The sequence below is a fragment of the Sulfurovum sp. AR genome, assembly GCF_000296775.1.
Taxonomy (GTDB): Bacteria; Campylobacterota; Campylobacteria; order Campylobacterales; family Sulfurovaceae; genus Sulfurovum; species Sulfurovum xiamenensis.
The window spans coordinates 1-57,671 of the sequence record NZ_AJLE01000011.1; the positions used below are offsets into that span (position 1 = coordinate 1).

General features: G+C 40.5%; 55 protein-coding genes and 5 tRNA genes (1 of these 60 running past the window's edge). 27 read left to right on the top strand and 33 right to left on the bottom strand.

Annotation, left to right across the window (positions count from 1 at the left end):
- From SULAR_RS10205 to SULAR_RS10975, 3 genes are all read left to right on the top strand, one after another.
- Positions 1-256, top strand: a 256-nt coding sequence (locus SULAR_RS10205; RefSeq protein ID WP_008245743.1) for a helix-turn-helix domain-containing protein, incomplete at its 5' end; no start/stop codon positions are given.
- 55 nt (positions 257-311) lie between these two features.
- A complete protein-coding gene (locus SULAR_RS10210; protein ID WP_155993897.1) occupies positions 312-2,060 on the top strand; it encodes a HAMP domain-containing sensor histidine kinase in 1,749 nt (582 codons plus the stop codon).
- 49 nt (positions 2,061-2,109) lie between these two features.
- On the top strand, positions 2,110-3,771 hold the full coding sequence (locus tag SULAR_RS10975) for a PAS domain-containing sensor histidine kinase (protein ID WP_008245747.1): 1,662 nt from the start codon (positions 2,110-2,112) through the stop codon (positions 3,769-3,771).
- Between the two features lie 52 nt (positions 3,772-3,823).
- Here SULAR_RS10975 and tkt read toward each other — a convergent pair whose 3' ends face one another.
- Positions 3,824-5,812, bottom strand: a complete 1,989-nt coding sequence (gene tkt, locus SULAR_RS10220) for a transketolase (protein ID WP_008245748.1) — start codon at positions 5,810-5,812, stop codon at positions 3,824-3,826.
- 10 nt (positions 5,813-5,822) lie between these two features.
- A complete protein-coding gene (locus SULAR_RS10225; RefSeq protein WP_008245749.1) occupies positions 5,823-6,671 on the bottom strand; it encodes a polyprenyl synthetase family protein in 849 nt (282 codons plus the stop codon).
- Positions 6,672-6,728: 57 nt separating this feature from the next.
- Here SULAR_RS10225 and SULAR_RS10230 point away from each other — a divergent pair, with 57 nt between their 5' ends.
- The gene (locus SULAR_RS10230; RefSeq protein WP_008245750.1) at positions 6,729-6,953 is read left to right on the top strand and encodes a hypothetical protein; all 225 of its coding nucleotides are present in this window, start codon (positions 6,729-6,731) and stop codon (positions 6,951-6,953) included.
- On the opposite strand, the gene SULAR_RS10235 is transcribed toward SULAR_RS10230, so the two are convergent.
- Both SULAR_RS10235 and SULAR_RS10240 read right to left on the bottom strand, forming a co-directional pair.
- On the bottom strand, positions 6,950-7,462 hold the full coding sequence (locus SULAR_RS10235; RefSeq protein ID WP_008245751.1) for a shikimate kinase: 513 nt from the start codon (positions 7,460-7,462) through the stop codon (positions 6,950-6,952). The two genes, SULAR_RS10230 and SULAR_RS10235, sit on opposite strands and share 4 nt — an antisense overlap.
- Positions 7,463-7,465: 3 nt before the next feature.
- Positions 7,466-7,717, bottom strand: a complete 252-nt coding sequence (locus tag SULAR_RS10240; RefSeq protein WP_008245752.1) for a hypothetical protein — start codon at positions 7,715-7,717, stop codon at positions 7,466-7,468.
- Between the two features lie 131 nt (positions 7,718-7,848).
- Between SULAR_RS10240 and SULAR_RS10245 the strand changes: the two genes are divergently transcribed.
- Positions 7,849-8,541, top strand: a complete 693-nt coding sequence (locus SULAR_RS10245) for an SDR family NAD(P)-dependent oxidoreductase (protein ID WP_008245753.1) — start codon at positions 7,849-7,851, stop codon at positions 8,539-8,541.
- Positions 8,542-8,653: 112 nt separating this feature from the next.
- Here the strand turns inward: SULAR_RS10245 and SULAR_RS10250 are convergent, their stop codons facing one another.
- The gene (locus SULAR_RS10250; RefSeq protein ID WP_008245755.1) at positions 8,654-9,979 is read right to left on the bottom strand and encodes an MATE family efflux transporter; all 1,326 of its coding nucleotides are present in this window, start codon (positions 9,977-9,979) and stop codon (positions 8,654-8,656) included.
- Positions 9,980-9,988: 9 nt separating this feature from the next.
- Entirely contained in the window at positions 9,989-10,309 is a 321-nt protein-coding gene (locus SULAR_RS10255; protein ID WP_008245757.1) for a hypothetical protein, read from the bottom strand.
- A gap of 246 nt (positions 10,310-10,555) precedes the next feature.
- Here SULAR_RS10255 and SULAR_RS10260 point away from each other — a divergent pair, with 246 nt between their 5' ends.
- Entirely contained in the window at positions 10,556-12,142 is a 1,587-nt protein-coding gene (locus SULAR_RS10260) for a hypothetical protein (protein WP_008245758.1), read from the top strand.
- Positions 12,143-12,281: 139 nt separating this feature from the next.
- On the opposite strand, the gene SULAR_RS11065 is transcribed toward SULAR_RS10260, so the two are convergent.
- The gene (locus SULAR_RS11065; RefSeq protein WP_369791781.1) at positions 12,282-12,500 is read right to left on the bottom strand and encodes a DUF4389 domain-containing protein; all 219 of its coding nucleotides are present in this window, start codon (positions 12,498-12,500) and stop codon (positions 12,282-12,284) included.
- A gap of 199 nt (positions 12,501-12,699) precedes the next feature.
- Between SULAR_RS11065 and SULAR_RS10265 the strand changes: the two genes are divergently transcribed.
- Entirely contained in the window at positions 12,700-14,922 is a 2,223-nt protein-coding gene (locus tag SULAR_RS10265; protein ID WP_008245762.1) for a hypothetical protein, read from the top strand.
- A 150-nt stretch (positions 14,923-15,072) separates the two neighbouring features.
- Entirely contained in the window at positions 15,073-15,606 is a 534-nt protein-coding gene (locus SULAR_RS10270; protein ID WP_008245764.1) for a hypothetical protein, read from the top strand.
- A 109-nt stretch (positions 15,607-15,715) separates the two neighbouring features.
- Here the strand turns inward: SULAR_RS10270 and SULAR_RS10275 are convergent, their stop codons facing one another.
- Positions 15,716-15,988 carry a DUF4389 domain-containing protein gene (locus tag SULAR_RS10275; RefSeq protein ID WP_008245766.1) on the bottom strand — a complete coding sequence of 91 codons (273 nt, stop codon included), beginning with the start codon at positions 15,986-15,988 and terminating at the stop codon, positions 15,716-15,718.
- Between the two features lie 79 nt (positions 15,989-16,067).
- Positions 16,068-17,201: a site-2 protease family protein gene (locus tag SULAR_RS10280; protein ID WP_008245767.1), complete on the bottom strand. Its 1,134-nt coding sequence runs from the start codon at positions 17,199-17,201 to the stop codon at positions 16,068-16,070.
- Between the two features lie 176 nt (positions 17,202-17,377).
- On the opposite strand from SULAR_RS10280, the gene thpR reads away from it, so the two are divergent.
- The gene (gene thpR, locus SULAR_RS10285) at positions 17,378-17,878 is read left to right on the top strand and encodes an RNA 2',3'-cyclic phosphodiesterase (RefSeq protein WP_008245769.1); all 501 of its coding nucleotides are present in this window, start codon (positions 17,378-17,380) and stop codon (positions 17,876-17,878) included.
- Here the strand turns inward: thpR and purN are convergent.
- Complete coding sequence (purN, locus tag SULAR_RS10290) at positions 17,875-18,432, bottom strand: phosphoribosylglycinamide formyltransferase (protein WP_008245771.1); 558 nt, start codon at positions 18,430-18,432, stop codon at positions 17,875-17,877. The genes thpR and purN overlap by 4 nt on opposite strands.
- A 54-nt stretch (positions 18,433-18,486) precedes the next feature.
- Complete coding sequence (locus SULAR_RS10295; protein WP_008245772.1) at positions 18,487-19,905, bottom strand: bifunctional ADP-dependent NAD(P)H-hydrate dehydratase/NAD(P)H-hydrate epimerase; 1,419 nt, start codon at positions 19,903-19,905, stop codon at positions 18,487-18,489.
- A gap of 132 nt (positions 19,906-20,037) precedes the next feature.
- Between SULAR_RS10295 and rpsU the strand changes: the two genes are divergently transcribed.
- The 6 genes from rpsU (at position 20,038) to SULAR_RS10325 (ending at position 25,676) form a co-directional block, all read left to right on the top strand.
- Positions 20,038-20,250, top strand: coding sequence for a 30S ribosomal protein S21 (rpsU, locus tag SULAR_RS10300; protein ID WP_008245774.1), 213 nt, complete (start codon positions 20,038-20,040; stop codon positions 20,248-20,250).
- Positions 20,251-20,385: 135 nt separating this feature from the next.
- Positions 20,386-21,549 (top strand): formate-dependent phosphoribosylglycinamide formyltransferase, encoded by a 1,164-nt coding sequence (gene purT / locus SULAR_RS10305; RefSeq protein WP_008245776.1) that lies wholly within the window; start codon positions 20,386-20,388, stop codon positions 21,547-21,549.
- Positions 21,550-21,560: 11 nt separating this feature from the next.
- On the top strand, positions 21,561-22,409 hold the full coding sequence (locus SULAR_RS10310; protein ID WP_008245779.1) for a hypothetical protein: 849 nt from the start codon (positions 21,561-21,563) through the stop codon (positions 22,407-22,409).
- Positions 22,410-22,417: 8 nt separating this feature from the next.
- A complete protein-coding gene (locus tag SULAR_RS10315) occupies positions 22,418-23,353 on the top strand; it encodes a D-2-hydroxyacid dehydrogenase (protein WP_008245781.1) in 936 nt (311 codons plus the stop codon).
- Positions 23,350-24,954, top strand: a complete 1,605-nt coding sequence (locus SULAR_RS10320) for an FAD-dependent oxidoreductase (RefSeq protein WP_008245783.1) — start codon at positions 23,350-23,352, stop codon at positions 24,952-24,954. The genes SULAR_RS10315 and SULAR_RS10320 overlap by 4 nt, the downstream gene beginning before the upstream one ends.
- A complete protein-coding gene (locus SULAR_RS10325) occupies positions 24,945-25,676 on the top strand; it encodes a succinate dehydrogenase/fumarate reductase iron-sulfur subunit (RefSeq protein WP_008245784.1) in 732 nt (243 codons plus the stop codon). Before SULAR_RS10320 ends, SULAR_RS10325 begins: the two co-directional genes overlap by 10 nt.
- Here SULAR_RS10325 and SULAR_RS10330 read toward each other — a convergent pair.
- Positions 25,673-26,953 carry a 3-isopropylmalate dehydratase large subunit gene (locus SULAR_RS10330; protein ID WP_008245786.1) on the bottom strand — a complete coding sequence of 427 codons (1,281 nt, stop codon included), beginning with the start codon at positions 26,951-26,953 and terminating at the stop codon, positions 25,673-25,675. The genes SULAR_RS10325 and SULAR_RS10330 overlap by 4 nt on opposite strands.
- A 101-nt stretch (positions 26,954-27,054) precedes the next feature.
- On the opposite strand from SULAR_RS10330, the gene SULAR_RS10335 reads away from it, so the two are divergent.
- The 10 genes from SULAR_RS10335 (at position 27,055) to SULAR_RS10380 (ending at position 36,784) form a co-directional block, all read left to right on the top strand.
- Positions 27,055-28,398: an NFACT RNA binding domain-containing protein gene (locus SULAR_RS10335; RefSeq protein WP_008245789.1), complete on the top strand. Its 1,344-nt coding sequence runs from the start codon at positions 27,055-27,057 to the stop codon at positions 28,396-28,398.
- A gap of 58 nt (positions 28,399-28,456) precedes the next feature.
- Positions 28,457-29,215 (top strand): phosphatidate cytidylyltransferase, encoded by a 759-nt coding sequence (locus SULAR_RS10340; RefSeq protein ID WP_008245791.1) that lies wholly within the window; start codon positions 28,457-28,459, stop codon positions 29,213-29,215.
- A gap of 12 nt (positions 29,216-29,227) precedes the next feature.
- Entirely contained in the window at positions 29,228-30,298 is a 1,071-nt protein-coding gene (gene dxr, locus SULAR_RS10345) for a 1-deoxy-D-xylulose-5-phosphate reductoisomerase (protein ID WP_038000626.1), read from the top strand.
- Positions 30,282-30,839: an alpha/beta hydrolase gene (locus SULAR_RS10350; protein ID WP_008245794.1), complete on the top strand. Its 558-nt coding sequence runs from the start codon at positions 30,282-30,284 to the stop codon at positions 30,837-30,839. Before dxr ends, SULAR_RS10350 begins: the two co-directional genes overlap by 17 nt.
- Positions 30,836-31,849, top strand: coding sequence for a tRNA (adenosine(37)-N6)-threonylcarbamoyltransferase complex transferase subunit TsaD (tsaD, locus tag SULAR_RS10355; protein ID WP_008245796.1), 1,014 nt, complete (start codon positions 30,836-30,838; stop codon positions 31,847-31,849). The genes SULAR_RS10350 and tsaD overlap by 4 nt, the downstream gene beginning before the upstream one ends.
- Positions 31,850-31,941: 92 nt before the next feature.
- The gene (gene gyrB / locus SULAR_RS10360) at positions 31,942-34,257 is read left to right on the top strand and encodes a DNA topoisomerase (ATP-hydrolyzing) subunit B (RefSeq protein WP_008245798.1); all 2,316 of its coding nucleotides are present in this window, start codon (positions 31,942-31,944) and stop codon (positions 34,255-34,257) included.
- Entirely contained in the window at positions 34,257-35,684 is a 1,428-nt protein-coding gene (locus SULAR_RS10365) for an EAL domain-containing protein (RefSeq protein ID WP_008245799.1), read from the top strand. Before gyrB ends, SULAR_RS10365 begins: the two co-directional genes overlap by 1 nt.
- Before the next feature lie 10 nt (positions 35,685-35,694).
- On the top strand, positions 35,695-36,072 hold the full coding sequence (gene queF, locus SULAR_RS10370; protein WP_008245801.1) for a preQ(1) synthase: 378 nt from the start codon (positions 35,695-35,697) through the stop codon (positions 36,070-36,072).
- Between the two features lie 79 nt (positions 36,073-36,151).
- A complete protein-coding gene (locus tag SULAR_RS10375; protein WP_008245803.1) occupies positions 36,152-36,388 on the top strand; it encodes a hypothetical protein in 237 nt (78 codons plus the stop codon).
- A gap of 54 nt (positions 36,389-36,442) precedes the next feature.
- Entirely contained in the window at positions 36,443-36,784 is a 342-nt protein-coding gene (locus tag SULAR_RS10380) for a DUF2853 family protein (protein ID WP_008245805.1), read from the top strand.
- 15 nt (positions 36,785-36,799) lie between these two features.
- On the opposite strand, the gene SULAR_RS10385 is transcribed toward SULAR_RS10380, so the two are convergent.
- The 19 genes from SULAR_RS10385 to SULAR_RS10475 all read right to left on the bottom strand — a co-directional run bounded on the left by SULAR_RS10385 (position 36,800) and on the right by SULAR_RS10475 (position 54,797).
- Positions 36,800-37,165 carry a hypothetical protein gene (locus SULAR_RS10385; RefSeq protein WP_008245806.1) on the bottom strand — a complete coding sequence of 122 codons (366 nt, stop codon included), beginning with the start codon at positions 37,163-37,165 and terminating at the stop codon, positions 36,800-36,802.
- Between the two features lie 208 nt (positions 37,166-37,373).
- Positions 37,374-39,464: an elongation factor G gene (gene fusA, locus SULAR_RS10390; protein WP_008245809.1), complete on the bottom strand. Its 2,091-nt coding sequence runs from the start codon at positions 39,462-39,464 to the stop codon at positions 37,374-37,376.
- An 11-nt stretch (positions 39,465-39,475) separates the two neighbouring features.
- Entirely contained in the window at positions 39,476-39,943 is a 468-nt protein-coding gene (gene rpsG / locus SULAR_RS10395; protein ID WP_008245811.1) for a 30S ribosomal protein S7, read from the bottom strand.
- A gap of 130 nt (positions 39,944-40,073) precedes the next feature.
- On the bottom strand, positions 40,074-40,445 hold the full coding sequence (rpsL, locus tag SULAR_RS10400) for a 30S ribosomal protein S12 (protein ID WP_008245813.1): 372 nt from the start codon (positions 40,443-40,445) through the stop codon (positions 40,074-40,076).
- A 223-nt stretch (positions 40,446-40,668) separates the two neighbouring features.
- Positions 40,669-45,198, bottom strand: coding sequence for a DNA-directed RNA polymerase subunit beta' (rpoC, locus tag SULAR_RS10405; protein WP_008245815.1), 4,530 nt, complete (start codon positions 45,196-45,198; stop codon positions 40,669-40,671).
- On the bottom strand, positions 45,191-49,348 hold the full coding sequence (gene rpoB / locus SULAR_RS10410; protein WP_008245817.1) for a DNA-directed RNA polymerase subunit beta: 4,158 nt from the start codon (positions 49,346-49,348) through the stop codon (positions 45,191-45,193). The genes rpoC and rpoB overlap by 8 nt, the downstream gene beginning before the upstream one ends.
- Positions 49,349-49,530: 182 nt before the next feature.
- The gene (gene rplL, locus SULAR_RS10415; RefSeq protein ID WP_008245819.1) at positions 49,531-49,902 is read right to left on the bottom strand and encodes a 50S ribosomal protein L7/L12; all 372 of its coding nucleotides are present in this window, start codon (positions 49,900-49,902) and stop codon (positions 49,531-49,533) included.
- Positions 49,903-49,983: 81 nt separating this feature from the next.
- Positions 49,984-50,469, bottom strand: a complete 486-nt coding sequence (gene rplJ / locus SULAR_RS10420) for a 50S ribosomal protein L10 (RefSeq protein WP_008245822.1) — start codon at positions 50,467-50,469, stop codon at positions 49,984-49,986.
- Positions 50,470-50,666: 197 nt separating this feature from the next.
- Positions 50,667-51,371: a 50S ribosomal protein L1 gene (gene rplA / locus SULAR_RS10425; RefSeq protein ID WP_008245825.1), complete on the bottom strand. Its 705-nt coding sequence runs from the start codon at positions 51,369-51,371 to the stop codon at positions 50,667-50,669.
- A 64-nt stretch (positions 51,372-51,435) separates the two neighbouring features.
- The gene (gene rplK, locus SULAR_RS10430) at positions 51,436-51,861 is read right to left on the bottom strand and encodes a 50S ribosomal protein L11 (protein ID WP_008245827.1); all 426 of its coding nucleotides are present in this window, start codon (positions 51,859-51,861) and stop codon (positions 51,436-51,438) included.
- A 34-nt stretch (positions 51,862-51,895) separates the two neighbouring features.
- A complete protein-coding gene (nusG, locus tag SULAR_RS10435) occupies positions 51,896-52,426 on the bottom strand; it encodes a transcription termination/antitermination protein NusG (RefSeq protein ID WP_008245829.1) in 531 nt (176 codons plus the stop codon).
- A gap of 8 nt (positions 52,427-52,434) precedes the next feature.
- Entirely contained in the window at positions 52,435-52,614 is a 180-nt protein-coding gene (secE, locus tag SULAR_RS10440) for a preprotein translocase subunit SecE (RefSeq protein WP_008245831.1), read from the bottom strand.
- Positions 52,615-52,632: 18 nt separating this feature from the next.
- Positions 52,633-52,708 (bottom strand) — tRNA-Trp (locus SULAR_RS10445).
- Between the two features lie 51 nt (positions 52,709-52,759).
- Entirely contained in the window at positions 52,760-52,912 is a 153-nt protein-coding gene (gene rpmG / locus SULAR_RS10450; RefSeq protein WP_008245833.1) for a 50S ribosomal protein L33, read from the bottom strand.
- 51 nt (positions 52,913-52,963) lie between these two features.
- Entirely contained in the window at positions 52,964-54,172 is a 1,209-nt protein-coding gene (gene tuf / locus SULAR_RS10455) for an elongation factor Tu (RefSeq protein ID WP_008245839.1), read from the bottom strand.
- Between the two features lie 123 nt (positions 54,173-54,295).
- Positions 54,296-54,370 (bottom strand) — tRNA-Thr (locus SULAR_RS10460).
- Between the two features lie 118 nt (positions 54,371-54,488).
- Positions 54,489-54,564: transfer RNA gene (locus tag SULAR_RS10465), tRNA-Gly, on the bottom strand.
- A gap of 22 nt (positions 54,565-54,586) precedes the next feature.
- Positions 54,587-54,671: transfer RNA gene (locus SULAR_RS10470), tRNA-Tyr, on the bottom strand.
- 49 nt (positions 54,672-54,720) lie between these two features.
- Positions 54,721-54,797 (bottom strand) — tRNA-Thr (locus tag SULAR_RS10475).
- A 157-nt stretch (positions 54,798-54,954) separates the two neighbouring features.
- On the opposite strand from SULAR_RS10475, the gene SULAR_RS10480 reads away from it, so the two are divergent.
- Positions 54,955-55,689, top strand: coding sequence for a YaaA family protein (locus SULAR_RS10480; RefSeq protein WP_008245840.1), 735 nt, complete (start codon positions 54,955-54,957; stop codon positions 55,687-55,689).
- A 110-nt stretch (positions 55,690-55,799) separates the two neighbouring features.
- Positions 55,800-56,132 carry a translation initiation factor SUI1 gene (locus SULAR_RS10485; RefSeq protein ID WP_008245841.1) on the top strand — a complete coding sequence of 111 codons (333 nt, stop codon included), beginning with the start codon at positions 55,800-55,802 and terminating at the stop codon, positions 56,130-56,132.
- A gap of 15 nt (positions 56,133-56,147) precedes the next feature.
- Here the strand turns inward: SULAR_RS10485 and SULAR_RS10490 are convergent, their stop codons facing one another.
- Together SULAR_RS10490 and SULAR_RS10495 are read right to left on the bottom strand one after the other, a co-directional pair.
- Positions 56,148-57,422: a SagB family peptide dehydrogenase gene (locus SULAR_RS10490; RefSeq protein ID WP_008245842.1), complete on the bottom strand. Its 1,275-nt coding sequence runs from the start codon at positions 57,420-57,422 to the stop codon at positions 56,148-56,150.
- On the bottom strand, positions 57,406-57,671 hold the 3' portion of the coding sequence (locus SULAR_RS10495; RefSeq protein WP_155993899.1) for a DUF309 domain-containing protein. It continues 97 nt past the right edge of the window; only the last 266 of its 363 coding nucleotides appear in the window; its start codon lies off the right edge, out of view; its stop codon occupies positions 57,406-57,408. The genes SULAR_RS10490 and SULAR_RS10495 overlap by 17 nt, the downstream gene beginning before the upstream one ends.

Genomic DNA, 57,671 nt, shown 5'->3' on the forward strand with positions numbered 1-57,671 from the left:
TTCAGATATAAACATGTTTTTTTATCATAATACGCCTATTCAATTAAGATATAAAGAAAAACGATTTTGTGAACTACTTATAAGACATGTAAACAGAATTGTGCCTAATCATAGGATCTATGATTATGTTTGGGAAGGTGAGGTGAAAGAATCTTATCCTTTAAGACAATTACTTGTTGAACTTAGAAAAAAACTCCCTTTTAATATCATACAGACAAAGATTAGAGAGGGGTATATGATTGAAACTCAAAAATAAACTTTACCTCATTCTATTTTTGATAACGAGTACATTGATTGTTTTCACAGGAGTAATGTATAGTAATTTTCAGCAGCAAAACCAAAACAACCTAAACGATAAGCTCACTCAAAGTATCCATGTTAATAGACTTTTGTTAAGTTCTGCTGTAAATGATAGCTATCAAACATTTGAAGAGAAAAAAACTTTTTTTACGCGCATCCATCAGAAAACGATAGATGAATTTAAAAAAGATGAAAACATCTCTTTAGTGCAGTTGAGAAATAAAATAGTGTCACTGTTTCAATTAAACGATGTGAAAGTGGATATTTATGTAATCAATAAAGAGTATGTAATCACCGATGCGACCTTTGAAAAAGATATTGGTCTAGATTTTAAAAATATCTTTGGTGGAAAGAAGTATTTCGATAATATATCAAGAGATAATGATATACATATTGAGAATGATCTTTTAATAGACTATATGGACGAAAGTATCAAAGTGTATTCATGTGCAAGTCTCAATCATGATAAATACCTACAAATGTCCTTTGCTGATCCCTTCATCTATAAAAAATTACGTCAGACTGTAGAAAATATTTCCAAGAGTACTCAGAACAAAATAAATCTTTTTCGCATTACAAAAACACCTTCTAACGAGGAATACTATGAAAACATACTGAACGATGAAACTATCATAAACAAAGAAGAGTATCTTAATTTACAAAAAAAATTTCCTATAAACCGTGTTACTGATGATGCCATTATCAATGCGAACCGACAAAACAAAATCATAAGATCAGATAAAAATATTGCAAAAAATTTATTGACGTTTTATATACCAATATTTAGCAAAAAAAAGGAGGGATCATCACTAGATCGTAATTTCATCATGAAAATGGACATTGATATCAGTGAGTATTTGAATCAACAACAGAAGAACAAAAATATTTTTATTCTCTTAGGTATTGTTCTGTTTACTTTGATAGGTATCCTATATAATTTTATAAAAAACCACTTTTATTTTCCTATCACCAAAATTACACAAAATTTTAAAGACAATATAACGATAAATGATCCAGACTTGCTTAGCAAAAAGGATGAATTTGGGACTTTGGCAAATGAGTATAACACCCTCTATTCAAAACTACAAAACCAAGTAGAAAATAACCAACACCTTTTGAATGAGAACAAACAGTTCATCGCTGATATGGTCCATCAGATCAGAACACCACTCACTGTTATTATGACCAATGCATCACTCATTGAGATGCAAACCCAAGACCAGGTATCTTCCTATATCAAACAAATCAACTCTGCTATTAATATGCTTTCCAACTCCTATGAGGACCTCGCTTATGGTATAACCAATGACACTATAGAGTATAAACCTAGTGAGATTGATATTAGCAAATTGCTTCATGAAAGAATTGATTTTTTTGAAGTCATTGCTGAGGCCAATGAGAAAACCATTGTTACCGATATTGCCATGGATATACACCTCTATATGAATGATATAGAGCTAGAGAGGCTTATAGACAATAACCTCTCTAATGCTATTAAACATAGTCATGACAAAAGTAAGATCAAGATCATTTTGGAGAAAATCAATTCAGAGGTTCTCTTACAATTTATCTCTGAGGGGAAACATATTTATGATGTCTCTAAGATATTTGATAAAAATTATACAGAGTCTTATGGTGCCAAACGGAGTTTAGGGTTGGGATTAAACATGGTGAAAACCATTTGCGAGAAAAATAATATTTACTATGCTGTTAACTCAATAAATCATATGAATACCTTTACTTATATTTTCAAAGGTTAGTTTAGAAAGAAGTATAGTATACACATTAACAATCAAAGAGGATAATATTATGAAGCTAAAACATAAAATGAACCAAATATCATCCAGATTAAATGAGTTACATCCTATAGATAGCTCTTTAGTAAGTACACTCTATACTCTTTCAATTAAAAGTCTTTTAACGGCCATTATATTTACCATACTCGTAACCATATTCTTATATTCTGAACTTACTGATAGTATAGTAGTGTGGTGCAGTATTTTGGTTTCATTTTTATTATTAAGACTCTATCATGTCTACCTTTTTAAAACAACGCCTCAAATCCATTCCATTGAAACATGGTACAACACGTTTATGATACTTGCTTTTTTAACTGCTATAATGGTATCAATACTGGGTGCTGTATTTATTCACAGTCTTAATGAGTATTATCAACTTTTTATCGTAGCCGCATTATTAGGTCTTACTGCCGGTGCGACAACGTCATTATCTTCAGATTTACGTATTGCTATAGTGTATATCAGTATTATCATGCTCCCGTTGATCATTTCTATGACCATGATACACACATCATTAGCCTTTATACTTCCAGTACTTATGATCTTGTTTTACTTCTCTCAGATACTGATGATATTTAACAGTTATACTCACGAGAAAGAGATCAAAGAATTAAAAGCAGAACAGAACCTACTGAACAATTTATTTTCAGAGGTTCCTTTGGGAATGTTCAGCTATGATAAGGATTTAAATGTACTATATGCGAATAAACATCTCTCTAAGACATTCAATTATGAAGAGAACGAGCTAACGGGACTGAACCTTCACTCGCTTCATGACACAAAATTTATAGATATCCTTCAGGATACCCTTACCCAAGGGGCACAATCATACGTAGGATCATACAAAGCTATCAATGGCAATACATTTTGGCTCGAAACAACATGGTTTCCTTTTAAAGATATCAATAATAAGGTTCTTGGCGGTATAGGAATCATAGATGATAAAACAAAAGAGCATATGCATGAGGAAGAGCTTAAATCCCTTCATCTAACACTTCAGGACCAAGTAAAGAAGAATCAATTTCTATTAAAAGAGAACAAACAATTTATCGCTGACATGGTCCACCAGATAAGAACCCCTCTATCAGTCATTATGACAAACGCTTCTCTCATAGAGATGAATTCCGAGTCGGAAATATCATCATATATCACTCAGATCAATTCAGCTATCAATATGCTATCTAACTCGTATGAAGATCTCTCCTATATTATTTCAAATGATACTCTAGAATACCCGCCAATGGAAATAAATTTGACAGAGTTTCTTGAAGAAAGAATTCATTTTTTTGAAGTCATTGCACAAGCCAATAATAAAGGCATATCTACTGATATACAAAACAATATAAACATAACTATCAATGATACAGAATTGGAGAGGCTCATCGATAACAATATATCGAATGCTATTAAGCACAGTAATGACAACAGTCAAATAAAAGTCATTTTGAAAAAGGTCAATTCAGAGATCATCTTACAATTTATCTCTGAGGGGAAAAATATCTATGATGTCTCTAGGATATTTGATAAAAACTATACAGAGTGTTATGGTGCCAAACGGAGTTTGGGATTGGGATTAAACATGGTGAAAACGATTTGTGAAAAAAACTGTACTCGTTATTATGCCCATTCTCAAGAGGGTATAAATACATTTACTTATATTTTTCAAGGATAATAAGAAAAGAGAGGCGAACGAAGTCTCATGACCTCATTCCAAAAGAGTGAGATTAGAGCTTACACTCCCCAAGTTCTACCTCTCTATACTCTACATCCATCAATTTACATGCACGTTTCATGATGCCTTCTTGCGTAAATCCGAACTTCTCAAAGAGCTGCTCTGCCGGTGCGGATGCCCCGAAACTCTCCATACCGAGGACATCATCTGCATAACGGTAATACTCTGTTCCTGTTGCTGCTTCAACGGCAAGCACTTTTGTATTTGGATCAATGACTGCTGCCTTGTACTCTGCATCCTGCTCATTGAAGAGATCAAGACACGGTACGGAAACCACGTTTGCTTTGATACCAAGCACAGCCAGGTGGCATGCTGCCTTTAGACACGGCATCAACTCTGAACCTGAGGCCATCAGCGTAAAGTTCGCATCTTTTCTTTTCTTGACAATATAGGCACCTCTGCTTACATCACCGAAATCTCTTTTTGGCTTCAATGTTTCAAGCTTTTGACGACTCAATACAAAACCGTGTGGTGCTTTCATGGTCAGTGCTGTTCTCCATGCTTCCACATTCTCCGTAGCATCTGCCGGTCTCCATACATAGAAGTTAGGCAATGCTCTAAACTGTGACATATGCTCGATAGGCTCATGTGTAGGGCCATCTTCCCCTACTCCGATACTGTCATGCGTCCAGACAAAGAAGTTTTGGATCTTTGTCAATGCTGCGATACGTGCTGCAGGCTTAAGATAATCAGAGAATACAAAGAAGGTTGCATTGAACGGTATCGTTGTACCATAGAGTGCTATCGCATTGGTAATCGCAGCCATTGAGTGCTCACGGATACCAAAGTGCAGGTTCCTTCCTTTAGGAAAATCTCCCAGATCTTTCAACTCTGTTTTGTTCGAAGGTGCCAAGTCTGCCGAACCACCGATGAAAGATGGAATAGCTGTTGCAATAGCATTAAGGATCTTACCGTTTGAGTCTCTTGTTGCCATCGCTTTATCTCCGGAAAAATCCGGGAATTCGATCGCAGAGAAGTCAGGGTTAAGCAATCTTGCCAATGCTTCGTTCTGCTCGATAAGCGGTGCCTCTTTTTGTCTGTGTATCCACTCTTTCTCTGCAAGTTCACCCTGCTCTAATGCACATCTGAATCTCAACAGTACATCTTCCGGTATTTGGAAGAATGCTTCAGGATCAAAACCTTCTTTGGCCTTTGATTCAGCGATAATATCAGCACCTAGAGGTGCCCCGTGCGTATGATGAGATCCTTCCATATCACCTGCACCCTTACCGATGATCGTATTGGCAATGATGATCGTAGGTTTAGTGGCTGTTTTTACTTCTTCCAAGGCTTTTTCAATGTCATCATAACAGTGTCCATTGATCTTCATCACGTTCCAGTTCTGCGCTTCAAAACGTTTTTCAACATCTTCACTCCATGCGATGCTTGTGTCACCTTCGATCGTAATTGCATTGTTGTCATAGATAAGCACCATATCTTTAAGCCCCAAGTGTCCCGCAAGTGCACACGCTTCATAAGAGATACCTTCTTGCAAATCACCGTCACCACAGAGACAGTAGACTTTATGGTCTATCAGTTCACAGGTCTCTGAGTTTACCTGATTGGCAGTATAGGCTTCTGCCATAGCAAAACCTACCGCATTGGCGATACCCTGTCCCAAAGGACCTGTCGTGATCTCTATACCTTCAGTATGGCCATACTCCGGGTGTCCCGGTGTCTTAGAGTCTAGTTGACGGAAATTTTTCAAATCATCAAGCGTTACATTGTAACCCCAAAGATGTAAAAGAGAGTAGATCAGTGCCGAAGCATGTCCCCCTGAGAAAACCAAACGGTCACGATTGAGCCATTTTGGATTTTTAGGGTTATGGCTCAGCTTTTCACTCAACACCACTGCGATATCCGCAAGACCCATAGGTGCACCCGGGTGTCCTGAATTTGCTTTTTGGACCATATCAGCCGCTAAAAATCTGATCGTATTTGCCATCTTTTTACGCATTTTGTTCTGCTCTGTCATTGCCATAGTTATTCCTTTAGTTGTGTCTGTATAGGTATGTGTTCATCAAGGGTTGTAAAGCCATTTGCAACTTCTCATCAAAGTCTTCAAATCGTCTTTGTAAATCTTTTGCCAGAGTGTCTGCTTCTTCGATACTCTTCTCCAGTCCTAAAAGATTGACAAAGCTATTTTTATCGCTGTCATTTCCTGTGGGTTTTCCCGCCTCTTCTTCACTCTGTGTCTCATCTATGATGTCATCTTGTATCTGGAATAGCAGTCCCAGATCGATACCAAAATCATAGAGGGCATCCTGTACCCTCTTCTCAAGTCCTACGATAACGGCTCCCATCTGCATGGAGGTAGCGATGAGTTTGGCCGTTTTGTTCTTATGGAGTGTTTTGACCTGTTCTATATCCAACGGTGTGTTTTCAAAATAGCAGTCTATGGCTTGTCCAAGTACCATACCACGGCTGCCTCCATCACGCGCAAGCAACTCTACCAGTTTTATTTTCACATCTGCACGCAGTGGTGCTTTGGAAATGAGATAGAAAGCATCCGTATTAAGGGCGTCTCCCGCAAGTATGGCAGTCACTTCATCAAAACGTTTATGTAGCGTCTCATGTCCACGACGCAGATCTGCATCATCCATCGCAGGCAGATCATCATGTATCAGAGAATAGGTATGGAACATTTCAAGTGCTAGTGCTACGGGTAAAGCACCATTATAAAGCATCGGTTCATAGGCATCAACGATATTTAGAAGTAACATAGGACGAAAACGTTTTCCACCTGCAGTCAGCATCACACCCAGTGCTTCTTCATAGATAGGATGAAAACTTGGGACTTTTGGTAAGTTTTCGTTTAGATACGTTTCAAATCGTTGCAATGTATACCTTCGAAGTTTATTTGTTGAAATTATATCAAATTTGGATAAAATAAGCATATGAAAAAAGAAACATCACGCTTACTTATCACATGGACCAAGCGGCTGCTGGGTTTTATCGCTTTTTTGGTGTGGGGATATGTTATTTTTAGTATTTCACAATCACCGGCCCCATTTATAGAACAGGCACCCTACTGCATGGGGAGTACCATGCTTATCTTCGCTTTACTGACCGCTGCCTATAAAGGTCTGGATCACTGGAGTTTAAATCAAAAAGGGCATTAAACCTTACATTTTTTGGCAATTTGCGCAATCTGTTCCTCTAAAGTAAGCTTCTCTACATCAATGATCACATCTGCCACTTTTCTATAAGCTTTTTCACGTTCATTATAGAGTTTCTTAGCCTTTTTTTCATCTGAAAAAAGTGGGCGTTTCGCAAGTTTTGATTTAGCGTTTTTTGCTGTTTTCAAACGGTTATGGATCCAGTCAAAGGAAGCATCAAGCAACACCACCGTCCCCAGTTTCTTAAGGTTGTTCACTTTGTAAAAACCGCCGCCGCAAGAGATAAGCGTACCTGTCACGCATTTCTCTATCCAGTCGGCAGTGACCTGTTCCTGTGCCCTGAAATACGCTTCACCCTTTTTCTCAAATATCTTTTTGACCTCTTTGTTCTCTTTGGATTCTATCAGATCATCTGTATCTATGATATAGGTACCGTATTTTTTAGTAAATGCACGGGCAGTGGTACCTTTACCTACACCCATGAAACCTATGAGAATAATATTCTTTTTCAAAGTTTATACCATATTGTAACGGTCTATAATTCTTGAAAGACGTTTACGCAGATTTTTCAATGCCTCCACCGCGTCTTCACCTTCAGCAACAAGAGATTCAAACTCATCGAACTGTATCTTAGCGACCCAACCGATCTTGGTATGTTTTTTGATCCCAACAAAACGTACTTCACCAAAATGTTCTTTTGCCATTTTATAAATACGCTCAATTCTTTGATCTAGAGTTTTGACTTCTTTATTGCTTTTGTTGCTCATTGCTTTCCTTTTTTTTGATTAGATAGATCCCGTTCAAGCATCATATTTTCATTATGTGTTATAGGACTTTTACTTTCTGATATAATTATATCATATCAAAATGGCAAAACTATTACAAAAGGATGAGAGTGATGAAAAACATACTGATCACGGGTGTGAGTTCAGGGCTTGGTGAAGCTTTGGCTGAAAAATATTTGGAACATGGTGACAATGTCTATGCCATAGGTAAAACCCTGCCGAAAAAACTTGACCATTATCCTCACTTTTTCTTTTTCCCCTATGATCTGAGTGAAACATTCATGATCCAGTCTACACTCAAAGAGTTTTTACAACATCGTTCCTTTGACATAGTGATCCTCAATGCAGGGGTTTTAGGTGATATAAAGACTCTCTCTCAGACTGATCTCATGGATGCCAAAGCAGTAATGGAAGTCAATGTCTGGGCAAACAAGGAGCTTATAGACACCCTCCATGCACATGCACAGGTCAAACAGATCGTAGGCATCAGTTCAGGTGCTGCAGTGAATGGATCTAAAGGTTGGGGAGCTTACTCACTTTCTAAAGCAGGTCTCAATATGCTACTCAGTGTCTATGCCAAAGAGTTGCCGGAGATCCATTTTACCGCACTGGCCCCAGGTGTTATCCGTACCCCTATGGTTGAGCATATCATAGAAGAAGTCGATGATGCCCTGTTCCCTTCTGCTAAAAGACTCAAAGAAAATCCTATCCAAACACCTGAGCAAGCAGCCGAAAATCTCATCGATACTTTTCCCAAACTTCTAGCGTATGAGAGTGGAAGTTTTTTAGATGTAAGGACCATGTAAAATAAGCGTAAAAAATGATCTAGTGTGCAGTAGATTTTGTCTTTGAGTCTTGAAGGACTAGTAAACCTAGTTCAAAAGCCTCAAAGATGAAAGATGCTGTGCAATGGATCATTTAGACTTTGATCTTTTGCCATTCACCTTTATCGAAGGTTCTCCAGAGCCATGTCGCTTTGACAAACGTATCGGATATCATTGCAAGATAGACCAGTAATATAGACTCAAAATACCAGCTCAACACAAACGCAGGAATGATACGCACAAGCCATACAGAGATAAGGTTGATCTTCAACGTCCGTTTGGTATCTCCTGCTCCGCGCAAGGCACCGGAAAGCACAAAATTATAGGCTAAAGGGATCTGTGAAAATCCTACGATACGCAGATAGAGACTGGCTTCTTCAATGGTCTGTGCATCATCGGTAAAGAGCCATACGATCTTCTCAGGCATAAAGATCATAAAGAAAGAGAGGAAGAACATGAAACCCACCGTGTATTTGAGTACGAGTATGACATCTTCTCTGGACTGTTCAGGCTTTTTAGCCCCTAAACCCTGTCCCATCAGTGCCATGGCTGCGATGGTAAATCCAATGCCCGGCATGAAAGCCAATCCTTCTACCCGCAGCCCTATCTGATAACCTGCCAATACTTCTGTGCCAAATTGTGCAATGATCACCGTAAACAGCATAAAACTTCCAAATGTCAAAGAACGTTCGAACGAAGCAGGGATACCCACTTTGAGTGCACGTTTTAAAAGAGATCTAGAGTAGTGCCATGCAGGTATGTAAGGTGTTTTATGTCTAAGATAGAGCACCATATAGACGATCAGTTCCAGGACATTGACAATCACGGTACCTACCGCTGCACCCATCACACCTAACTCTGGAAACCCATGGTTACCGAAGATCAACAGATAGTTTAAAAATACGTTGAGCACAATGGAGACTATCTTGATCATCATGGGTGTCTTTGTGTCTCCTGCTGAGTTCAATGCCGTCACAAAAACCAGTTTCCCAAATACAAACGGGAGCATCCATGTCAATGTTTGTACATACTCTTCACCTAATCTAATCACCTCAGCTTCAGTACCAAACCATACATAGATATTTGAGGCAAAGACGTACCAAAAAGCCATAAGAGGTAGGGAGATATAAAGTACAAAATGAAGCAGGGTCGAAAGACCTGTAGAAGCCCGCTTCATCTGCCCTGCTCCAACAAAACGGGAAAGTAGTGCTGAAGTACCTATGTGAAGCAAAGAAAGCATCGCGAACAAGAACATAAGCGAATGTAGTCCCAGCCCTACTGCTGCCACAGCAAAAGCAGAAATACGCCCCACCATGATAAGATCCGTGATCACTTGCAGCATATCCAGCAGAGAATTCACTGCAGCGGGGAGAGAAAGCTTGAGTATCTTTTGGTGTTTTTTAGGAAAAAATCGTATCAAGAAAAACCGTTACCCTACGATCTGCGCAACATAGACATAAAGCAGAACGATGATCAGTGATGCTGTAGCCATCGTCCATATAAAAGCACCCATCATTCTGCCTGCATTAAACATTTGCCTGTATTTGTAAAGGAGAATAGGGAAAACGACCAGTGCCACAAACACAGGGAAATACATCAACGGACTTATACCATACTCCTCTATAGCGTATCCTACCGCTACAAAAGAAGTATAGATGATGATGTACACCATAGTGAGCACTACCATTTGCACGATCATAAAGAGTACTTTGGCTCCTGCTTTGTTTTTTTCATCGTTGTAGTACTGCATCTGTATTCCTCTATGGTGTTTTGCAGAATTATAGCACACCGTTTGCTTCGAAATCTTATTTGATATGGATGATGATGCATGTTGTTCAATCCAGTTCCGTGATGAGCACTTTATAAAGAATGTGTTACATTTTTTCTCTTCTTTTAATTTTTTATTACAAAAAATAATTTTATGACATAAATGTGACATGAATGTGACATCAAGAAAATAGACTGAAATGTTTTTAAATTTAAAAAAGGGAAAAAAATGAAAAACACTTATAAACTTGGTTTAGCTTCAATCGCAGCTTCACTAGCATTAGTTGGATGTGGTGGAGGAAGCTCTAGCAGTAATCCGGCAACTGTTTCAGGAAAATTTATCGATGCAGCGGTAGAAGGGTTAAACTATACATGTATGTCATCAGGAGTAAGTGGAGTTACAGACAATACGGGAACATTCACTTGCCAAGCAACAGATAATAATGTAACATTTTCTATAGGAGCTTATGTTATAGGTAGCTCTACATCTACTTCTGGTATTGTTACTCCTTACAATATTACAGCTGATGATACTGCCGCCGTTGATGTAGCACAATTACTTCAAACACTTGATGACGATGGTGACGGGGTTATCACTATTCCTGATGGTTATACAGCTTTAGATGATGTAAATGCTACACCAGGAGAGATAGACTTTGAGAGTGAAGTAGAAGCTGCATTAACTGTAGAGGCAGGAGCAACAGTTATTTTAGTTGATGGAAATACAGCACAAGACAGCATGGATGAAAATAGAATTCTAGCATTACTTGGCGGTAAAACGGTATATTTGGCTGAGGAAAATAATTATGTTGACAAGTGGGTCTTCGATGCGAACTTGACTGAAGTAACTATGACTTACACAGCAGGTGCTGCAGCGGATGGCACATCTTATACAACTGCACTTACACTAGAAAATGGATGGTTATCTCTTTCAAACAGTGGACATATAGAGTTAGTAGAAGAAACAGCTGATTATCTTCTTTTTAATCATACAGCAAATACTGTTACAACACCAATGAAATTCTATTTTGATGAAGTTACAGCCAAAGCAGTATTTGGTGGTTACATAGTTATTACAGAAGAGAAGTTAAGCGGTAAGACTTTCTATAGCTATGAATTTGATGCGCAATATAATGAAGAAATTTATGCAAAAATGACATTTAGTAATGGTACAGTGACTAGAACTGAGGTTATCAATGGTGGTGCTCCTGAAACAATTACTGTTTCATATGAAATCATAGATGGTAAAATTAGAGCAGATGTTCCTGCTATGGATGGAGATCCATCTGAGTATGCATGGGTTACTTTATTGTCTGAAACTGCTGATTCATGGATTATACTAGATGAAGGAGATAATTATCAAGATGGTACTATAGATTGGTCAAGTGAAACTACGTTGTATCTTACTAAACCAGATACTTACCCTGATTTTACAGTAAGCACTACATCAGTAGATACTACAACACCAGACCCAATAGTAACAGACCCTCTGCCAACCCCGACAACTGAAGCAGCCCTTAGGGATTTACTTGCAGGTAAAACATTATATAATGAAAGCACCTATGAATCGTGGGCATTTAATGCAGATTTAACATCAATATATTTTGAAGACGTAGATGCCACCACTGTAGACAGCACTAATTCTGGAACAATGACTCTAGCTCTTTCTGGTACGACACTTACTATAAATGGTTTCGTAGTAACTGCAGTGATTTCTGATAAGTATATAACCATTTCAGGTGATGGTATATCGGAAAAATTGTGGTATAACCTAGCAGACCTTGAAGCAGTTCTTTTAGCAAGCGGTCTCATCTAATTTCATAAAGCAATAGCTAAAGGCTATTGCTTTATTCTACTTTTCATATCTCATGATCAAACATCAAAAATACAGATCTTAAACAGTAATCAGCTTTTTTCTGAATGATAAGTCAATGTAATGAAACATTTTTATCTAACTACACATCCGGCCAATCACCAAACGGCCATGCTTTTTCATCTGTATTGAAACCTACATAAGAGACAAGCTGTTTTGCGTACTCTGACAATCCCTTAGTAAACTGTAAGATCTTCTCATTGGGTTCACCTGCCAACCAAGTGTAAATATATTGGATCATAACCATCACAAAAAGCATTATAAAGATAAATCTGCCAAAGTATAAACATTCCTTGCATATTTATTATTACCTCTAGGTTATTGCAAATGATTCACTTCTCTATTTCATGATAAACTCTTCAAAAATACATGTTTCATTTTTCCCCTTCTTTGATATTTTTATTACAAAAAATAATTTTATGACATAAATGTGACATAAATGTGACAACAAGCAAATAGACTTAGCTGTTTTTTAAATTTATTAACAGAAAGGGAAAAGGATGAAAAACAGTTATAAACTTGGTTTGGCTGCGATCTCAGCTTCTATAGCATTAGTTGGATGTGGAGGAGGAAGTACTGGTGGTACTCCGCTTACTTCGACTGGTAAAGCATATTATATAGATAATGCAGTAGGTGGGGTGAATTATGTATGTGGTTCACAAGAAGGAATTACAGGGCCTGATGGTAGCTTTACATTTGAAGTGGGATCTAGCTGTACTTTTTACTTGGGCGACTTAAAACTTCGTGATGTAGCGCCTGAACTATTAGTTGATGGTACAGATGTCTATGAAACAGATAATAATATACGAGAAATTCTTCTATCACTTGATGAAGATGGTGATACATCAAATGGTATTACTATTAATGCAACTATTGTTGAAGCATTGGCTACTGAGGGAATTACATCATTACCGACAAATAGAACAGAAATGGATGCTCTAAAATCAGTAATTGAAACGAATGGTGGTACAGTTGTCACTGAATTAGAAGCACAAGAACACTTCCTGGTATCACTATTAGATGGTAAACCATTTTATATTGTTGATGAGTGGCACATCATGCAGTGGACTGCAATGTGGGGAGTTACAGAATTTAATACTATGATAGACGGAGTCGGTGCTTTTGGCGGTGCACTTTGGATAGATGGTGATAAAATTCATCTAGCTACTAATGATTATTATATGGTAAAAGAAGTAACAGCTGAGTATATTTTAATAGATAGTTATGTCAATGGTACACTTTCAACTACAGAAAAATTCTATTTTGATGAAGCGAAAGCGCAAGCAGATTTGGATTCACGTACTACGCCAATGACAACAGCGATGCTCTCTGGAAAAGTGTTTTATGCAGATAATAGTACCGATTTTGAAATGATTTCATTTATCTCTTCATCAGAAGTCATTTTCAGAGAGATACTATTGGCACAAGATGGTACTATCAGTGTTGATACTGGAGCTAATGCATATCCTTATACGATTAATGCATCAGGAGATGTAGTTATTGATTTTGGTGGGGGAAATATAAATACATATAAATTGATAGATGCTACTACTACGCAATGGAACATGGTAAAAAATGGAGATGCAACTAGTCCTTACAGTACTTGGCTTCTTAATGCACCAAGTAATTTCCCTGTATTAGATCCTGTACCAACAGACCCTATACCAACAGCAGCAGAAATAGAATCTTTTGTATCCGGAAAAGATTTTTGGGTTAATGGAATTACTGTAAGTTATGCATCAGACTATTCTTACTCAGATAACGATAACTGTACAGGTACATGGACAGTATCTAACAATACTCTTACGGTAACAGGTGGTTGTAGTTATAACATTACATTTAATGAAGCACTAGTTGATGGAATGACTGTTACTTTAAACATAACAGATACTACTCCTGTACAAACAGTGGATGTGACTTTCACAGAAGATACATCTGTCCCTACCCCAGTGCCTACACTTGAAATTACTGAGGCGTTGTTAAGTGGAAAAACTTTTTATGAGCAAGATTATGAAACAGATCAAAATAATGTAAAAATTGCTGATATTTATGGAGAGATGACATTAGCAAATGGCGTACTTACAAGAACAGAAGTTTACGTAGATGTCAATACAGGAGCAGAAACTGTTGATAAGTTTACTCTCAACTATATCATTGTAGGTGGGAAAATAAAGGTAGATCTTACAGTATTCAATGAGGGGTATGGACAGTTTACGCTCAATGCTGAAAGTACAGATGCATGGGATCTAACTATGGAAGATGACAGAAACCCTCAAGATGGTGTTATCGATGCTGGTTCAGCTAGACCAACTACTTGGTATCTTTCTAAACCAGTTAACTACCCTGATTTTACAGCAAACACTACACCTATATTAGACCCTGCAAGAGCTGCAGAATTAGAGACTTTTGTATCAGGAAATGTTCTTGTGTTTAATGTCGGAGTAACATCAACATTTGCAGTAGATGGTTCTTACAGCGAGGTTAATCCTAACGGTACTTGTTCTGGTCAATGGGCAGTGGTAGGTGACACTTATGGTGACGCGTATATCGGAACAACTTGTAGTAACCCTGCATCCACGGTTACACCGACTTCAACGACTGATTCTGATATGTATATTGCCTTTTGGGGAGACTTAACAAACATAATAGGCACTTATAGTAATACTCTTTATGGGACTGGTGGTGGTCTCGATGCAAGTCTACTAAGTGTGACACCACTTTAATTTTTCTTTTCTCGTTCCACCTCTCCGAAGGTGGAATGCATAGGCAACTATAACATTATCCAAAATACGATATCACTAAAAATATTACAATCTGACATATAATCGCTCTACACTAATCAAAACTACTATCATAAATGAAAAAGAGTAAAAATGGGTAGAAGCAGATATAAGATATTTGAACCGACACATCCACATTTTGTAACCTGCACTATCTTACATTGGTTGCCTATATTTACAAGAAAAGAGAGTGTCAATATTATACTTGAGTCTCTAAAGTTTTTACAAAAGCAGGACAATTTAAAACTACACGCTTATGTCATACTTGAAAACCACTTGCATATGGTATTGTGCAGTGATGACTTACAAAAAAGTATGGAATCGTTTAAAAAATTTACAGCAGTTGAAATTTTAAAACTATTACATAAAGAAAATGCTACTACCTTACTAGATCAATTGTCATTTTATAAAAAAGCACATAGACAAGAGAAGACATTCCAAGTATGGGAAGAAGGATACCAGCCAAAACTCATGCAAAATGATCTTATATTGAAAAGTAAGATCGAATATATTCATAAAAACCCTGTAAAACGTGGATATGTAGATGAAGCTGTACATTGGAGGTATTCTAGTGCCAGAGACTATCATGGAGAAGAGGGGTTGATTGAGATCGATAGGTTTTGGTAGACTTTTTGTAGTGGAGATTACGTTATGATTTCCTATGCATTCCACCTTCGGAGAGGTGGAACGAGGGAAATATCTTACATCGAACTATTTTTCAATCACTAGAGTTTTGCTACACATCCGGCCAATCACCAAATGGCCATGGTTTTTCATCAGAATTGAATCCCACGTAAGAGACAAGCTGTTTTGCGTACTCTGATAAACCCTCTGTAAACTGTAAGATCTTTTCATTCGGCTCGCCTGACAACCAAGTGTAAATAAATTGGGTAATAGCGACCACAAAAAGCACCATAGAGATAAATCTGCCTATGATCAGATATAAAAGTATATAGACTGCCCTTGCGATCCCTGGTTTTTCACGCTCATTCGTTTCGATCTCTTCCATCTTGACTCCCTTTTTGATTTGATTATAGCAGATTTCTTTATCTTCCTGCAAATCCTATGTGTCTATAAAACAGGCATTGCTACGGGATGGTTTCCAGCTCCATTTTCAGTGCGATATACTCAAGCAGGTCTTTGAGCGTAATAATACCAACAATTTTATGGTGTTCTATGACCAGTAACCGTGTGGATCCACGTTCATTCATTGTGTTCAGGGCATCCTCGATAGGCGTATACGATGCGATCGTATTGGATGGACTTGGTTCTTCCATGACCTCTCCGACAAGAAGATGCTTCCACTCTTCATGGGTATGCAGTTTCAGCATCTGAACCGTGATGAGTCCAAAGATCTTGCCCTCTTTGACCACAGGGAACATTTTATAGTGATAGCGATAGAGATACTTCTCAACAAACGCTTGCAGTGTGATATCAAAAGGCACACTTACCGGGGAGGGGTTCATAAAATGACGTACGGTTTTTCCTGAAAATGACTCCCTGATCAATAATCTCTGATACGAAGCATTCGCAGCGAAGAAGAGAAAAGCTCCGATCAGTATCCACCATAAGCCTCCTATAGTGTCATCTCCAATCATATGCATAAAGCCCATAAAGATAATAACAACGGCAAACATCAGACTGATACGTGAAGCAAGCTGTGTTGCCCAATGGATATCCCCCTTCATCCACCATAACAATGAACGAAGCACCCGTCCTCCATCGGTTGGAAATGCAGGTATCAGATTGAAAATAGCGATCAAGAGATTGATCGTACTCAAATAGCCCAAAAGCGCTATCATGGGTACCGAAAACTTCATGTTCTCTGCGGCTTGTGCTAGCCCGCCAAAGAGTATAGAGAGTGTAAAACTGGCTATCGGCCCTGCGATCGCCATAAAAAATTCACTTTTAGGCGTGCTGGGCTCATCCTGCATCTCAGCCACACCTCCAAAGATAAAGAGTGTAATACCTTTGATCTTCATACCATATTTACGGGCGATCAATGCGTGTGAGAATTCATGGATGATGATGGAAACAAAAAGCCCTATGGCTCCGATGACTCCCATCACCCAGTAGGTTTGTATGCCAAGTCCCGGGAAATAACTCGGGAAGAACCCCTTGGAAAGAGACCATACCACCAAAAAAAGGATAATACCCCAGCTCACATCTAGCGAGACTGTAAATCCAAGCAGTTTAAATAACGCCATTTTTCTTTTTAACATGCCAGTCCTTTACAACTTTGATAGGGTGAACTTTTAATTATAGCGGTTTTTTACACCCTTGGCTTTTTATTTTCCCATTCAACCCATTCCTTGAACAAATCATCTCAGATCTAAAGAAAAAAGTTAGTAAAGTATGTCAATATATGATACTTCATTAGTTAAGAAAGGCAATCCAAATGAGATTCTTCATCGGTTCACCCGTTATCATGGATGACTATGCTTCCATACAAAATGAGTTTAAAGATATTATCGAAGGGAAATGGGTAGAAGAGCAAAATCTGCATCTGACTTGGGTCTTTCTAGGGGATGTGAAAGAAGTAAATCCCATCATTGACAGACTTCAAGATGTATCCCCCATGAAAGATCATACCAGTATCAAAGCGTTAGGATATTTCGGACGGCCGCCAAAAATCTTTTTTGCTAAATCTGAAGAGACGGCATTGTACGACAAAGCAAGAGAGTTTAGAGATTCAGGCTTTGATCTTTACCGTTTCAAACCACATATTACGCTTTGCCGCATCAAAGCCATACATGATTACAAAGCCTACAAAGAGAAACTCAAAACCTATCGTGAAAGATCTTTAGGAGTGATACTCCCTGAAATACACCTTTATGAGAGTAACCTCTCTTCAGAGGGTGCACACTACAGCTGCAGATATACCGTTAAAAAAACTTAACCCAGCACCTTTTGAATGGCTTCCACCAATGCCTCTTTTTCAATACTCCGTATCTTTTTATCATAAGCTTCAAAACTCAAGCCCTCTTTAGCAACCTCTTTTTGTAAGATCACCTCTCCTCCATCAAGTTCAGAAGTGACATAATGCACAGATGCTCCACCATGGGTATGTTCATCTTTATAACTCTTCTCTATAGCATTAAGCCCTTTGTGTCTTGGGAGCAGAGAGGGGTGCAAGTTGATACTTTTGATATGCTCTGTAAAGGTAGGTGTCAAGATACGCATAAAACCTGCAAGTACAGTAAGGTCGGGGTTGTACTTGTGTAGGCACTCTACCACTGCAGCATCAAAATCTTCCCTGCTCTCATAGGCTTTTGAATCTATGATCTCAAGAGGGATAGATGCCTCTTTTGCAATGTGTATACCTTCAGCATTCGGATTATTTGTCAAGGCAACGACAACTTCAAATCCTTTGTGATGTAAAGTCTTGACGATATACGCGAAGTTGCTTCCTTTACCGCTAAAAAGTACAGCTATTTTTTTACCATTTGCCATTCAATGATTCCCTGCCTTGGTGTGTCATGCTTATTATCGTCGCATTGTAGCGTTTTAGCCCTTAACTGTACACTCTAACCTGCCTATCTCCTCTACCAGGTCTGTAGGCAGCATCGCATAAGAAGCCCCCTCATACTGATGTGCAGCGATCACTAAAGCCAAAGAGGCTTGAATGGCCGCATCAATGGCCGTATAGCCCTGTGCAAGTAGTGCAACGATGAGACCGGAAAGTACATCTCCACTGCCTCCTTTACTGAGTTTAGAACATCCTAAAGGGTTAATGTAAAGTCTCTCTTCCTGCATGATAAGGGTATTTGCTCCTTTAAGCAGGATCGTAATATGCGGATACCTGTCATTGAACTTTCGTACCATCTCAAAACGTTTCTCTTGTACCTGTGTCACCGTTAACTGCTCCCCTGTCAATACCTTCCATAGTACGACAAACTCTTTGGGATGCGGGGTGATAACGATCTCCCTGTCCTTCTGCTCCAAAACAGCCAGGATCTCTTCATTATAGAAACTGTCTGCATCCAATACAATAGGCAAATGGCTCTTTACCACATACTTCTGTAAAAATTCACTCTCAAAGTGACATCCCAGTCCCATACCTATGGCCATGGCCGATGCATTGTCAGGAACGACCGTTGAGTGCATCAGATAAGGAGGCGGTGTGATCTTTTCATGGACTACCAGTGTCGTAAGCCCTGCACCGAATGTAGCTGCAGCCATCCCAGAGATGATACCCGCCCCCTCTTTTTCTCCACAAAATACAGCTGCATGTCCGAAACTGCCTTTATGCGTGGACTGTTCTCTTCTGCTGGGAAGTTTTAGATCACACCTCTCGAGTAGACAAGTGTGACTCTCTCCTTCATAAAACAGTGAACTCACGCCAAGATCAACACGTAAAAGTTCTCCTACTACATCTTTACAGGCATCTAAAAACAATGCTTCTTTATAGGCTCCCATGGTCAAGGTCACATCTGCATGAAATGCCATAGGCATAAGTGTACCTTTCACTCCGACCCCTGTAGGGATATCACAGGCTATCTTATATGCTTTCATCGCATTAAGCTGATGCAGTAGATGTTCTGTAGCCTCATCTATATTCCTATTGAGACCTGCACCAAAAAGAGCATCCACCACTATATCCGTCTGGCTTACCTCATCGACAGTTTTTAGGCCTAAAAGCCTGGCACGTTCAAACTGTCTTTTTGCCATTTCCGAATGTAAAGTAAAAGGGATATGTAGTTTAATCTCATAATCTCCGTGAAGCTGACGCCCCAATGCGATACCGTCTGCCCCATTGTTCCCAGTACCTGCCACGATCAATACAGACGTGCCTTTGGGAAAATGTTTACGGATATAATCAGCCATACCCACAGCTGCATGCTCCATCAGTATATCTTCACTCAGCCCATAGCTTTCATAACATCTTTCATCTAAGGCATAACAATTTTCAAATACTTTTTGCATCTTGGCTCCTTCGACTGCTTACTACTACTCCCATTTTATCACAAATTAATACTAACTCGATATAATCCCATCATAATTTATCTATCTTGGTCCAGAACCAGGAAATTTTGATAAGGAAGGGGGTGCCTTTCGATGCCAGGAATTATGCTATCACAACGTGATTCTTTTGATGATGCTTACAGAAAATTCAAAAGACAATGCGACAGAAACCTTATCGTGACAGAAGCGAGAGCTAGACAAAACCACGAAACTGAGACTGAAAAGAGAAAAAAAGAGAAGATTGCAACTCGCAAGAAAATCCTTAAAAAACTCTTCATGCTTAGAAGATACGAGTCTAGACTGTAATTTTTACAGCTGTAGGGCATCTGCCCTGCGACTCACCTCACTTTTTTACTCAAACCACCACAAATTTCCTTTAACTCATTACACCTTATTTAACTTTTCGCTAAAATAATTTCATATTTTTACGAAGGTTTTCTCATGACATTTACGACCACATTACAAAAAGACGCTATTAAGATCATGCTCCTGGGTTCGGGTGAACTTGGTAAAGAAGTTGCTATTGAAGCACAACGACTTGGGATAGAGGTCATCGCAGTCGATAAATATGAAAATGCCCCTGCACACCTTGTAGCTAACCGCTCTTATGCCATAGACATGCAGGACAAGGAAGCCGTACTGGCACTCATAGAAAAAGAGCAGCCCTCTTTTATCTTACCTGAAGTAGAAGCGATCAGCATTGCAGCCCTTTTTGAAGCAGAAGCCAGAGGTTTTCATGTAATCCCAAATGCCGAAGCTGTCAATAAAACAATGAACCGTAAGAACATCCGTGTTTTTGCAGCAGAAGAACTGGGATTAAAAACAAGCAAATATGAGTTTGTGACCACGCTTGAAGGGCTTAAAGAAGCAGGTGAGCGCATAGGTTTCCCTTGTGTCATTAAACCCGTGATGAGTTCATCCGGCCATGGCCAAAGTATCGCAAGAACAGCGGATGATATAGAAAGATCATGGGAGATGGCAAAAGAGGCACGCGGGGATGCCTCTGAACTGATCGTAGAAGAGTTCATACCTTTTGACTACGAGATCACCCTTTTAACCGTACGTAACGAAACAGGAACGACATTCTGTGAGCCTATCGGGCATGTGCAAAAAGATGGGGATTTCATCCTCTCATGGCAGCCGATGCAAATGACCCCGGCATCGCTTACAAAAGCACAAGAGATCGCAAAATCAGTCACTGACGGCCTGGGTGGCCGTGGTATCTTCGGTGTGGAATTCTTCGTGAAAGATGATGAAGTCTACTTCTCTGAACTAAGCCCTCGTCCCCATGATACGGGAATGGTTACACTCGTGACACAAAGCCAAAGTGAGTTTGCCCTGCATGTAAGAGCAGTACTAGGACTGCCTCTTGACTTTACCTTCTATGGTTCAGGTGCTTGTGGGGCATACAAAGCCAAAAATGAAAGCCATAACCCTACACTTGACGTCCCGGACACTGCCTTTACAAAAGACAGTTTTGTAAGGGTCTTTGGAAAACCGGAATCCCACCTAGGCCGTCGTATGGCAGTCAGTCTTGTACTGGATGAAGTAGAAGAGGCCAAAAGAAGAGCCACGCAGATCGTAGAGAATATTTCAGATCACTAAGAGGAGCACTGATGCATTTTTTTGCTAGGGTTTTTTTACCCTTTTTACTCTTTGTGTATATTGGTATTGAAACGTATCTAAGATTACAACATACTTCTCTTTGTGGAGAAGTAGGTTGCGCACTTGCAGGAGAACTCCTTAGATTTGACCATATGTATCTCAATTATTTTGGTTTGGCCGGCGTACTCTCTTTGATCATCACAGGCTACCGTTCACTCAAAAGCAGTTTTTTTGAAGCACTCTTTTTCGTTCTGCTTTACTCTAGTATAGCCTTTGAAACAACGATCATTAGCTACCAGTTCATTGCCAACCCTGAACCCTGTCTCTTCTGTCTGAGTGTCTTCTCCTCTCTGCTGGTCATTGCACTCTTTAGCCACATGAAGCAGTTTGCTGTGGTTCTGGCTACCGTGCTTTTCATTTTTATCGGATTGAATATCTTGACCATTCCCCAAAATAGATCTTTTGTGACTGCCCCTGATCTCTATCTCATACAGTCAGAGACATGCAGCCATTGCAAAAAGGTAAAAACGTATTTTTCGGAGCATCATATAGCCTATACACCTATCTCTGCAAAAGAGATCAATGCCAGAGGATTTTTAAAATTTGTGGATATCAGCACTATACCCGTACTCATTATCAAAGAGTCCTCAAAGATGACCATTTTAAAGGGTGATCAAAAGATCATTGCACATTTTGATGCAAAAAATAAAGAAGAAGTTAGTCCCATGCCGGTACAAAACAGTACTTTAGGGCTCTCTTCAGATTTTTTAGCTGCAGGAGGAGAGGCAGGTTGTGCACTGACTATCACAGAAACACCTTCTTGTGCAGATGATAATGCTACACCCATACTTCAACACTAAGGCAATAGATGAATATCGTATTACTAGACGCTAAAACATTAGGTAGTGACCTGGACATCACTGCCCTGGAATCTTTTGGAACACTGACCGTCTACCAGACCACTTCTAAAGAAGAGACACTTGAACGCATCCAGAATGCAGACATCATCATCACCAATAAAGTGATCATCTCTGCGGATATGATGCAAGCAACACCTACTCTGAAACTCATTTGCATCGCTGCTACAGGGATGAATAATGTAGACCTGGAGGCTGCCAAAGCCAAAGGTATAGAGGTCAAAAATGTTGCAGGATATTCAACCAAGAGTGTGGTACAACATACCTTTGCGATGGCACTCTATCTCCTTGAAAAAATGGCATATTATGACAGTGTGGTAAAAGATGGATCATGGAGTGCATCAGGGCTTTTTACGGATGTCAGTCAGCCTTTTTATGAAATATCAGGAAAAAAATGGGGGATCATCGGTTTTGGAACCATAGGCCAAGAGGTTGCCAAGGTCGCAACAGCATTTGGGGCCGAAGTGAGTTACCACTCTACTAGCGGGGAAAACCTTCATCATGACTACCCACATCAGAGTTTAGAAGAACTGCTCAAAGACTGTGACATCATCTCTATTCATGCACCGCTCAATGATGCTACCTATAACCTCATCAATGAGAACAACCTCTCTTTGATCAAAGAAGGTGCTATTCTTTTAAATCTCGGACGGGGAGGCATCGTCAATGAAAGAGATCTGGCCTTTGAACTGGACAGACGCATACTCTATGCCGGTCTGGACGTGCTTGAAAAAGAACCCCTTACACTCGACAATAGCCTCAATGAAGTCAAACATAAAGAGAGGCTCCTGATCACGCCGCATATGGCTTGGGCAAGTATCGAAGCGAGAAAAAAGCTTCTTGAAGGTATTGTAGAGAATATTCAAAGGTTTATGGAGCGCATATGATAGATGTACTGATCATCGGTTCGGGTGGTGCGGGTCTTACAGCGGCACTTTCAGCAAAAAATGCCGGGGCTTCTGTCACCGTAGCAGGTAAAGCCTATCCGACCAATTCACAAACCTCTATGGCACAGGGAGGCATGAACGCTGCCCTTGGCAATGTCGGTGAAGACCATATACGTTCTCATATTGCAGATACCATCAAATCAGCAAAGGGACTTTGTGATGAAGCCATGGTAAAACAAATGTGCGAAGAGGCTCCTGGGACCATCGCATGGTTAGAGCGTTTGGGTGTGCCTTTTTCAAGGCTGGACAACGGAGAGACCGGTACCCAAACCATAGCCCAACGTCAAATGGGTGGGGCCTCGGCAAAACGTGCCTGTTATGCCCAAGACTATACCGGGCTGAAAATACTCCATACATTGTATGACACCTGTTTGAAAGAAGAGATTAACTTTTTGGATGAGCACTATCTTCTCAATCTTATCACACAAAACGGCACAGTCAAAGGTGCCACCTTTTTAGAGATACGTACAGGTGAGGTCAAGCAGATCAATGCAAAATCTATTGTAATCGCCACAGGAGGATATGGTGCCCTCTATCATGGGTTTACGACCAACGCCTATGGCTCTACAGGAGACGGTATAGCTGCGGTACTGCGTGCAGGAGGAGCAGTCTCTGACATGGAGTTCATCCAATTCCATCCCACGGCACTCAAACACTCCTCCATTTTAGTCTCTGAATCTGCCAGAGGGGAAGGTGGGTATCTTGTCAATGAGAGGGGTGAGCGTTTTGTAGATGAGCTCAAACCACGTGATGAAGTCGCCCGTGCCATCTTTAGCCAGATCCAAGAGGGACAGCGGGTCTTTTTGGATGTACGTCACCTGGGAGAAGAAAAACTCATGGAGCTCCTTCCCCAAGAGGTAGAACTCTGTAAATTGCATGAACATGTGGACCCTGCAAAAGCGCTCATCCCCATCAAACCTGTCGCGCACTACACAATGGGCGGGATAGAGGTAGACAGTATGTTGGAGGTCAATGGGATCAAAGGATGCTTCGCCGTAGGTGAATGTTCCAATGCCAAAGTACATGGTGCCAACCGTCTTGGGGGGAACTCACTGCTTGAGATAACAGCTTTAGGAAAACTGGCAGGAACCAATGCTTGCAAATATGCGCTTGATATAAGCGGTACTCCTGCAGATGATACCCAACGACAGAAAGATGCCCAAGAGATAGAAACACTCTTGTCACAGGCAGAAGCTGTCAATTTTTACCCTTACAGAGAGAAGCTGGGGAATCTTTTTTATCATAAGGTCGGTATTGTCAGAGAGAATGAGCAGCTCCATGAAGCTCTTGCTGAAGTCACTGCAATGCAAGAGAGTCAAAAAGAGATGGGGATCGCAGACAAAAGCCCTGCGAACAACCAGAATCTCATAGAGTTTTTGGAATTTCAAAATGCCCTGCTCTTGGCACCCACTATCATCACTTCGGCTATTGAAAGGGATGAAAGCCGAGGGGCACACTTCAAAATCGGATTTGAAAGTGAGAATGAAGCACTGAAAAAACACAGTATATACCAACTGGGAAAGGAAGAAACATGCAAATAAAGATCTTTCGAAGCGAAACCGGTACCCATCAATCCTACACCCTTCCCGATGGCGAGATTCCTCTTCTAAATGCCCTGAGCTATATCAAAGAGACACAGGATGCCTCACTGACTTTTTCTGCAGGATGCCGTGCTTCGGTTTGTGGTACATGTGCCGTACGTGTGAATGGAAGAGAAGTACTTGCCTGTGCCTATAAAGTAAAACCAGAAGATATTATTGAGCCACTACAGTACCACCCTGTACTGCGTGACCTCAAAGTAGATAAACACAAAGCCAAAGAGACGCTTCAAAAAAGTACCGCATGGATGCATAGTGCACAGGAAGCCTCGCTAACACACAGCGATGAAAAACTCTCTGAAAGACAAACAGACTGCATACTTTGTGACTCATGCTATTCCGTCTGTCCTGTCTATGCAGTAAACCCTGACTTCCTTGGCCCTTTTGCGTTGACACGTGCCTATCGTTACAGTACAGACAAACGGGAAAGCAGTGCAAAGAACATTATAGATAACATTCAGAGTAATGGTGTGTGGGATTGTACCCTATGCGGTGAGTGTACCGCTGTGTGCCCTAAAGGGATAGACCCCAAAATGGACATCACGATGTTAAGAGGACTCTCTGTACAAGAGGGATATCAAGATCCCTCGTTTGCAACACAGAGTTTTGGCACGCCGGATTTTGGCGGCGGAGGATTTGGGTTTGACCCCAATGCCGGATTTTAGAGGTCTCTAGGATCCACGATCTTCCCAGCGATTGCTGATGCCGCTGCTACAGCTGAGTTCGCCAAGTAGATCTCAGAGGTTCTGGCACCCATACGACCTACGAAGTTACGGTTGGTTGTAGCGACACAACGCTCACCATCACCCAAAATACCCATATATCCACCCAGACATGCACCACAAGTAGGGTTAGAGACTACGGCACCTGCTTCGATCAGAATATCCATCAAACCTTCATGCTGTGCTTGAAGCAATATCTTTTGCGTAGCTGGCGTTACGATCATACGTGTATGCTTTGCCACTCTTTTGCCTTTCATGATCTCCGCTGCGATACGCAGGTCTTCGATACGTCCGTTCGTACAAGACCCGATCATTACCTGGTCTACTTTGAGGTCATCTGCAACCGCTTGTTCTACAGGCTTACCGTTTGATGGCAAGAAAGGATACGCGATCACCGGAGAAAGTGCTGCTGTATCTATCGTGATCACTTGACAGTAGTTGGCATCTGGATCCGATACATGGATCTTAGGTTCAGCTCTTAACCCACCGTTGATCTCTTTTCGCTCTTCAAGATATGCCAAAGTGATATCATCCACCGCAAAGATACCGTTTTTAGCTCCCGCCTCGATCACCATATTCGCAATAGAGAATCTGTCAGCCATACCAAGATGCTGGATCGCCTCACCGGTAAATTCAATCGCTTTGTATAAGGCACCATCCACGCCTATCTGACGGATCAGTTCCAAGATGATATCTTTACCGTAGATATGCTCACCTGGTATACCTGTCAACTCGACTTTGATGGTTTCAGGTACTTTAAACCAGTTACCTCCTGTGATCATTCCGAATGAAAGGTCTGTACTCCCCATACCCGTTGAAAATGCACCCAGTGCACCATGGGTACAAGTGTGGCTGTCTGCGCCGATGATCACATCACCAGGAACAACCAGTCCTTTTTCCGGAAGTAACGCATGCTCGATACCCATATCTTTTTCATCGAAAAAGTATTTCAAATCATGTTTATAGGCAAAATCTCTAGAAATTTTTGCCTGGTTTGCCGAAGCAATATCTTTTGCCGGGATATAGTGATCCATCACGATACAAAAATTGTCGGGTCTAGCCAATTTCTCAGCACCTGACTCTTCAAACGCTCTAATGGAGATAGGAGTCGTAATATCATTTCCGATGATCATATCGATATCTACTCTAACGATCTCTCCTGCATGCACTTCACGTCCTGCATGTTCTGAGAAGATCTTTTCTGTCATAGTTTGTCCCATAGGTTGTCCTTCATTTTACACATAATGTATATAATATTGTGCGCATTATAGCAAAAAAAAATTATGCTAGAATTTCACAACAATTATGAAGAAAGACTCAAATGAAATTATACGAACTCAAAGCCATCGCCAAACGTCTGAATGACTTCTCGTTTATCAGTCGTGCCAGACGTGTTGAAGATAATACTTTAGAGTTGGTATTTGACAAATCCGACAGCTACTTTTTCAACATGACGCGTGGGCACAGTTTCATCTACAAAGCCCCGTCACAAAGACCGATCCAAGGGTATAATGCACCTTTTGACACTCTGCTTCATACACTCTTGTCTGCAAGCAAGATCATCTCTGTGGATGTACCCAATAATGACCGTATCTTGCGTTTGACACTCGCTCCAAAAAGTTCTTACAAGGACAAGATCATCTCCCTGCAGTTGGAATTTACAGGGAAAAATACCAATGCCATACTGATCGATGACAATGAGGTCATCATAGAAGCACTCAGACACATTGATGCTGACAGCTCTTTCCGTGTCATCCGTCCAGGCATGGAACTCCTTCCCATACCCTCATTCACACGTACAGAAGAGAGCAAAGAGATCCCAGATATTGATGCCTACCTTGAAGAACAATATCTTCATATACAATCTAAAAAACTTTCAGAGCTCAAAAAACAAAAACTCTCTCTTACGGATAAAAAGATTCAAAAACTCAGCCAACTTTTGAAAAAACTTCCCGATGAAACACAATTGAATGAAGAAGCGCAGAAGTACAAAGAGTATGCCAACCTCATCCTGGCCAATCTCTATCAGATCAAGCCCTATGACACGAAGCTTCAAACCTATGATTTTGAAGGCAATGAGATTACCATAAAACTGCCTAAAGATACGAAGGTAAACCGCATGAGTGACTACTTTTTTAACCTCTCCAAAAGGGCTAAGAACAAAGCCAAGAATGTACATATAGAAAAAGAGAACCTGGAAAGCAAAAAAACGTTCTATGAGAATATCTATTATGCGATCGAACAGGCAAAGGATCCGTATGAACTTGAACTTCTTGTCCCCAAACGCGGTAAGTCTCAACGTAAAAAAGAGCGTCTGAAAGAGGGAGAACTCTTCTGGATAGAAGACTATAAAGTCCTTGTAGGACGAAACAGTAACGAAAACCAAAAGCTTCTGGAAATGGCCAAAGCCAACGACCTGTGGATGCATATACGTGATGTGCCATCAAGCCATGTCATCATCAGAACCGATAAACAAAACCTGCCCGACTCCGTACTCAAAGCTGCCGCAAAGCTCTGTGTAGATTTTTCTGTGAAAAATCCCGGAGATTATGAAGTCGATTACACCAAGCGTAAATTTGTCAAAGTACAAGAAGGCTCCAATGTTCTTTACAACAAATACGATACGATTTCTGTCACCAAAGAGGGTGTGGAGATCAGAGTCTAGTACCTTCTAATCCAAAGCATGCTATAATATTCTTCATTTCAAAAACGAGGGAAGCGTCATGACAAAACTATTTACAGAGTATCAAGAACGATGGCTTACGGGTATTGGACTATTGGCACTTGTTGGATTTATCGGTTGGGTAGATAACTTTTTTGTGATGTGGGCTTTTTTGGGTACTATCTACATGTTCGCCTTTTATGAAGCGATGAAACTTTTCAAACTGACCGGTCCCTCTATGTATGTATGGGCTGTTCTCTTATGGTTCGTTGCCTATTTCTACCCTAATCCGGATGATCTCTTCTTCTTTATGGCCGTTATATTTGCTTCTTCTCTTGCCTATTTCCATAATTTTGACAAGAGGTTGCTCCTTCCTTTCCTTTACCCGGTCAGCGGAATACTCTTCTTTTTGATCCTCTACCAGGATTTTGGTATCGCATCTATGTTCTGGCTTCTTGTCACTGTCGCACTCACGGATATCGGTGCATTTTTTACAGGTAAAACCATAGGGAAAACAAAATTTTCAGATACCTCCCCAAATAAAACCCTAGAAGGTGTGTTTGGCGGTATTATCATCGCAACTCTTGCAGGTAGTTTTACCGGACTTTTTGTCGTTGAGTGGTGGATCGCGATCATTGTAACGCTTTTGACTTCTGTAGCTTCAGTGTTTGGAGATCTTTTCGAGTCTTATCTTAAACGTGAAGCGGGGGTAAAAGACTCTGGAGATTTGCTCCCGGGTCATGGTGGTATACTGGACCGAATAGATGGGTATCTCTTTGGTGCAGTCATCATGGTCATCGCACTCAGATCTTTGCTCTAATCTATGTCCAGCATCGTTTTACTCGGTTCGACCGGCTCCATCGGGGTCAATACCCTCATCATCGCAGAACGCTATAACATTGCTGTAGAAGCGCTTGTTGCAGGCAACAATATTGACCTGTTGAACGAGCAGATCAAAAAGCACCGACCCAAAGTGGTTGCGATCGCCAATGAATCAGACAGATCAAAAGTGGATCACCCTCATGTACTCTGTGGGACAGAAGGTATTTTGGAACTGATAGAGATGTCTCATAGTGATACTGTAGTAAATGCACTTGTAGGCTATACCGGTCTTGCACCTACACTTAAAGCCACCGGTCTTGGTAAAAAAGTGGCATTGGCAAACAAGGAGTCTCTGGTGGTTGCAGGAGAATTCATAGACATGTCCCTCATCACACCTATAGACTCTGAGCACTTTGGACTATGGTACCTTATGAATGAACGTCCTGTCTCTAAACTCTATATCACAGCAAGCGGCGGTGCATTTAGAGACTGGGAACTGGACAAAATGAAAGATGCGACCTTTTCAGATGCACTCAAACACCCTAACTGGTCCATGGGGAACAAGATCACTATCGATTCAGCTACCATGACCAATAAACTGTTTGAACTTTTGGAAGCAAAATGGCTCTTTAATACAACAAAGGTTGATGCTCTGATAGAAAAAAAATCGATCATTCATGCACTCGCAGAATTCACAGACGGTTCTACCACGGCACATTTTGCGGGTGTAGACATGAAACTCCCTATTGCCTTCGCACTAAGAGGAGAAGTGGAAGAGCCTATCCTGCCCCCGACAGATCTGCTCAGCATAGGTGCCTTGGAGTTTCTCCCCATTGAAGCGGAGCGTTACCCTATCTGGAATATCAAAGAGCATATCTTGGAACATGCCCATCTAGGTGTGGTGGTCAATGCGGCCAACGAAGAAGCGATAGAGGCATTTCAGAAAGATCAATGTTCCTTCTTTGGTATGAGTACAATGGTTTTAGATGCCTATAAACAGTTTGAAGATGTAAAAGCATCAAATATAGAAGAAATTATCCAAATAGATCAAGAGGTACGAGCCTATGTCAAACAACGATAAAGTACTCATCCTGCATGGTTGGGGAGGGAGTGATGCACCGCACTGGCAGGCGGAATTGGCTGCTGCTGTTGCAAAAAACTATGGCACTGTCTCTTTCCCTCTGCTTGACAACTGTCACTTTCCGAGCAAGAACAGGTGGATAAAACAACTCAAAGAGATACTTGAAGCGTTTAAACCAGATACCGTTGTGTGTCACTCTTTGGCCAATACGCTGTGGTTTTGGCTCTGCGAAGAAGAGGATTTCATGCAAGAGATATCTGAGGTAAAAAGACTTTTTATGGTATCACCCCCAAGTCTTACTACGGATGTAGATACTATCAAAACCTTCTTCCCTTGCAAGATGCCTCCAAAGCTCTATGCAAAAGAGATAAAAATGATCATCTCGGACAATGACCCATACATCGAAATCCCAGAAGCCCAAACAATAGCAAGCCGCTACGACATCCCCTTGAATATTATTGAAAATGCAGGGCACATCAATGCTGACAGCGGCTATGGGAAATGGCCCCTTATAGAAAAACTTGTATTGGACAGATCATGATCTTAAGTATCGAATCAAGCTGCGATGACAGCTCTATAGCCATCACTGAAATAGCCACAAAAAAAGTGCTGTATCATAAGAAGATCTCTCAGGAAGCACAACACTCCTGTTACGGTGGTGTGGTTCCTGAACTTGCATCCAGACTGCATGCTGTAGCACTCCCTGAGATACTGAAAGAGACCCAGCCCTACTTTGAAAAACTCAAAGCCATTGCAGTCACCAATCAACCAGGACTAGGGGTCACCCTGCTTGAAGGTATCGCTATGGCAAAGACCCTAAGTACGCTACTCGAGTTACCTCTGATCCCTGTACATCATCTTAAGGGGCATATTTACTCACTTTTTATAGAAAAGGAGGCTACCCTTCCCCTGCTGGTACTTCTCATCTCAGGAGGGCATACACAAGTCATAAGGGTTGAAAGTTTTGAACATATGGAGATCCTTGCTACGAGTATGGACGATTCTGTAGGTGAAAGTTTTGATAAATGTGCCAAGATGATGGGATTAGGCTATCCTGGAGGACCACTCATAGAAGCACTTGCCCTTAAAGGAGATGAAAGCCGTTTCGACCTTCCTGTACCGTTACGCAACTCCCCTCTCATCGCCTTTTCTCTCTCAGGGCTTAAAAATGCGGTCAGACTTCATGTAGAAGAGCTTGGCGGCAGTGAAGGGATGAGTGAACAGGACCGTGCGGATCTCTCTGCATCCTTTCAAAAAGCGGTCAAACTGCACCTGCTTCAAAAAAGCAAAAAGATCTTTGCAAAAGAGAAGATCAGAGACTTTGCTATCGTAGGTGGTGCATCCGCAAATAAATACCTGCGAAATGCGTATCAAGACCTTTGTGATGAGTTTGGAAAAACAATGCATGTGGCACCCCTTGAATATTGTGCTGACAATGCGGCCATGATAGGAAGATATGCACTGGAAGCCTACAAAAGAAATCTCTTCATTGACCCCAATGAAATCGATATTGTAAGCAACAAAAAACAACAAAATGGCATGCTCCTTTGATTGTCACTTTAATCCCCGCTTTATAGCCAGATATCTAAGCTAGTTTTAGCTAGAATATATAGACTTATACCCCCACGAAATGGAGTTTAAACATGGCAGAATATGGTGCTAGTAATATTAAAGTTCTTAAAGGACTTGAAGCGGTAAGAAAAAGACCTGGTATGTACATCGGTGATACATCGATAAAAGGTCTTCATCACCTTGTATACGAAGTTGTAGACAACTCTATCGATGAAGCGATGGCAGGTTTCTGTGACACGATCAAGGTCACACTTACAAAAGAGGGATCTGCCATCATTGAAGATAATGGTCGTGGTATCCCTGTCAAAGAGCACCCAACTGAAAAAATCTCTGCAGCGACAGTCGTATTGACCGTACTTCATGCCGGTGGTAAATTCGATAAAGATACCTACAAGGTTTCAGGTGGACTTCACGGTGTGGGTGTCTCTGTTGTAAATGCACTTTCAAAAAAACTGGATATGACGATCTTCAAAGATGGCGAGATCCACACACAAAGTTTCCAAAAAGGTATCCCTGATGCCCCGCTAGAATCTGGTGACAGTACAAGAAAACACGGAACCAAGATCGAGTTCTGGCCGGATGAGACGATCTTCAAGGATAGTGTCACTTTCCAAAAAGAGATCCTGATGAAACGTTTCAAAGAGCTCTGCTACCTCAATCCAAAGATCACGATCGACTTTAGAGATGAACGTGACGGGACAAAAGAGGTGTATCATTTTGAAGGTGGTATCAAGCAGTTCGTTGAAGATATGAATACGAAGACACCGCTTTCAACGGCACAGTTTTTCCAAGGGAAAGCAGATGATATCGAGATAGATATCGCACTTATGTATTGTGATGCGGATTCAGAAAAATCACTCTCTTTTGTAAACAACATTAAAACTGCTGAAGGTGGGACGCATGAAGCAGGTTTTAGGGCCGGGCTTACACGTTCTATGGCAAGCTATATCGCTAAAAACGCCAATGCAAAAGAAAAAGGCACCAAAATCACCGGTGATGACTGTAAAGAAGGTCTTATATGTATCGTTTCCGTGCGTGTCCCTGAACCACAGTTTGAGGGACAGACAAAAGGTAAACTCGGTTCTTCTTATGTACGTCCATTGGTACAAAAATTCTTCTCTGAACACTTCAATAAATACCTTGAAGAGACCCCGTTAGAAGCAAAAGCCATCATGGGACAAATACTCCTTGCAGCCAGAGGTAGAGATGCAGCAAAACGTGCAAAAGACCTGGTAAAACGTAAAGACTCTATGAGTATCGGGACACTCCCGGGTAAACTTGCAGACTGTCAAAGCAAAGACCCTGAGATCTCTGAGATCTACCTGGTGGAGGGAGACTCTGCCGGTGGTTCTGCCAAACAGGGACGCGACAGGGTTTTCCAGGCGATCCTACCGCTCAAAGGTAAGATCCTTAATGTAGAGAAAGCACGTTTGGAAAAGATCCTCAAATCTGACGAGATCAAAAATATGATCACGGCACTGGGTTGCGGTATCGGAGACGAGTTTGATGAAGAGAAATTAAGATACCATAAGATCATTATCATGACCGATGCCGACGTTGATGGTTCTCACATTCAGACACTGCTTATGACCTTCTTCTTTAGATTCTTGAAGCCGGTCATTGAAAAAGGATATCTTTATCTTGCACAGCCGCCGCTTTACCGTTATAAAAAAGGTAAAAATGAGGTCTACTTAAAAGATGAGAAAGCACTCAATGATTATCTGATAGAAAACGGTATCTCTGCGATTGAAAGTGAGACTATGGGACAAGCAGACCTTGTGGATCTCTTTAAACTGGTTGCGTACTACCGTATGACCCTTAAAGAGATAGAAAAACGTTTTGCACTCCCTGAAGTACTTCGATATATGATCGAAAACCCAGATGTGATAGGGACCAACAATCAAGAGCTTGCAAAAACGATCGAAGCCTATATTGCCGAACTTGGGTATAACATCCTCAACAAAACCATCTCTGATGATACGATACACCTCTTTGTACAAACCAATGATGGACTGGAAGAACTCATCGTGGATGAGATACTCTTTACAAACCCTCACTATAATGAAGCGATCCATATACACCAAAAGATCAAAGACCACATCACAGAGGAGTTTGAAGACCAAGACCTTCTTGCACTCTTTACAGAGGTAGAGAGTTCGGCAAAAAAAGGTGCCTATATCCAGCGTTATAAAGGTTTGGGTGAAATGAACCCTGAACAGCTTTGGGAAACAACGATGACACCGGAGAACAGAAGACTGTTACAGGTGACCATAGAAGATGATGAGAGTGCCAGTGATACATTCACACTCTTCATGGGTGATGAAGTAGAACCTAGAAGAAACTACATTGAAAGCCATGCAAAAGATGTAAAACACTTGGATGTTTAATGCTCTATTCACAGAAAGAAGAAAGAGAACGACGTTTTACCCTGGCTCTTAGAGCAGGGGTACCCATACTCATTCTTGTTTTTCTTGTTTTTTACACTACACTTGATCATAGCAGTACACTTACCATCGGCCTGAAAGATGGGATGCTCCTTGCTGCCATTACTTTTATTGCTATCTATTATATTTATTTTTTAATGAATCTCAGTGTACAGGAGACTTTTTTAGATGCAACCACACAAGGTTTTAATAAAAAAACATTTGTCAAAAAACTACAAGAGTACAAACCAAAATCTTTGGCATGCTTGAGTGTTGAAAACCTTCCCTTACTCAGTGAAAATTACAGCAGCGAACAGATAGATAATCTTCTTTATACCATTTCCAGAAAATTGAACCTCATATTTAAACAAAATGGTTTGGAAAAAGTGCTTATTGGCCGGGGACGCGGTTCAGAATTTTTGATCGCACTGAATGATGACTATACACATATAGAGAAGATTTTGGAAACGCTGATAAAAGAAAATGGACATATCAACGATATTGACGTAGAGTTAAAATTTGCGATTATCACAAATCCAAATGGAGACTTCAAAAAAGCGATCCTGCAACTTCGAGATATTCTTGCAAGTCAAGCTGAAGATAACAATCAAGAGAAAGATACCTCTAAGATCAAAGATGCGCAGGAACTTTCAGACATAGAAAAAGAGGTGATTGCTACAATTCAGAAGAAAAAACTGCTTTTATCATTCAGACCTCTTATGAACACATCCAACCATAAGATAGATACCTATGAAATATCGGTCAAGCTGAAATCAGACACCCATAAAGATATTTTACCGCGCATATTCTTACCCATCATTAACCGTTTAGGGCTGGGAAGGGAGTATGACTTCACATTGATCACACACGTGATAGACCTCTTGCCTCTTGTCAATGAGTCGATCTCATTTACTTTTAATCTCTCTCCCTTTTCCCTCAGAGACAGCTCTTTTCAGGCAAAACTTTTTGCCTACTTAGAGGAGAAACAGGTTGACCCGTCTCGTATCATTATTCAGCTCTATGAACGCAAAACACACCATGACCTTAGCGGATACCTTAGAACACTCAAAAGTTTCAGATCTCACAGTATACGGATCTGCATCGATAACTTTGGTTCCTCTAATGCTTCTATGGAGTATATGAAGCATTTTAAATTTGACATGATACAGTTTGATAGAAGTTATGTAACGAACTTAGAAGATGAAACAACGTATGCTATGCTACACTCTTTGATCAATATGGCAAAAGAGTTAAACGTACAGACGGTGGCTAAATGGGTCGACAATGAGATACAAGAAAATAAACTCAAAGCGCTGGGTATTGACTACATACAAGGATTTGGTGTAAGTAAATCCATCAATGAAGAAACACTTATCAATAGATACAACTAAAGGAAAGACAATGAAATACGGTGAACAAGAGATACTAGAATTCGACATTAACAATGAAGAGAACTACTGGCCCAATGAGCATCCAAAAAATTATACGATCAATATTGAACTCCCCGAGTTCATGTGCATGTGCCCACGTTCAGGATATCCTGATTTTGCTACGATCAAACTCAGCTATCAACCAGATCAGAAAGTGATAGAGCTTAAAGCATTGAAACTCTACATCAATTCTTTTATGAGACGATATATCTCTCATGAAAACTCTGCCAATGAGATCTATGATGCGCTTTATAGTAAGCTCAAGCCTAAATCCATGAAACTCATCGCAGATTTTAATCCCAGAGGAAATGTACATACCGTTATAGAGATAGACAGCACAAAAAACTAAAACATTACAATTTGACATACATTTAAATTTTCTTCAAAAAATCTATTATGATACACTTACATGAACAGTAAGGATACCCATGATAGATTTTCATGAAGTGATGCAAAGAGTCAAAGAGATCCTCTCTGCAGAGACCGAAAAAGAAAAAATACTTGACAGAGATATAGCAGACTCTCTGAAACTTGATCCCCAATACTTTGCGGTCATCAAAAGACGCAAAAAGATCCCCTATGAATCGCTGGCCCATTTTTGTAAGCATCATAAGATCAGTCTGAATTGGATACTTCTGGCACAAAAACCTCAGTATTTGACCTAAATCGACTTTATAGCTATAATAAAACACGTTATACAATTTAATTAAAGGGACATCATGAGTAAATTAGACGAAAAAGTTGAACACTATATTGCTGCTTCCAAAGAGTTAGATTTAGGTCTCTCAGAAGACCTCATTGCCAAAGTAACAGCTGGCCTGGGTCCATCTATCTATCAACAGGATGCTGAAACGGTATCATGTTCAGACAGTGCAGAACTTGACACCGTAAAAAAGAATTTTCTAGGGAATAAACTCGGAGTTGATGCAGATGATGCTACGTTGGATGCTGCGATCAAAAAAGTATGTGAAACGATGGGAACATCCAACAGACATAAATACCGTGCACTCTTCTATGCACTTCTTGTCAAGGAATTTGGCAAAGAATCAGTGTATGGATAAGCACTAAAAGAAGATTTATATCTTGATAAACAGGATATATCTCTTCTGCTCATCATTTTTACCAAATCCAACGATCTCCATATCTTTATACTGAGCATTGACATCCATTTTAAGCTCAAAAAGCATCGCTTCCATATCAAGTATCAAGATGGATGGGATAAGCTCTCCTATGGTCAATTTTTTATCACTGCCATCTATCTTGAATGTCAGTTGTCTTTTTTCTCTCTCCAGTTCCACACTGTTTAAAGGGGCTTCTCCCGCATAGATAAGCTGTTCACTATTCTGGGCATCTGCTTTAAGCAGGCCGGCCGTCACCTCATAGGTTTCATGATTACCTATCTGCTCTCTTACATCCTCTATAAGGTCTATAATTACTCTCATACTGTGTCCTTTAAATACTATACTATGCTAATTCAAAAATTAAAATAGAATAATACTCTTCCGTCATATTGGTAAAATAGTTAAGTTCATAGCTAATTTGCTGTAGATTTGGTTTGATGGTGTTTTCGTAATGAGAGAGCTTACAATTAGTAAGTGGCCGGATGGAGAAAACTCCATCCGACCGAATGTCTAGTAAAGAAACTCGAAATTAGCTATTACGCTTTTCGATGATCTCTTTAGCTACGTTCGCTGGAACTTCTTCATAGTGATCAAATTCCATAGCGTACGTTGCACGACCTTGTGTCATTGAACGTAGGTCAGTTGAGTAACCGAACATTTCAGAAAGTGGTACGAATGCGTTAACGATCTTGTTACCAGCTCTGTCATCCATACCTGATACTTGTCCACGTCTTTTAGCAACGTCACCGATCACGTCACCCATATAATCTTCAGGTACCTCAACTTCAACTTTCATCAATGGCTCAAGGATCACTGGATTCGCAGTTTTACAACCCTCTCTGAATCCCATAGAACCTGCAAGTTTAAACGCCATTTCAGATGAGTCAACATCGTGGTAAGAACCATCATATACTGTTACTTTAACATCTTCAACAGGGTAACCTGCTTGGATACCTCTTTGCATTGCCTCTTGTACACCTTTATTGACCGGTTGGATAAATTCTTTTGGAATAACCCCACCTTTAACTTCATCAACAAACTCGTAACCAAAACCTGGTTCTTGTGGTTCGATTCTAAGGAATACGTGACCGAACTGTCCACGACCTCCAGACTGTTTAGCGTACTTGTATTCTTTTTCTACAGATTTTCTAATCGTCTCACGGTATGCAACCTGTGGTGCACCCACTTCCGCTTCAACTTTAAACTCTCTTTTCATTCTGTCTACAAGGATTTCAAGGTGAAGTTCACCCATTCCAGAGATGATCGTTTGACCAGACTCTTCATCTGTAGCAACACGGAAAGATGGATCTTCTGCAGCTAGTTTTGATAGAGCAATACCCATTTTTTCCTGGTCAGCTTTTGTTTTAGGTTCAACTGCAACAGAGATAACCGGCTCTGGGAAATCCATTCTTTCAAGTACGACTTTATCTTTCTCTGAACAGAGTGTATCTCCAGTAGTTGTATTCTTCAATCCAACAACCGCACCGATCTCACCCGCGTAGATCTCAGAGACTTCTTCACGTTTGATCGCATGCATTTTCATGATACGACCGATACGCTCTTTTTTCTCTTTTGTAGAGTTAAGTACATAAGAACCTGACTCTAAAGAACCACGGTATACACGGATAAATGTCAAAGTTCCTACAAATGGATCTGTCATAATTTTAAATGCAAGTGATGCGAATTCACCGTTATCTGTTGAATCAACAGTCACTTCAGTATCTTCATCTTCCATCATAGTACCCTTAATTGCAGGCGCTTCTACTGGAGATGGAAGGTATGCAACAACAGCATCAAGTAGTGTCTGAACACCTTTGTTCTTAAATGCTGTACCTGGAAGCATAGGCACGACATGCATACCGATCGTCGCAGCTTTAATACCAGCAACGATCTCCTCTTGAGTAAGCTCTTCACCCTCCATGTATTTTTCCATAAGCGCTTCATTACCGTCTACGGAAGAGATCTCTTCGATCATTTTTTCACGGTATTCTTCAGCTTGGTCTTGAAGCTCAGGACGGATATCTTGCTCATGGTATGCAGAACCCATTGCAGCATCAGCATCCCATACAACTTCTTTCATCTTTACAAGGTCAACAACACCTTCGAAGTTCTCTTCAGCACCGATAGGAAGTTGGATAACCAGTGGGTTACCTTTAAGTCTTTCACGGATCTGTCTCTCAACTTCTAAGAAATCTGCACCCGTTCTGTCCATTTTGTTAACAAATACAAGTGATGGTACACCATAACGGTTTCTTTGTCTCCAAACTGTTTCTGATTGTGGTTGAACCCCACCAACTGCACAGAATACTGAAACAGCACCATCAAGTACTCTCATTGAACGTTCAACTTCAATAGTAAAGTCAACGTGACCCGGAGTATCGATAATGTTGATCTGCTTACCTAACCACTCACAAGTTGTAGCAGCAGAAGTAATCGTAATACCTCTCTCCTGCTCTTGCTCCATCCAGTCCATCGTTGCAGCACCGTCATGTACCTCACCGATCTTGTGTTCAACACCAGTATAGAAAAGGATTCTTTCAGTTGTTGTCGTTTTCCCTGCATCAATGTGAGCAGCAATACCGATGTTTCTTACGTCTTCAAGTTTGTGCGTTCTTGCCATAACTTAGTTCCTTACCATCTGTAGTGAGCAAACGCTTTGTTCGCTTCAGCCATTCTATACGTATCTTCTTTCTTCTTGAAAGCAGAACCTTTTTCAGTTGCAGCGTCCATAAGTTCATTACTTAAACGCTCCATCATTGTTCTTTCATTTCTTTTTCTCGCTGCATCAACGATCCATCTGATTCCCAGTGATTGTTGTCTTGCAGGTCTAACTTCTATAGGCACTTGGTACGTCGCACCACCTACTCTTCTAGACTTTACTTCCATTACAGGTTTCACGTTATCCATTGCTTTGTTGAATACGTCAATACCTTTTTCTCCAGATTTTGATTCAATTCTCTCTAACGCAGCATACATAACTCTTTGCGCTGTGCTTTTCTTACCATCAAGCATTACTGCATTGATGAACTTTGTTAATACTTTAGAACCGTGTACTGGATCTGGCAATACCGGTCTAACGGGAGCTTTTCTTCTTCTCATTCTATTTCCTTCTTCAATCTTATATGGTTGATTTACTCAAGTCTTGCCCCCTAAGGATAAATGACAACACCTGTTTCAAGTCTATCTTTAGACTAAACTCTTACTTTATACGCGTTTAAATACTCTAAGATTACTTAGGTCTTTTAGTACCGTATTTAGATCTTGCAACTGTTCTTCCAGTTACACCTGAAGCATCGAGTGCACCACGTACAATGTGATACTTAACACCAGGTAAATCTTTAATTCTTCCGCCTCTTACAAGTACGATAGAGTGCTCTTGAAGGTTGTGACCCTCACCACCAATGTATGAGATTACTTCAAAACCACTTGTCAATCTTACTTTAGCAACTTTTCTAAGCGCCGAGTTAGGTTTCTTTGGTGTTGTAGTATATACTCTTGTACATACGCCTCTTCTCTGAGGACATTTTACGAGTGCAGGTGATTTTGATTTTTTCACTTGCTTTTTACGTTCTTTACGAATCAATTGATTAATTGTAGGCAAATCGTTTCCTTTCTAGTTAGTTTGAATTGAGATCTTATCTCTTGAATCTGGGTTCTTACACCACATAAAAACATTCACTGTGAACGTTTATATCTAGCCTAGTTCCTAGAGAAAATTGGATGCAAATTATATCGAAAAATTCTTTAGAATTTCTTATACTTAAAATAAGGGAGAAGAAAGAGGGTTAAACTGTTTCTTTAAGACAAGAAACAGCCTGCAGAGATTACTCTGCAGCTGTGAGTTTGAGGCTATCTTTATCTATCATACCAGTACCTACTGGGATAAGACGTCCGATAACAACGTTTTCTTTAAGATCTTCAAGCGTATCTACTGTTCCTGCGATCGATGCAGAAGTCAGTACTTTTGTTGTATCCTGGAATGAGGCAGCAGAGATAATACTGTCTGCTCCAACCGCTGAACGGGTAATACCTACAAGCATTGGCTCAGCAATAGCAGGTTCACCGCTCAGTGCGATCACTCTTTCATTCTCTTCTTGGAACTTACGACGAGAGACAATATCTCCAGCGATAAACTTAGAGTCACCACTCTCAACCACTTTCACTTGTCTCATCATTTGAGATGTCACGATCTCGATGTGCTTATCTGAGATATTAACCCCTTGTCTACGGTAAACCATCTGTACCTCAGATACAATGTACTCATACAATGCTTTTTCACCAAGTGCCGCAAGGATATCATGACTTGAGATCGTACCGTCAGTCAGTTTTTCACCCGCATGCACATATTCACCCGCATGGACAAGTGCTACTTTATTCTTATCGACGAACTGCTCAGTGACCTGATTATTGTCACCAGTAATGATCAGTCTCTCTTTACCACGTAATGGCTTACCGAAACTTACTACACCATCAATCTGTGCAATTAATGCGATATCTTTAGGACGTCTCGCTTCAAAGAGTTCAGAAACTCTTGGAAGACCACCGGTAATATCTTTTGATTTGATCGCCGCTTTTGGTGTTTTTGCCAAGATATCTGCGATACTTACTTCGTCTCCATCTTTTACAAAAAGGATCGTCTTCGCATCCAATTGATAACGGATCAACTCTCCGCTTTCAGTTGCCAACACGATCGCTGGTTTATAAGCAGCAGGGATATACTCATTCAGCTCAAGTCTTGTATCACCTGTCACTTCGTCAAACTGCTCAACCACAGTCACACCCGGGATGATATCTTCAAACTTCAGTTTCCCTTGCTGTTCAGCAATAATAGGCTCTGAATATGGATCCCACTCAGCGATCACTACCTGAGAAGCTGTCTCTGGTGCAGAAAGAAGATCACCTCTTTGTACCATCGCATCATTGTCCACTTTTACAACAGACCCTCTTGAGATATAATGTCTTGCTGCTTCTCTGTTGTTATCATCAACAACTACAGCAAAGAGACCTTTTTCTACTACTTTTGTACCTTCAGTAATCCCTGTATGTGCTTCAAGGTAATCCCCTTTAAGTAAGAAGAACTTCACTGTACCTTTTGACTCAGAAACCACATTTTGTGTCACTGGTGCACCATCTTCCACTTTCAGTTCAGAAGCAAATGGCACACGGCTTGGTACAGACCAACCCTCATTGATCACTTCAACGATAGAGTCACCCTCTTTTACTTTATCACCATCTTGAAGCGGTAAGAAAAGTTTTCCTTCAACTTTACCTGCAACACCTGCAAGTTCATTTGACTTGGCGACATCTGATTTTCTAAGGTTGTACTTTATCTCATCTGCGCTGCCTGCATTGACAGAGATCACATATTCATCATGTGTCACAATAAGAGAGATCGTACCATCTACCGTTGCTTTGATCTTCGGTTCAACCAAAAGAACCCCAGCATTTCTTCTGTTTGCAACGATCAGGTTACCCTCTCTGTTACGGTATACATTCAAGTTATAGTATCTGATGAAACCTTCTTTGCTCGCGATGACTTGTCTATCTTCTTTACCTGCTGTTGCCGTACCACCTGTGTGGAATGTACGGAGTGTAAGCTGTGTACCTGGCTCACCGATAGATTGTGCGGCGATAACCCCTACCGCTTCACCACGTTTAACGATTTTGTTATCCGCCATGTTCAGACCATAACATTTTGCACAGATACCTTTTGGTGCTTTACATGATGATGGTGCTCTCATCACTACAGAACGTACACCTGCATCTTGTACTCTTGCCGCAGTCTCTTCATCTATCATCGTACCTTCACTGACCAATACTTCAGAAGTAATAGGATCGATCACATCTTCAGCCAATACTCTACCATAGATACGGTCTGCCAATGGCTCGATCATTTCATTACCCACAACAATATCTGATACTTCTACACCTTCGTGTGTACCACAATCTGACATAGAGATCTTCACGTTTTGTGCCACATCGATCAGTTTTCTTGTCAAGTAACCCGCATTCGCTGTCTTAAGTGCTGTATCGGCAAGACCTTTTCTCGCACCGTGCGTTGAAATAAAGTACTCAAGTACATTCAGACCTTCACGGAAGTTCGACGTAATAGGTGTTTCAATAATAGACCCATCTGATTTCGCCATAAGACCCCTCATACCAGAAAGCTGTCTGATCTGTGCTGCGGAACCTCTCGCCCCAGAGTCTGCCATCATATGCACTGAGTTAAACCCGTCTTTGTCTTCTCTAATAAGAGACATAAGACCCTCGGCAATACCATTGTTCGCATCCGTCCAGATATCGATAATTTTGTTATACCGCTCTTGATCCGTTAAAAGACCTGCACCATATTGTCTTTGGATCTCTTTTACTTCTTCTTTGGCAGAAAGAACGTTCTCTGCTTTCATCTCAGGGATCTTGATATCATCCACAGAGATAGAAACACCTACTTTAGTTGCATATTTGAAACCCATATCCTTAAGATTATCAAGGAAACCGGCAGCTTCAGAAACACCACCTATTTTATAGATATAGTCAACCAACGCACCGATATCTTTTTTCTTCAACACTTTGTTCCAGTATTTTTCCGGTACATAATCCGGAATGATCGATTTCAAGATCAGTCTACCTGCAGTTGATTTTGTAATATGTCCATCGACCACTGTTCTGATACGTGCATTAAGATCCAGTGACTGTTGCTCAAATGCAATCTCCACTTCTTCAACATTTGCGAAAAGTTTATGTTCACCTTTTACATCATTTTTTTCAAGTGTAAGGTAATACAGACCCAAAATCATATCCTGTGAAGGTACGGCGATCGCCTTACCTGATGCCGGAAGCAAAATGTTCATCGATGCAAGCATCAATACTTTTGCCTCAGCGATCGCTTCATCAGAAAGTGGTACGTGTACGGCCATTTGGTCCCCATCGAAGTCGGCGTTGAACGCAGAACATACCAGTGGGTGCAATTGGATCGCTTTACCCTCGATCAGTCTCGGGTGGAACGCTTGGATCGACAATTTGTGAAGTGTTGGTGCACGGTTCAGTAAGATAGGATAGTTATCAACTACCTCTTCCAAACACTCCCATACTTCATTCTCTTGCTTTTCGATCATCTTTTTGGCTTGTTTCAGTGTCGTTGCATACCCTTTTTCTTCAAGCTTTGCCATCAAGTGTGGCTTAAAGAGTTCGATCGCCATTTTCTTAGGCAATCCACACTGATCCATACGTAAATCTGGACCAACAACGATAACAGAACGACCCGAAAAGTCAACCCTTTTACCAAGAAGGTTTTGTCTAAAACGACCTTGTTTACCTTTGATCACTTCAGAAAGTGACTTCAGTGGTCTTTTGTTTGCACCCTTAACTGCATTTCCTCTTCTACCATTATCAAAAAGTGCATCGACTGCTTCTTGAAGCATACGCTTTTCATTTCTAACGATAATTTCAGGGGCATCAAGTTCTACCAATCTTTTAAGTCTCTGGTTTCTGTTGATCACTCTTCTATAAAGGTCATTCACATCAGAAACAGCGAATTTACCGCCATCAAGACTTACAAGAGGTCTTAGATCCGGTGGAAGTACCGGCAGTTGTGTCAACATCATCCACTCTGGTCTGTTTCCTGAGTGAAGGAATGCTTCGATCACCTTCAGACGTTTAACGATCGTCTTTCTTTTTGCTTCAGATTTTGTCGCTTCAATATCAAGTTTCAACTGATTGAACATATCCACAAGGTCAAGTTCTGCAAGCAGTTCCTGAATGATCTCTCCACCCATTCTTGCATCAAGGTCTGTACCGCCAAAACGTTGAGTGATCTGTTGATACTGCTCTTCATTCAATACATCATATTTTGCCAGTGGCGTTAAACCTTCACTGTCATAAGATGCTTCACCCGGTGTTTTAACGATATATGCTTCATAGTAAAGTACTCTCTCAAGGTCTTTCATCTTTACACCCAAAAGTGTACCGATACGTGATGGAAGTGAAGAGACATACCAGATATGTGCCACAGGCGCGATAAGATCAATGTGCCCCATACGGTTTCTTCTTACTTTAGAAGTGGTGACTTCAACCCCACATTTTTCACATACGACACCTTTATAACGCATCTTTTTGTATTTACCGCAAAGACACTCATAGTCTCTGATAGGTCCAAAGATCTTCGCACAGAAAAGACCATCTCTTTCCGGTTTGAGGGTTCTATAGTTGATCGTCTCTGGTTTTTTTACTTCACCGTAACTCCATGAGAGTACTTTCTCCGGACTTGCAACTCTAAGCTGTAGTGCTGCGACATCATTCGGTCTCTCTTCGCTGTTAAGATCTATTGGTGTTAAATTCTCTAAAAACTTACTCATTTTCACCCTCCACTTCTTTTTTACTCTCATATAATTCTGTATCAAGACCTAATGCTTGAAGTTCTTTTGTCAATACGAACATCGTTTCAGGTACACCTGATTCAGGAACAGCTTCACCTTTTGTGATCGCTCTGTATGCTCTTGCTCTACCTTCAACATCATCTGATTTGATGGTCAACATCTCTTTAAGTGTATGTGATGCACCATAGGCTTCCAGTGCCCATACTTCCATCTCACCGAATCTCTGTCCACCGAAGAGTGCTTTACCACCCACTGGCTGTTGTGTTACAAGTGAGTAAGGTCCAGTTGAACGTGCATGCACTTTTTCATCAACCAAGTGGTGAAGTTTAAGCATATACATATAACCCACATTGACTCTCTCTATCATCTGCTCACCGGTTTTCCCGTCAAACAGAACCATTTTACCATCACTGTCCATCTTAGCCATTTCGAAAAGTTTGTCGAATTCAGCCTGGTTCGCTCCTTCAAATACCGGTGCAGCAAATTTTACACCTGTAGACCAGTCTCTACCGTATTTGATCAACTCTTCATCGCTCATACTCTCTAACAGTGCTTTTGCATTCATCAATTTTGCTACATCTGCAATTTCACTCATCTTCGCTCTGAGATCTTTAATGAACGTCTCTTTTTGATCGTTAAACATCTCTTCGATCTGTTCCCCAAGGTTTTTACCAATCAATCCCAAGTGTACTTCAAGGATCTGCCCGATATTCATACGAGAAGGTACCCCTAGTGGGTTCAAAATAATTTCTACCGGTCTTCCATCTTCCTGGTATGGCATATCGATCTCTGGTACGATATTAGAAACGATACCTTTATTTCCGTGACGTCCTGCCATTTTATCACCTACTTTGAGCTTTCTCTTGGTAGCGATATAGATTTTTACAAGCTTCGTGACACCTGAAGGAAGAATATCATCTTTTTCAAGTACGCTCAATTTCTCTTCATGCTCTGTCTTCAGTCTTTTCTTTTGTTTCAAGAAGTAATTTTTCAGTGACTCATATTCGTTTTGTACATCTTCTGTGAAAGACTGAACTACGCCTCTTAGTGCAAATCTGTTTACACCCTTGATCGTCTCTTCATCGATCTTAGAACCTGCTGCATACTCCGTTTCACCGATCGTTACAGCTTTCACCAACTCTTGTCCTGAAAGGTAGTTTGCAATACGCAAGATCTCTTCTCTATCTATCATAAGAAGCTGATCATGGTGGTCACTGTCCAGGATCGCTTTCTCTTCTTCATAGGCCTGGATCGCACGTGCGTCCTTTTCATACCCTTTTTTCGTAAAGACTTTGATATCGACAACCACACCTTCCATAGATGCTGGACAATAGAGTGATTTATTGACCACGTGTCCTGCTTTTTCGCCAAAGATCGCTCTTAAGAGTCTCTCTTCTGGTGTTGGTTTGATCTCACCTTTAGGAGAAACTTTACCTACCAGGATCATACCAGGTTTTACATAGGTACCGATCTGAACAATACCACTCTCATCCAAGTGCAACAACTCATCTTCACGGATATTCGGGATATCACGCGTGATCTCTTCCGTACCATGCTTAAGTTCTCTTGCTTCCACTTCTTTTTCATAGGTATGCACTGACGTAAAGGTATCTTCACGGATCAGTTTTTCAGAAATAATAATCGCATCCTCATAGTTATATCCATACCAAGGCATAAATGCAACACGGATATTCTTACCGATCGCAAGTTCTCCCTGATCCATATTCGCACCATCGGCAATGACCTGTTTCGCTTCGATCTTGTCACCGAGTTTTACAATAGGTGTTTGCGTGAACGTCGTGTTCTGATTGGTTCTCATGTTCTTTTCAAGCGGATAGTGGTCTATGAATACACCACTCTCATCTTCGCCCATGATATAGATGTTCTTCGCATCAACTTTTTCAACCGTACCGGCTCTTTCTGCCTTCACACATTCCCATGCATCACGACTCACGATCGCTTCCATACCTGTACCGACCACTGGTGCCTCTGTTTTAAGAAGAGGTACTGCCTGACGTTGCATGTTCGATCCCATCAGTGCACGGTTCGCATCATCATGCTCCAAGAATGGGATCAATGCCGCTGCAGAACCAGAGATCATCAAAGGAGAGATATCGATAAGATCAACTCTTTTTGCCTCATTAAGTTCGATATTCCCGTTCAGTCTGGTCTCGATAAGATCTTCAACGATACGTCCGTTCTCATCTACAACAGTTGACGCAGGCGCGATACATTTGTCCTCTTCCTGTGTGGCAGTAATGTAGACGATTTCATCTGTCACTTGGCAATCTTTCACCACTTTATAGGGCGCTTCAATGAATCCATGTTCATTTACTTTCGAGTAGGTAGCCAATGTATTGATAAGACCAATGTTCTGACCTTCCGGAGTCTCAATAGGACAGATACGTCCATAATGCGTAGGGTGTACATCCCTTACTTCAAATCCAGCTCTCTCTTTAACAAGACCACCTTCACCCAATGCTGAAAGTCTTCTTTTGTGTGTCACTTCTGAAAGTGGGTTCGTCTGATCCATGAACTGTGAAAGCTGCCCTGATGAGAAGAACTCCAAAATCGTATTGGTGATCATTTTAGAGTTTACCAGATCATGTGGCATCAACTCATCCAATGTTCCAGATACTGTTGTCATCTTGTCTTTGATCGCTTTTTGCATCTTCACAAGACCACTGTGAAGTTCATTACCAAGAAGCTCACCGATCGCTCTAATTCTTCTGTTACCTAAGTGGTCTCTATCATCGATATGACCTTGACCATTCTTTACTTTAATAAGATATTTCACCGTATGGATAAGATCTTCTGCAGTCAGTACTGTAGCATACTCAGGAATATCCAGACCCAACTTGTGGTTCATTTTCATACGACCGACTTTAGTCAGGTCATATCTTTCCGGATCAAAGAAGAGTTGCTGCAAGAATGCTTTTGCTGCATCAGGTGTTACTGGTTCACCTGGTCTCATCACTTTGTAGATACGGATCGCTGAAAGTACATTTTCATCATCGATCTGTTCTGTTTGCTTTAAAAGTCTTAAACTTTCGTTATCTGCAATAAATGCGTTAATGATCGACATATCCGCACCCTCAGCAAGGTCATTGATGATCTCGATCGTATCAATACCCTCTTCGATCATCTTTTTAAGTTTGCTCTCATCCAGAGGAGTCACGACATCATAAAGTACTTCACCGCTCTCCTGGTCAATGATAGGCTTAGCCAAGTGTCTTTCCATCAATACTTCAAGCGGATATTCGATCCACTCTAAACCATCTTCGATCAGTTTTTCTGCTTTTTTCTTTGTCAGTCTTTTCCCTGCATTGACAACCGTATTACCATCCATGTCTTTGACATCATACTCTGCTCTACCGCCAAAATCATTCGCATCAAATCTTACGAGGAATCTGTTGTCTTTGATATGGATCTCTTTTGTTGCGTAGAAGAGTTTTACAATATCATCTTTAGAGTAATCCAATGCTCTGAAAAGGATCGTCACAGGGATCTTTCTTCTTTTGTTGATACGTGCATAGAGAATATCTTTGGAATCATATTCAAAATACAACCATGAACCACGATCTGGGATGATCTGTGCAGAGTAAAGCATACCGCTTCCTGCAGTCGTTCCCTCTTCTTCTTTGAAGATAACACCCGGAGATCTGTGAAGTTGATTGACGATTACTCTTTCAACACCATTAACAACAAATGAAGTTCTATCTGTCATCAATGGAATATCACGTACGAAAACAGCTTGTTCTTTGATCTCTTTTGGATCAAGTTTTTCCCCTGTTTTTTCATCTCTGTTCCAGATCGTCAGTGCAATATTCATCTTTAGTGATACAGAGTAGGTCAACCCTCTCTCCATACACTCTCTAACGGTATATTTTGGTTTAACAATTTCAGAGTTTTTATACGTAAGTGTCAGTCTGTTTTGTTGGTCATGGATAGGGAAAGAAGATCTGAAAACTTTCTCTAATGTAGAGTTTTTTCTGTCTTTTTCACCTAGCATTAAAAAGTTTTCATAACTTTTTTGTTGAAGTTGGAGCAAATTTGGGATTTCAATTTCTCTTGGTGTTTTGGAAAAGTCAACACGGAGTCTGTTACCAGAATGTAAAGAATTTAACATGGGTTATCCTTATTTCGGTTTAGTTTGGTTTATGTAGTGTGTTTAATGTGTATATATTGGGTATACAAAAAAACTATTGCCGTGAGGGTATGAAAATGTCTCCGAATAGTTTATCGCTATATCCAATGAGGTTTGTGACTTGAGCTTAGGCAATTTGCCTAAGCTCTTCTAAATAATAAAAATTATTTAAGCTCGCATTTAGCGCCAGCTTCTTCAAGTTGTTTCTTGAAGTCTTCTGCTTCTTCTTTAGAAACACCTTCTTTAAGTACAGATGGAGTCTCTTCAACAGCAGCTTTCGCTTCTTTAAGACCAAGACCAGTGATTGCTCTTACTGCTTTAATAGCGTTGATTTTTTTATCACCTGCATCAACAAGTACAACGTTAAACTCTGTTTGTTCTTCAGCAGCTTCAGCAGCTACTGCTCCACCACCAGCTACTACTGTAGCTTGTGCAGATACACCAAATTTTTCTTCAAATTCTTTTACAAGCTCAGAAAGCTCAAGTACTGACATGTTTGAGATAAACTCAAGAACATCTTCTTTAGTTGTTGCCATAATTAATTCCTTAAATTATAATTATATGAAATGAAACATTTTACAGTTTCAAATTAAAAGAGCCTCGTGGCTCTCACCACTCTACGCCTCTTCTTCTTTTTTTACTGCTAATGCATTCAAACCAATTGTAAAGTTTTGTACCGGTGCATTCCAAACATTAAGAAGCATACCGATAAGCTCGTCTCTAGTAGGAAGTTTAGCCATTGCATTAATGGTTTCCAAGCTAGCAACTTCACCCTGGATCAAACCAGTTTTGATTGAAAAAGTATTTTTAAAATCAGTAGCTGCTTTGTCAGCGATTTTACAAGGTGTAACTTGTGCATCACCCCAGATTACAAGGTTTGTTTCTGTAAACTCAACATCTTCACACCCAGCATTTTTTAATGCGATACGTGCTAGTTTGTTTTTTACAACTTGGACTTTGATCTCTTCATCTTTTGCAAGATTTCTTACAACTTCAAGATTCTCAACAGTCATACCTTTGTAATCACAAACGATAATGGCACCAGCGTCTTTAAACTCTGCTGTCATTTCTGCAACTAGTTCTTCTTTTCTAGTTCTAGTCATATAATTCTCCTTCCGACCTCTAAAAGGGTTCCCCTAAAGGACCATATATTCTTTCGAATATATTAATTAAGCTTTCGCCCCTCTTATCTTTGACCTAAGATTAATGAGTAGTAAAAATTACCCTCAAACAAAAACTACACCCGTAATTTTTATTTGAAGATAATATAAAGAAGGCACACGCCTTCTTTATGCATGGATTATTTCATCTCCATTAATTCTGCAGTATCTAAAGTGATAGATGGGCTCATTGTAAGTGAAATCGCACCATTCGTGATATATCTACCTTTTGCAGATGCTGGTTTTGCTTTATTGATCGTTTCAAGAAGTGTTACAAAGTTTTCTTTGATCTTCTCTTCTGAAAAAGAAACTTTACCAATACCAGCGTGGATGTTACCTTTTTTGTCTACTCTAAAGTTAACCTGTCCACCTTTTGCATTCTCAACTGCTTTAGCCACATCCATCGTTACTGTACCAGTCTTAGGGTTTGGCATAAGTCCTTTTGGCCCAAGGATTCTTGCTACTTTACCAAGAACACCCATCATGTCTGGTGTTGAGATAACGATATCAAAATCAATGTTACCCGCTTGAATTGATTCGATAAGATCTGTAGAACCTACCAAATCTGCACCTGCTGCTTTTGCTTCATCAGCTTTAGCGTCTTTTGCAAATACTGCTACTCTTACTGTTTTACCAGTTCCATTAGGAAGAACAACTGATCCTCTAACCATTTGATCCGCATGTCTTGGGTCAACGTTCAAGTTAAGTGCAACTTCAACTGTTTCATCAAATTTAGCCGATTTAAGGTTTTTAAGTGTAGCCATTGCTTCATCAACACTATATGTTTTAGTCACATCTACTAGTTTAAGTAGCGCTTCTCTTCTTTTACTTGGTTTTTTTGCCATTTTATTCTCCGCTTTATATGCTCCCACATTTCAAATCATGTGGTTATGATTGTCTTTAAAAAGACTAGTCTACGATCTCAACACCCATACTTTTACAAGAACCAGCAATAATGTTCGCTGCCATTTCTCTGTCGTTTGTGTTAAGGTCAGCAATTTTTTGATCAATAATTTCGTCTAATTTTGCTTTAGTGATAGTTCCAACTTTGTTAAGAAGTGGATTATCCGTACCTTTTTTAATATTTGCTGCTTTTTTGATAAGGTCACTTGCAGGCGGTTGTTTTGTTTCAAATGTAAAACTTCTGTCTGCATATACTGTAACGATCACAGGGATCTTGAACCCCATTTTATCTTTTGTTTTTTCATTAAAAGCTTTACAAAACTCCATAATGTTTACACCACGTTGTCCAAGTGCAGGACCTACCGGTGGTGATGGATTTGCTGATCCAGCTGGGATCATCATTTTGAACTTTTCAGTTATCTTTTTTGCCATCTGTTCTTCCTTTGTTTGAATTGACCTTTAGGTCTTATAGTATTTTTTCTACTTGTGTGTAGAGTATTTCAACCGGTGTATTTCTACCAAAGATTGAAACATTCAACTTTAACTTACCATGGTCAAGATCATACTCTTCTACCATACCTGTAAAGTTTGCGAACGGACCGTCAATAATACGTACCATTTCGCCTGTTTCAAAATCAACTTTAGGTCTTGGTGCAGCTTTTTGCTCCATTTTGTCTAAAATCACTTTGATATCTGCCTCTGAAAGTGCAGTAGGTGTCTTTTGTTCACCGATAAATCTAGATACTCTTGGCAAAGATTGTATCTTATGCCAGAGGTCAGTATCCAGGTCTATATGTGCGAAAGCATACCCAGAATACAATGTTCTTTCAGTAATCTTTTTTACGCCGTTTTTAACTTCGATCACTTCTTCTGTAGGAACGACTACACGTTCAAGCTTCTCTTCAATCCCATGATCTTTGACAAGTTGTTCGATCGCTCTTTTTACAGCTTGCTCAGAACCTGAATATGTTTGAATTGCATACCATTGATAAGCCATTGTCTATCCTATAAAACTGATGATACGATTGATGACATGAGAAAGTCGACCAATGCTAAAAATATTGATATTACAGTTACTACGAGAACAACTGCTAAAAATGCTTGTCTTACTTGTACTTTTGTTGGAAATATAACTTTATGAATCTCCGCTTTCGCGTGTGCTATAAATGTTGAAAGTTTTCCCATATATATTACCTTTACTTGTGGCAGGCCAAGAGGGACTCGAACCCCCGGCACCTGGTTTTGGAGACCAGTGCTCTACCAACTGAGCTATTGGCCTAGAAATGATACTATGGGACAAAGCCCGATAGTATTAAACAAAAGTCTCCGATTACAGCTTCATCTCTTTGTGTACTGTATGGCATTTACACCATTTACAATACTTTTTAAGAGCAAGTTTCTCTGTTGTCGTTTTCTTGTTTTTATTGGTGTGATAGTTACGTCTTGTACATTTCTCACAACCTAAGTGAACTGTTTCTCTCATTGTTATCTCCTATGATAAGTGCGCAAGAGGCAAGCCTCCTGCATGGTGTTATTAAGCAATAATCTTAGAAACAACACCGGCACCAACTGTTCTACCACCTTCACGGATAGCGAACTTAGTACCTTCATCAAGTGCAACAGGAGCGATAAGCTCAACATTGATTTTAACGTTGTCTCCTGGCATAACCATTTCAGTACCTTCTTGAAGTTGAACTGAACCTGTTACGTCTGTTGTACGAACGTAGAACTGTGGTCTATAGTTGTTAAAGAATGGAGTATGTCTACCACCTTCTTCTTTAGTAAGAACATAGATCTCAGCTTCAAATTGAGTGTGTGGAGTGATTGATCCTGGCTTACAAAGAACCATACCTCTTTGTACAGCCTCTTTATCGATACCACGGATAAGAACACCACAGTTGTCACCAGCTTCACCACAATCCATCTCTTTACGGAACATTTCAACACCAGTTACAGTTGTTTTTTGAGTATCTTTAAGACCAACGATCTCAACTTCGTTACCAACACATACAGTACCTCTATCAACTTTACCAGTTACAACTGTACCACGACCTTGGATAGTAAAGATATCTTCGATAGCCATTAGGAAATCTTTATCAGTTTCTCTTACTGGCTCAGGAATATACTCATCTACAGCGTCCATAAGTGCATAGATCTTTTCAGACCACTCACCAGCAGTACCAGCTTTAGCTTCTTCAAGTGCTTTAAATGCAGAACCAGATACGATTGGAGTATCGTCACCTGGGAAGTCATACTCAGAAAGAAGTTCACGTACTTCCATCTCTACAAGCTCTAACATCTCTTCTTTATCTTCTTCATCAAGTTGATCTTCTTTGTTCAAGAATACAACGATGTAAGGTACACCTACTTGCTTAGAAAGAAGGATGTGCTCTCTAGTTTGTGCCATTGGACCATCAGTCGCAGCGATAACAAGGATCGCACCGTCCATTTGAGCAGCACCAGTAATCATGTTTTTAACGTAGTCCGCGTGACCTGGACAGTCAACGTGAGCATAGTGTCTAGTTTCTGTTTCATACTCTACGTGAGAAGTAGCAATTGTAATTCCTCTTTCTCTCTCTTCAGGTGCGTTATCGATTTGATCATAATCCATTGCTGCAGCACCAGTTTTAAGACCTAAACACATTGTGATTGCAGCTGTCAATGTAGTTTTACCGTGGTCAACGTGACCGATAGTACCGATGTTAACATGCGGTTTCGTTCGTTCGAATTTTTCTTTAGCCATGCTATTCTCCTAGCGTAATATGATTTAAAGGCAGTATTATACCTAAATTTTCTTAGACCCCATACCTATATGGACAGAACTATTACAAAGCTGTAATACTTTTGTCCATACCATCATGGAGGGTGGAGCCCATAGTGAGACTTGAACTCACGACCTCTTCCTTACCAAGGAAGTGCTCTACCCCTGAGCCATATGGGCAACTCTATTGTATATAATTAAATGCGTGCGTCAAAGTCATAAATGAATAAAAAAGGAAAGCTTTTATATGTGAAGTTATTAGTCTGTTAAATACATAATTCACACAGCTCCCAGTTTATGGAGCGGGCGAAGGGATTCGAACCCTCGACAGCCTGCTTGGAAGGCAGGAACTCTAGCCACTGAGCTACGCCCGCATCTTTTATGCGATTTAACATATGGTGGTGAGTGAAGGATTCGAACCTTCGAAGACATAGTCAGCAGATTTACAGTCTGCCCTCGTTGGCCACTTGAGTAACTCACCATAATGTTTAAATCATTACTGGTCAAACACTGATAATTATATTTTTTCATGGAGCTGGTGAAGGGACTCGAACCCCCGACCTGCTGATTACAAATCAGCTGCTCTAGCCAACTGAGCTACACCAGCACCATCATTAAAAGTTGTTATACTTAAAATGGACGGGAATTATAGACAAAAAAGTTTTTAATGTCAAGGGTTTTAGGTAAATTTGTAAAAATTTCTCTTTTTTAGGTAATTTCTATAGAATACACCCACATAAAATGAAGATCATAGGCTATATAGAATGAAAATACTACTGGCACCAAGTGAAACCAAAAAAACAGGTGGAGAACGCTCTTTCGATCCTAGTACATTACTCTTTGAAGCGCTTTTGCCTTACAGAACCAAACTCCTGCATACCTATACTAATGTATTGCAAAAAGGGGATATCCCCACACTGTCAAAAATGTTCGGACTCAAAAAAGAAGCAGATATCCTTGCACACAAAAAAGATATCATTCATGAACTTACGATGAAAGCCATTCAAAGATATACAGGTGTAGCATTTGACCATCTGGGGTATGATGCATTGGATGAGAAGGCACAAGCATATATCGACAGCCATGTCATCCTCTTTTCAAACCTGTTTGGTCCCATCCGTTCTTCAGACCTCATCCCTGAGTATAAACTCAAACAGGGAGAGGCTGTCGGTGGCATCAAAACAGAGAAGTTTTACCATGAACACGCTGCAGCACTGATGGAAGCATACCTGGCTGAGGATGAGATACTGGATCTCCGTGCAGGTTTTTATGACAAATTCTATAAACCCACCAAACCCTATACTACACTCAAGTTCATCAAAGAGGGGAAAGTCGTTAGTCATTGGGCAAAGGCGTATAGAGGTATCGTCCTGCGTGAGATCGCCAAAGCGGGTATAGAAACCCTCGAAGCGTTCATGAAACTGCCTATAGAAGGGCTGAGTATTCAAGAGATCCAAACGAAAAAAAATAAAACTGAAATCATTTATGAGATAGGGTAAAGATGAAACTCCCTAGTGATGCAACACTCTATAAAGTATTTATTTTTCTTTTAGTACTGATGGTTGTATTGGGTATACTATTTGATACAGATTATAATTAAGGAAAAGCGATGAAAGAAAATCTTTTTGAAATGGGTGCACATTTTGAAGAGGGATGGTCATCGGACAATAAAAAGAAACCCTCTCAAAAAACCTCTACAGAGATCAGACCACCAGAGAAACATCAATTGCATGTTGCAAAAGAGAAACGACGAGGTAAAGTGGTTACCATCGTCAAACCTTTTTACTTAGATAAAACAGATCTTCAGGCTCTGCTCAAAACGCTTAAAAAAAAGCTTGGTACAGGAGGTACGCTCAAAGATGACACTTTGGAGTTCCAAGGAGACATCCCTGAACTGCTGCGTACCTATTTGGAAGCTTTGGGGTATCGGTTTAAACACTAGATAACCCCATAGGGCTTACTTGCCTATCGCCAACGCATAGAGTACCATTTCCTCATTCTCCACAAATGCATTGACCTCGTCATCATAATAGGCCCCGATACCAGAACACCCTATACCCATATAGAGTGAAGCCATATAAAGTCTATGTCCTATAATGCCGGCTTTCTGGTAAAGTGCCTGATAGTTCTCTCCTTTGGAAGTGAGGAAAAAGGCTACCGCTGCCTGCATGGAGAGACTATACTGTTCCAAACTCAAATACCCCGCTTTTCTGGCAAAGTCTCCATACTTTATATACTCACCTTCTTTATAGAGTCCCAACGGCATATCAAGCACCCGGTTGATGACGACATACACAGAGACCTCTTCATCGCAGTCACTGGGTACAGGCTGGTGTATCGCTTCCATAATATAATTAAACTGTCCCTTGGTGATCGCACCTTCCTGAAAACCTCGCTGGGATCTACGTGTAAAGATCGTCTCTTGGAGTTTTGTCGTATTATAGGTAAACGTAGGGGTTTTCACTTCCCGTCTGCAGGATCTTAACTGCATCGTTTCATGATACGCCTGTTCTATAAGTGCATTACGTTCAAAGGTTCCACTGGCTTCAACATAAGGGAGGGAGAACTCTATGGTGTCTACTTTCTCTCCTTCTATCGGTCTCACCATAGCACACCCAGACAAGAACCACTCTCTCTCCCCAAACCCGAACATAAGATTAAGTTTTTCTCTGTCTATATCATACCGCACTTCCACTGCATTCGATTGAAGCAATGCGGATGCTTCTATGCTCCCTAAAAGGTGTCCCGCATCCAGAAGACAATATCTGAAGGCACGGTTCTTATATTTCCACGAAGAACGATAATAAACAGCAGAGACCAAAAACAGGTACCCTTGCATAGCGGTGCTATATCCCAAATAAGGTTCTAATCCCTCCTGTTTGGTAATACGTTGTAGCAGTGTCAAAGAGGAGGAACGTACTTCATAATGGTATATACCATCTTCTATACCTTCTACCCCTCGTGCCTGAAAATAGAGTTCATTAGGGTAGAGCGCACCTGCAGAAGGGTTGATGCGCAGGTAATACTCTCCGCTTGGATAACTTTTCTTTGCAGTCAATCCTGCAATATGGTATAGAAAATGGTCTGCTTCTTTTTCCAGATCCAATTTTCGTTTTTCATACTGTACTGGATAGTTTTTATAGGTACTGGGTTGATCCTCCCAAGAGAGCCTGTTAGGATTGGTGCGTACAGAATTGTAGGAGTGTTTGGTTGTACTATGGTACCAAAACATCAAAAACCTCAGCATGTCTGATCTTCAAAGACTCGATCTTTTGACAGGCTTTCTTGAAAAGTGCTGCATGCGCAATACTCTCTGTGCACAAATGTTTATGTCGTTCATAAGAGGCTATGACTGTTTTCGCTTTCTTTTTCATATCTTTGCGGTTACGTTTAATATGTTCAAATGTAATCGCCCCATTGATCAACCCCTTTGCCAGGTTCGCCAAGGGATGTCCACCGAGCCTCAAAGGATGCCAGGCCT

Coding starts and splice junctions, on each gene's coding strand:
- gyrB (WP_008245798.1), top strand. CDS start 31,942: ATGGCAGAATATGGTGCTAGTAATATTAAAGTTCTTAAAGGACTTGAA.
- rpsG (WP_008245811.1), bottom strand. CDS start 39,943: ATGAGAAGAAGAAAAGCTCCCGTTAGACCGGTATTGCCAGATCCAGTA.
- purT (WP_008245776.1), top strand. CDS start 20,386: ATGACATTTACGACCACATTACAAAAAGACGCTATTAAGATCATGCTC.
- secE (WP_008245831.1), bottom strand. CDS start 52,614: ATGGGAAAACTTTCAACATTTATAGCACACGCGAAAGCGGAGATTCAT.
- SULAR_RS10280 (WP_008245767.1), bottom strand. CDS start 17,201: ATGTTAAAAAGAAAAATGGCGTTATTTAAACTGCTTGGATTTACAGTC.
- SULAR_RS10255 (WP_008245757.1), bottom strand. CDS start 10,309: ATGCAGTACTACAACGATGAAAAAAACAAAGCAGGAGCCAAAGTACTC.
- SULAR_RS10975 (WP_008245747.1), top strand. CDS start 2,110: ATGAAGCTAAAACATAAAATGAACCAAATATCATCCAGATTAAATGAG.
- SULAR_RS10295 (WP_008245772.1), bottom strand. CDS start 19,905: ATGCAAAAAGTATTTGAAAATTGTTATGCCTTAGATGAAAGATGTTAT.
- SULAR_RS10340 (WP_008245791.1), top strand. CDS start 28,457: ATGACAAAACTATTTACAGAGTATCAAGAACGATGGCTTACGGGTATT.
- SULAR_RS10330 (WP_008245786.1), bottom strand. CDS start 26,953: ATGGGACAAACTATGACAGAAAAGATCTTCTCAGAACATGCAGGACGT.
- SULAR_RS10230 (WP_008245750.1), top strand. CDS start 6,729: ATGAAAAAAGAAACATCACGCTTACTTATCACATGGACCAAGCGGCTG.
- SULAR_RS10485 (WP_008245841.1), top strand. CDS start 55,800: ATGAAAGAAAATCTTTTTGAAATGGGTGCACATTTTGAAGAGGGATGG.
- SULAR_RS10380 (WP_008245805.1), top strand. CDS start 36,443: ATGAGTAAATTAGACGAAAAAGTTGAACACTATATTGCTGCTTCCAAA.
- thpR (WP_008245769.1), top strand. CDS start 17,378: ATGAGATTCTTCATCGGTTCACCCGTTATCATGGATGACTATGCTTCC.
- SULAR_RS10385 (WP_008245806.1), bottom strand. CDS start 37,165: ATGAGAGTAATTATAGACCTTATAGAGGATGTAAGAGAGCAGATAGGT.
- SULAR_RS10245 (WP_008245753.1), top strand. CDS start 7,849: ATGAAAAACATACTGATCACGGGTGTGAGTTCAGGGCTTGGTGAAGCT.
- rpoC (WP_008245815.1), bottom strand. CDS start 45,198: ATGAGTAAGTTTTTAGAGAATTTAACACCAATAGATCTTAACAGCGAA.
- rplJ (WP_008245822.1), bottom strand. CDS start 50,469: ATGACTAGAACTAGAAAAGAAGAACTAGTTGCAGAAATGACAGCAGAG.
- SULAR_RS10335 (WP_008245789.1), top strand. CDS start 27,055: ATGAAATTATACGAACTCAAAGCCATCGCCAAACGTCTGAATGACTTC.
- SULAR_RS10275 (WP_008245766.1), bottom strand. CDS start 15,988: ATGGAAGAGATCGAAACGAATGAGCGTGAAAAACCAGGGATCGCAAGG.
- SULAR_RS10310 (WP_008245779.1), top strand. CDS start 21,561: ATGCATTTTTTTGCTAGGGTTTTTTTACCCTTTTTACTCTTTGTGTAT.
- SULAR_RS10315 (WP_008245781.1), top strand. CDS start 22,418: ATGAATATCGTATTACTAGACGCTAAAACATTAGGTAGTGACCTGGAC.
- tuf (WP_008245839.1), bottom strand. CDS start 54,172: ATGGCTAAAGAAAAATTCGAACGAACGAAACCGCATGTTAACATCGGT.
- queF (WP_008245801.1), top strand. CDS start 35,695: ATGAAATACGGTGAACAAGAGATACTAGAATTCGACATTAACAATGAA.
- rplL (WP_008245819.1), bottom strand. CDS start 49,902: ATGGCAACAACTAAAGAAGATGTTCTTGAGTTTATCTCAAACATGTCA.
- SULAR_RS10240 (WP_008245752.1), bottom strand. CDS start 7,717: ATGAGCAACAAAAGCAATAAAGAAGTCAAAACTCTAGATCAAAGAATT.
- SULAR_RS10375 (WP_008245803.1), top strand. CDS start 36,152: ATGATAGATTTTCATGAAGTGATGCAAAGAGTCAAAGAGATCCTCTCT.
- SULAR_RS10480 (WP_008245840.1), top strand. CDS start 54,955: ATGAAAATACTACTGGCACCAAGTGAAACCAAAAAAACAGGTGGAGAA.
- rplK (WP_008245827.1), bottom strand. CDS start 51,861: ATGGCAAAAAAGATAACTGAAAAGTTCAAAATGATGATCCCAGCTGGA.
- nusG (WP_008245829.1), bottom strand. CDS start 52,426: ATGGCTTATCAATGGTATGCAATTCAAACATATTCAGGTTCTGAGCAA.
- SULAR_RS10350 (WP_008245794.1), top strand. CDS start 30,282: ATGTCAAACAACGATAAAGTACTCATCCTGCATGGTTGGGGAGGGAGT.
- fusA (WP_008245809.1), bottom strand. CDS start 39,464: ATGGCAAGAACGCACAAACTTGAAGACGTAAGAAACATCGGTATTGCT.
- purN (WP_008245771.1), bottom strand. CDS start 18,432: ATGGCAAATGGTAAAAAAATAGCTGTACTTTTTAGCGGTAAAGGAAGC.
- rpsU (WP_008245774.1), top strand. CDS start 20,038: ATGCCAGGAATTATGCTATCACAACGTGATTCTTTTGATGATGCTTAC.
- rpoB (WP_008245817.1), bottom strand. CDS start 49,348: ATGTTAAATTCTTTACATTCTGGTAACAGACTCCGTGTTGACTTTTCC.
- rplA (WP_008245825.1), bottom strand. CDS start 51,371: ATGGCAAAAAAACCAAGTAAAAGAAGAGAAGCGCTACTTAAACTAGTA.
- SULAR_RS10270 (WP_008245764.1), top strand. CDS start 15,073: ATGGGTAGAAGCAGATATAAGATATTTGAACCGACACATCCACATTTT.
- tsaD (WP_008245796.1), top strand. CDS start 30,836: ATGATCTTAAGTATCGAATCAAGCTGCGATGACAGCTCTATAGCCATC.
- SULAR_RS10210 (WP_155993897.1), top strand. CDS start 312: ATGTATAGTAATTTTCAGCAGCAAAACCAAAACAACCTAAACGATAAG.
- SULAR_RS10325 (WP_008245784.1), top strand. CDS start 24,945: ATGCAAATAAAGATCTTTCGAAGCGAAACCGGTACCCATCAATCCTAC.
- SULAR_RS10365 (WP_008245799.1), top strand. CDS start 34,257: ATGCTCTATTCACAGAAAGAAGAAAGAGAACGACGTTTTACCCTGGCT.
- tkt (WP_008245748.1), bottom strand. CDS start 5,812: ATGGCAATGACAGAGCAGAACAAAATGCGTAAAAAGATGGCAAATACG.
- rpmG (WP_008245833.1), bottom strand. CDS start 52,912: ATGAGAGAAACAGTTCACTTAGGTTGTGAGAAATGTACAAGACGTAAC.
- SULAR_RS10490 (WP_008245842.1), bottom strand. CDS start 57,422: ATGTTTTGGTACCATAGTACAACCAAACACTCCTACAATTCTGTACGC.
- SULAR_RS10260 (WP_008245758.1), top strand. CDS start 10,556: ATGAAAAACACTTATAAACTTGGTTTAGCTTCAATCGCAGCTTCACTA.
- SULAR_RS10320 (WP_008245783.1), top strand. CDS start 23,350: ATGATAGATGTACTGATCATCGGTTCGGGTGGTGCGGGTCTTACAGCG.
- SULAR_RS10265 (WP_008245762.1), top strand. CDS start 12,700: ATGAAAAACAGTTATAAACTTGGTTTGGCTGCGATCTCAGCTTCTATA.